This window comes from Tunturiibacter psychrotolerans, assembly GCF_051013365.1.
Classification (GTDB): Bacteria; Acidobacteriota; Terriglobia; order Terriglobales; family Acidobacteriaceae; genus Edaphobacter; species Edaphobacter psychrotolerans_A.
In genome coordinates this window covers 1,552,668-1,610,338 of record NZ_CP132941.1, presented here as the reverse complement: position 1 = coordinate 1,610,338, position 57,671 = coordinate 1,552,668, and the positions used below count along the sequence as shown (strand labels likewise).

At 52.6% G+C, this 57,671-nt stretch carries 48 protein-coding genes, 1 tRNA gene and 7 pseudogenes (2 of these 56 cut by a window edge); 35 read left to right on the top strand and 21 right to left on the bottom strand.

Translation table 11 applies throughout. From position 1 onward, the window contains the following. Positions 1 to 112 carry the beginning of a hypothetical protein gene (locus tag RBB76_RS06605; protein ID WP_429628205.1) on the bottom strand. 125 nt of this gene lie to the left of the window's left edge, so 112 of the gene's 237 nt are visible here — the first part of the coding sequence; its start codon is at positions 110 to 112; its stop codon lies off the left edge, out of view. A 157-nt stretch (positions 113 to 269) separates the two neighbouring features. After that, positions 270 to 887 carry a hypothetical protein gene (locus tag RBB76_RS06600; RefSeq protein WP_429628206.1) on the bottom strand — a complete coding sequence of 206 codons (618 nt, stop codon included), beginning with the start codon at positions 885 to 887 and terminating at the stop codon, positions 270 to 272. Between the two features lie 727 nt (positions 888 to 1,614). On the opposite strand from RBB76_RS06600, the gene RBB76_RS06595 reads away from it, so the two are divergent. After that, on the top strand, positions 1,615 to 2,532 hold the full coding sequence (locus RBB76_RS06595; protein WP_429628207.1) for a retropepsin-like aspartic protease: 918 nt from the start codon (positions 1,615 to 1,617) through the stop codon (positions 2,530 to 2,532). 379 nt (positions 2,533 to 2,911) lie between these two features. Then, on the top strand, positions 2,912 to 4,318 hold the full coding sequence (locus tag RBB76_RS06590; protein WP_429628208.1) for a serine hydrolase domain-containing protein: 1,407 nt from the start codon (positions 2,912 to 2,914) through the stop codon (positions 4,316 to 4,318). Positions 4,319 to 4,554: 236 nt separating this feature from the next. On the opposite strand, the gene RBB76_RS06585 is transcribed toward RBB76_RS06590, so the two are convergent. Together RBB76_RS06585 and RBB76_RS06580 are read right to left on the bottom strand one after the other, a co-directional pair. Further along, positions 4,555 to 4,656 (bottom strand): Lrp/AsnC ligand binding domain-containing protein, encoded by a 102-nt coding sequence (locus tag RBB76_RS06585; RefSeq protein WP_429628209.1) that lies wholly within the window; start codon positions 4,654 to 4,656, stop codon positions 4,555 to 4,557. Then, positions 4,653 to 4,919, bottom strand: coding sequence for an Lrp/AsnC family transcriptional regulator (locus tag RBB76_RS06580; protein ID WP_429628210.1), 267 nt, complete (start codon positions 4,917 to 4,919; stop codon positions 4,653 to 4,655). The genes RBB76_RS06585 and RBB76_RS06580 overlap by 4 nt, the downstream gene beginning before the upstream one ends. Positions 4,920 to 5,083: 164 nt before the next feature. On the opposite strand from RBB76_RS06580, the pseudogene RBB76_RS06575 reads away from it, so the two are divergent. From RBB76_RS06575 to RBB76_RS06565, 3 genes and pseudogenes are all read left to right on the top strand, one after another. Continuing rightward, positions 5,084 to 6,249, top strand: a pseudogene (locus RBB76_RS06575) (cystathionine beta-lyase). A 70-nt stretch (positions 6,250 to 6,319) separates the two neighbouring features. Next, on the top strand, positions 6,320 to 6,676 hold the full coding sequence (locus tag RBB76_RS06570) for an antibiotic biosynthesis monooxygenase family protein (RefSeq protein WP_429628211.1): 357 nt from the start codon (positions 6,320 to 6,322) through the stop codon (positions 6,674 to 6,676). Between the two features lie 149 nt (positions 6,677 to 6,825). Beyond that, positions 6,826 to 7,017 carry a hypothetical protein gene (locus RBB76_RS06565; protein WP_429628923.1) on the top strand — a complete coding sequence of 64 codons (192 nt, stop codon included), beginning with the start codon at positions 6,826 to 6,828 and terminating at the stop codon, positions 7,015 to 7,017. Here the strand turns inward: RBB76_RS06565 and RBB76_RS06560 are convergent. The 3 genes and pseudogenes from RBB76_RS06560 to RBB76_RS06550 all read right to left on the bottom strand — a co-directional run bounded on the left by RBB76_RS06560 (position 6,955) and on the right by RBB76_RS06550 (position 9,171). After that, positions 6,955 to 7,524: pseudogene (locus RBB76_RS06560) on the bottom strand (winged helix DNA-binding domain-containing protein). The gene RBB76_RS06565 and the pseudogene RBB76_RS06560 sit on opposite strands and share 63 nt — an antisense overlap. Then, on the bottom strand, positions 7,521 to 8,087 hold the full coding sequence (locus RBB76_RS06555; protein WP_429628212.1) for a DNA glycosylase AlkZ-like family protein: 567 nt from the start codon (positions 8,085 to 8,087) through the stop codon (positions 7,521 to 7,523). The pseudogene RBB76_RS06560 and the gene RBB76_RS06555 overlap by 4 nt, the downstream one beginning before the upstream one ends. A 199-nt stretch (positions 8,088 to 8,286) precedes the next feature. Beyond that, complete coding sequence (locus tag RBB76_RS06550) at positions 8,287 to 9,171, bottom strand: ATP-grasp domain-containing protein (RefSeq protein WP_429628213.1); 885 nt, start codon at positions 9,169 to 9,171, stop codon at positions 8,287 to 8,289. Positions 9,172 to 9,250: 79 nt separating this feature from the next. Here RBB76_RS06550 and RBB76_RS06545 point away from each other — a divergent pair. Further along, positions 9,251 to 9,490, top strand: a pseudogene (locus RBB76_RS06545) (GntR family transcriptional regulator); the annotation flags it as partial. A gap of 242 nt (positions 9,491 to 9,732) precedes the next feature. On the opposite strand, the gene RBB76_RS06540 reads toward RBB76_RS06545, so the two are convergent. From RBB76_RS06540 to RBB76_RS06520, 5 genes are all read right to left on the bottom strand, one after another. Beyond that, a complete protein-coding gene (locus tag RBB76_RS06540; RefSeq protein WP_433963526.1) occupies positions 9,733 to 10,599 on the bottom strand; it encodes an ABC transporter permease in 867 nt (288 codons plus the stop codon). A gap of 1 nt (position 10,600) precedes the next feature. Then, positions 10,601 to 10,951, bottom strand: a complete 351-nt coding sequence (locus RBB76_RS06535) for a PadR family transcriptional regulator (RefSeq protein ID WP_429628215.1) — start codon at positions 10,949 to 10,951, stop codon at positions 10,601 to 10,603. 236 nt (positions 10,952 to 11,187) lie between these two features. Next, positions 11,188 to 11,583 carry a hypothetical protein gene (locus RBB76_RS06530; RefSeq protein ID WP_429628216.1) on the bottom strand — a complete coding sequence of 132 codons (396 nt, stop codon included), beginning with the start codon at positions 11,581 to 11,583 and terminating at the stop codon, positions 11,188 to 11,190. 10 nt (positions 11,584 to 11,593) lie between these two features. Continuing rightward, positions 11,594 to 12,022: a relaxase/mobilization nuclease domain-containing protein gene (locus RBB76_RS06525; protein WP_429628217.1), complete on the bottom strand. Its 429-nt coding sequence runs from the start codon at positions 12,020 to 12,022 to the stop codon at positions 11,594 to 11,596. Beyond that, a complete protein-coding gene (locus RBB76_RS06520) occupies positions 12,022 to 12,327 on the bottom strand; it encodes a plasmid mobilization protein (protein WP_429628218.1) in 306 nt (101 codons plus the stop codon). Before RBB76_RS06520 ends, RBB76_RS06525 begins: the two co-directional genes overlap by 1 nt. A 224-nt stretch (positions 12,328 to 12,551) precedes the next feature. Between RBB76_RS06520 and RBB76_RS06515 the strand changes: the two genes are divergently transcribed. From RBB76_RS06515 to RBB76_RS06505, 3 genes and pseudogenes are all read left to right on the top strand, one after another. Next, complete coding sequence (locus RBB76_RS06515) at positions 12,552 to 12,836, top strand: hypothetical protein (RefSeq protein WP_429628219.1); 285 nt, start codon at positions 12,552 to 12,554, stop codon at positions 12,834 to 12,836. 1,476 nt (positions 12,837 to 14,312) lie between these two features. Then, a pseudogene (locus RBB76_RS06510) lies at positions 14,313 to 14,523 on the top strand (glutamine--fructose-6-phosphate transaminase (isomerizing)); the annotation flags it as partial. Between the two features lie 10 nt (positions 14,524 to 14,533). Further along, the gene (locus tag RBB76_RS06505; protein WP_429628220.1) at positions 14,534 to 15,307 is read left to right on the top strand and encodes a DUF5677 domain-containing protein; all 774 of its coding nucleotides are present in this window, start codon (positions 14,534 to 14,536) and stop codon (positions 15,305 to 15,307) included. Positions 15,308 to 15,369: 62 nt separating this feature from the next. On the opposite strand, the gene RBB76_RS06500 is transcribed toward RBB76_RS06505, so the two are convergent. Then, the gene (locus RBB76_RS06500) at positions 15,370 to 16,509 is read right to left on the bottom strand and encodes an HNH endonuclease (protein ID WP_429628221.1); all 1,140 of its coding nucleotides are present in this window, start codon (positions 16,507 to 16,509) and stop codon (positions 15,370 to 15,372) included. Positions 16,510 to 17,139: 630 nt separating this feature from the next. On the opposite strand from RBB76_RS06500, the gene RBB76_RS06495 reads away from it, so the two are divergent. The 4 genes from RBB76_RS06495 to RBB76_RS06480 all read left to right on the top strand — a co-directional run bounded on the left by RBB76_RS06495 (position 17,140) and on the right by RBB76_RS06480 (position 21,676). Then, complete coding sequence (locus RBB76_RS06495; protein WP_429628222.1) at positions 17,140 to 17,463, top strand: hypothetical protein; 324 nt, start codon at positions 17,140 to 17,142, stop codon at positions 17,461 to 17,463. Beyond that, on the top strand, positions 17,460 to 19,028 hold the full coding sequence (locus RBB76_RS06490) for a hypothetical protein (protein ID WP_429628223.1): 1,569 nt from the start codon (positions 17,460 to 17,462) through the stop codon (positions 19,026 to 19,028). Before RBB76_RS06495 ends, RBB76_RS06490 begins: the two co-directional genes overlap by 4 nt. Positions 19,029 to 19,289: 261 nt before the next feature. Next, on the top strand, positions 19,290 to 21,404 hold the full coding sequence (locus tag RBB76_RS06485; protein WP_429628224.1) for a hypothetical protein: 2,115 nt from the start codon (positions 19,290 to 19,292) through the stop codon (positions 21,402 to 21,404). A gap of 8 nt (positions 21,405 to 21,412) precedes the next feature. Continuing rightward, positions 21,413 to 21,676, top strand: a complete 264-nt coding sequence (locus RBB76_RS06480; protein ID WP_429628225.1) for a hypothetical protein — start codon at positions 21,413 to 21,415, stop codon at positions 21,674 to 21,676. 86 nt (positions 21,677 to 21,762) lie between these two features. Here the strand turns inward: RBB76_RS06480 and RBB76_RS06475 are convergent, their stop codons facing one another. After that, entirely contained in the window at positions 21,763 to 21,963 is a 201-nt protein-coding gene (locus RBB76_RS06475) for an HNH endonuclease (protein ID WP_429628901.1), read from the bottom strand. 298 nt (positions 21,964 to 22,261) lie between these two features. Between RBB76_RS06475 and RBB76_RS06470 the strand changes: the two are divergent. From RBB76_RS06470 to RBB76_RS06445, 6 genes and pseudogenes are all read left to right on the top strand, one after another. Further along, positions 22,262 to 22,375: pseudogene (locus RBB76_RS06470) on the top strand (SEC-C metal-binding domain-containing protein); the annotation flags it as partial. Between the two features lie 120 nt (positions 22,376 to 22,495). Further along, positions 22,496 to 23,413 (top strand): hypothetical protein, encoded by a 918-nt coding sequence (locus RBB76_RS06465; RefSeq protein WP_429628924.1) that lies wholly within the window; start codon positions 22,496 to 22,498, stop codon positions 23,411 to 23,413. Between the two features lie 142 nt (positions 23,414 to 23,555). Beyond that, a complete protein-coding gene (locus RBB76_RS06460; protein ID WP_429628226.1) occupies positions 23,556 to 24,335 on the top strand; it encodes a hypothetical protein in 780 nt (259 codons plus the stop codon). Then, entirely contained in the window at positions 24,269 to 25,336 is a 1,068-nt protein-coding gene (locus tag RBB76_RS06455) for a hypothetical protein (RefSeq protein WP_429628227.1), read from the top strand. Before RBB76_RS06460 ends, RBB76_RS06455 begins: the two co-directional genes overlap by 67 nt. Before the next feature lie 553 nt (positions 25,337 to 25,889). Next, positions 25,890 to 26,471: pseudogene (locus RBB76_RS06450) on the top strand (HAD family hydrolase); the annotation flags it as partial. Positions 26,472 to 26,899: 428 nt separating this feature from the next. Next, positions 26,900 to 27,073: a hypothetical protein gene (locus RBB76_RS06445; protein ID WP_429628228.1), complete on the top strand. Its 174-nt coding sequence runs from the start codon at positions 26,900 to 26,902 to the stop codon at positions 27,071 to 27,073. Between the two features lie 174 nt (positions 27,074 to 27,247). On the opposite strand, the gene RBB76_RS06440 is transcribed toward RBB76_RS06445, so the two are convergent. Further along, positions 27,248 to 28,180, bottom strand: coding sequence for a hypothetical protein (locus RBB76_RS06440; protein ID WP_429628229.1), 933 nt, complete (start codon positions 28,178 to 28,180; stop codon positions 27,248 to 27,250). 192 nt (positions 28,181 to 28,372) lie between these two features. Between RBB76_RS06440 and RBB76_RS06435 the strand changes: the two genes are divergently transcribed. Then, on the top strand, positions 28,373 to 29,632 hold the full coding sequence (locus RBB76_RS06435) for a helix-turn-helix domain-containing protein (protein WP_429628230.1): 1,260 nt from the start codon (positions 28,373 to 28,375) through the stop codon (positions 29,630 to 29,632). A 23-nt stretch (positions 29,633 to 29,655) separates the two neighbouring features. Here RBB76_RS06435 and RBB76_RS06430 read toward each other — a convergent pair whose 3' ends face one another. Continuing rightward, positions 29,656 to 33,972: a hypothetical protein gene (locus RBB76_RS06430; RefSeq protein WP_429628231.1), complete on the bottom strand. Its 4,317-nt coding sequence runs from the start codon at positions 33,970 to 33,972 to the stop codon at positions 29,656 to 29,658. 423 nt (positions 33,973 to 34,395) lie between these two features. Between RBB76_RS06430 and RBB76_RS06425 the strand changes: the two genes are divergently transcribed. Then, positions 34,396 to 35,205 (top strand): hypothetical protein, encoded by an 810-nt coding sequence (locus RBB76_RS06425; protein ID WP_433963525.1) that lies wholly within the window; start codon positions 34,396 to 34,398, stop codon positions 35,203 to 35,205. Between the two features lie 386 nt (positions 35,206 to 35,591). Here RBB76_RS06425 and RBB76_RS06420 read toward each other — a convergent pair whose 3' ends face one another. After that, positions 35,592 to 35,792, bottom strand: coding sequence for a hypothetical protein (locus RBB76_RS06420; RefSeq protein ID WP_429628233.1), 201 nt, complete (start codon positions 35,790 to 35,792; stop codon positions 35,592 to 35,594). A 693-nt stretch (positions 35,793 to 36,485) separates the two neighbouring features. On the opposite strand from RBB76_RS06420, the gene RBB76_RS06415 reads away from it, so the two are divergent. From RBB76_RS06415 to RBB76_RS06370, 10 genes are all read left to right on the top strand, one after another. Then, on the top strand, positions 36,486 to 38,648 hold the full coding sequence (locus tag RBB76_RS06415) for a peptidase domain-containing ABC transporter (protein WP_429628234.1): 2,163 nt from the start codon (positions 36,486 to 36,488) through the stop codon (positions 38,646 to 38,648). A 26-nt stretch (positions 38,649 to 38,674) separates the two neighbouring features. Further along, positions 38,675 to 40,837 (top strand): S41 family peptidase, encoded by a 2,163-nt coding sequence (locus RBB76_RS06410; RefSeq protein ID WP_429628235.1) that lies wholly within the window; start codon positions 38,675 to 38,677, stop codon positions 40,835 to 40,837. 376 nt (positions 40,838 to 41,213) lie between these two features. Further along, positions 41,214 to 42,428 (top strand): hypothetical protein, encoded by a 1,215-nt coding sequence (locus RBB76_RS06405; protein WP_429628236.1) that lies wholly within the window; start codon positions 41,214 to 41,216, stop codon positions 42,426 to 42,428. 163 nt (positions 42,429 to 42,591) lie between these two features. Next, positions 42,592 to 43,431 carry a Ku protein gene (locus RBB76_RS06400; RefSeq protein ID WP_429628237.1) on the top strand — a complete coding sequence of 280 codons (840 nt, stop codon included), beginning with the start codon at positions 42,592 to 42,594 and terminating at the stop codon, positions 43,429 to 43,431. A 129-nt stretch (positions 43,432 to 43,560) separates the two neighbouring features. Next, positions 43,561 to 44,094: an SOS response-associated peptidase gene (locus RBB76_RS06395; protein ID WP_433963560.1), complete on the top strand. Its 534-nt coding sequence runs from the start codon at positions 43,561 to 43,563 to the stop codon at positions 44,092 to 44,094. A 35-nt stretch (positions 44,095 to 44,129) separates the two neighbouring features. Further along, complete coding sequence (locus RBB76_RS06390; protein ID WP_429628238.1) at positions 44,130 to 44,837, top strand: hypothetical protein; 708 nt, start codon at positions 44,130 to 44,132, stop codon at positions 44,835 to 44,837. A gap of 136 nt (positions 44,838 to 44,973) precedes the next feature. Further along, positions 44,974 to 45,066, top strand: a tRNA-Leu gene (locus tag RBB76_RS06385). A gap of 209 nt (positions 45,067 to 45,275) precedes the next feature. Next, positions 45,276 to 45,509: a hypothetical protein gene (locus RBB76_RS06380; RefSeq protein WP_429628239.1), complete on the top strand. Its 234-nt coding sequence runs from the start codon at positions 45,276 to 45,278 to the stop codon at positions 45,507 to 45,509. Between the two features lie 111 nt (positions 45,510 to 45,620). Then, on the top strand, positions 45,621 to 46,355 hold the full coding sequence (locus RBB76_RS06375; protein WP_429628240.1) for a site-specific integrase: 735 nt from the start codon (positions 45,621 to 45,623) through the stop codon (positions 46,353 to 46,355). Between the two features lie 298 nt (positions 46,356 to 46,653). Next, positions 46,654 to 47,175 (top strand): DoxX family protein, encoded by a 522-nt coding sequence (locus RBB76_RS06370; RefSeq protein ID WP_429628241.1) that lies wholly within the window; start codon positions 46,654 to 46,656, stop codon positions 47,173 to 47,175. Here the strand turns inward: RBB76_RS06370 and RBB76_RS06365 are convergent. Next, the gene (locus tag RBB76_RS06365) at positions 47,143 to 47,529 is read right to left on the bottom strand and encodes a hypothetical protein (RefSeq protein ID WP_429628903.1); all 387 of its coding nucleotides are present in this window, start codon (positions 47,527 to 47,529) and stop codon (positions 47,143 to 47,145) included. The genes RBB76_RS06370 and RBB76_RS06365 overlap by 33 nt on opposite strands. Before the next feature lie 444 nt (positions 47,530 to 47,973). After that, positions 47,974 to 49,150, bottom strand: a pseudogene (locus RBB76_RS06360) (IS3 family transposase); the annotation flags it as partial. A 269-nt stretch (positions 49,151 to 49,419) separates the two neighbouring features. On the opposite strand from RBB76_RS06360, the gene RBB76_RS06355 reads away from it, so the two are divergent. Next, positions 49,420 to 51,624 (top strand): chitobiase/beta-hexosaminidase C-terminal domain-containing protein, encoded by a 2,205-nt coding sequence (locus RBB76_RS06355; protein ID WP_429628242.1) that lies wholly within the window; start codon positions 49,420 to 49,422, stop codon positions 51,622 to 51,624. Between the two features lie 2 nt (positions 51,625 to 51,626). Here RBB76_RS06355 and RBB76_RS06350 read toward each other — a convergent pair whose 3' ends face one another. Both RBB76_RS06350 and RBB76_RS06345 read right to left on the bottom strand, forming a co-directional pair. Then, the gene (locus tag RBB76_RS06350) at positions 51,627 to 51,776 is read right to left on the bottom strand and encodes a hypothetical protein (RefSeq protein WP_429628243.1); all 150 of its coding nucleotides are present in this window, start codon (positions 51,774 to 51,776) and stop codon (positions 51,627 to 51,629) included. Between the two features lie 310 nt (positions 51,777 to 52,086). Continuing rightward, positions 52,087 to 52,809, bottom strand: a complete 723-nt coding sequence (locus tag RBB76_RS06345; RefSeq protein WP_429628244.1) for a DUF4410 domain-containing protein — start codon at positions 52,807 to 52,809, stop codon at positions 52,087 to 52,089. A gap of 295 nt (positions 52,810 to 53,104) precedes the next feature. On the opposite strand from RBB76_RS06345, the gene RBB76_RS06340 reads away from it, so the two are divergent. The 3 genes from RBB76_RS06340 to RBB76_RS06330 form a co-directional block, all read left to right on the top strand. Continuing rightward, positions 53,105 to 55,525, top strand: a complete 2,421-nt coding sequence (locus RBB76_RS06340; RefSeq protein WP_429628245.1) for a hypothetical protein — start codon at positions 53,105 to 53,107, stop codon at positions 55,523 to 55,525. A gap of 142 nt (positions 55,526 to 55,667) precedes the next feature. Further along, positions 55,668 to 56,342: a hypothetical protein gene (locus RBB76_RS06335; RefSeq protein WP_429628246.1), complete on the top strand. Its 675-nt coding sequence runs from the start codon at positions 55,668 to 55,670 to the stop codon at positions 56,340 to 56,342. A gap of 75 nt (positions 56,343 to 56,417) precedes the next feature. Continuing rightward, on the top strand, positions 56,418 to 57,671 hold the 5' portion of the coding sequence (locus tag RBB76_RS06330) for a TolC family protein (protein WP_429628247.1). 93 nt of this gene lie beyond the right edge of the window; only the first 1,254 of its 1,347 coding nucleotides appear in the window; its start codon is at positions 56,418 to 56,420; its stop codon lies beyond the right edge, outside the window.

Here is a 57,671-nt window from a genome sequence, read left to right as displayed (position 1 = left end):
TCGAAATACACGTGCCAATTCTAAACACATCGGGGCTTACCAACAGCGTTACGATACTGCCGTCGCTGATCTCGTACCTCTTCAGACCCGCAAGCTTCTTAGCCAGAGGCACGTGAATCTCGAAGTAATGTCGGCAAATGCCTCAATGTCCTTCGGTGTCCGATAAATGACGACCATATGAGCCATTGCAACTCTCCTTTGCTAGTTTGTCTGAGCAAACTTACGTGCACATTGCCATCGGCTGCGCGTGCGACAGAAGGCAACGGCAGCTACTTGCCGGTCGCGGTCTCTTCATCGCGCGTCAATGTTGCGACAAAATTCGGTTCCCAGGTCTTACCGCCGTCATCGGAAAACGCTTGTTCAACGTGATGTGAATTTGGAGTGATGTCCGAATATACGAGTCGAACACAAATCGTCCGACCATTGAATGATTGCTGGCCGAAGAGTTCGCCGCGGCCGTTCTTGAACTCGCCGATCCGAGGTTGACTCGGTACACCCACTGCGCTGTCGACAAAGTATTGACTCCACTGATGCGCCTGCGGGTTGTAAAGAAGCAGTGAGCCGCCTTTGAAATGTTCACCCTCGATCTCCTCAAGCTGCGCTCGGCCATCCCAAACCTTCCGAATGTGCACCGGTTCATTCACCTCCACCCAGTCGTTGGAGCCCGTAAGCGGATGCAGCAGGATGCGGGTATGGGTCTTCCATGTCCCAATGTTGAAATCGAAATCATGTTGCCCATCCCGCAACTCGCCAGCCGGTGGCTGTACGGGAGCTGCAGCCACAGCCTGGGCGAGTGCGCTCATCGTAAGTGAGCACCCGACGAGCAAGCTTGATAGCAAAATTCTTCCGGCCTGCCGAGCTCTTTTCAACGTCTTCTTCACAGTCATGATCTTTTGTCCTCCGGAGTTGGGTTTTCTAGTGCGAGTTCAATAGCCATCATTCTGTCGGTTCTCAGACCTGGATATGGTTTTGGATTCAAACGAAGTAAGCCGTTGTGCATGGCTGAACCTCGCATCATGAAGACGATTTCGCAAGTCGAAACGGATCGGTCGGGCGTAGAAATTTCACGAATAACAAAAAACATGTCATCTACCGATGACTTTGAGCCGACCTGGCGGTTGTACAGAGTAGAGAGAGACCGGGCGGCCAAATGGCAGCTCCAGATTGACCATGCGGACGCCTGATAGACGCCCTCGATGATGCTTGTTCCAAGACGTGTCTCACCACCCGCCCATATAAAGGAGAGAGAACAAATGAAATCTCAATCGTTCGAGAAACCTAACCAACCCAAGGATGCGATAGATATGGCGACTTGGCATGAATATCACGAGCGTTTCTGGTCAAACCTTTTGTTGCAACTTAAAGTGCGACTAGAAACCTTGCGCCCGTCATGTGACAAATGATTAGCCACGGAACGCCGTTAAGAATCGTTAATTGAGACATGAAACACGGTGCTTCTGGAAAAGCTGGACGTAGAAAGCCTCATCGGACTGCATATGTCACCAATCTCCTGGTGAATCTAGAGGAGGCTGTAACAAACCATCTGGAAGTTCGGCGTCGACTTCACCTAAGCGCCAGGGAAAAGGCATTGAAAGATGATTAGGAGCTCTCAGGATGCGTCTGAAACCGGAACTTTATTTTTTCGCCGTGGTAGTTGCACTGAGTGCGGCTGGATTGGACTCTTGGGCCGTCGCGCAGTTGCCGTCATTGTCGATGAGTCCAATGCTTGACTGTTCGGGCTTACCGTGTGCGGATGTGACCGTGGGAGGCAGCACTCACCTCAAGATGCTTATAGACACGGGGAATCCAAACTCGGTGCTGGATCTGTCGAAGGCGACCGAGCTTGGCGTAGAGCTGAAGCCACTGCTTGGGCGTGACGGCAAGCCCTATGCCCGCTATTCCGCCGGAACAGTCAAGGATGTTCGGCTGGGAGATGTCGCGCTAGGAGATATCGAATTTCTAGTATCCACTCTGCAGCCGGGCATTCGAAAAGGAAGCCGTCCATCGGGGGACGGATCACTCTCTTACACCGCGTTCGAGGGCCGGATACTGAAGATGGACTACAAGGGACAGCGAGTCGGTATCTCCGAGTTGCTGAAGGCCGACACCCCTTGCCCGGAGATCTGCGGCACGCCGACAACGCCAACCTTCGGCAAAGAGGGGCCGCCCATTCTGGCAACGACCGGCTTTCAATTGAATGGGAAGCTGATCACGGTACAGATCGATACCCTCTACGGTGGCACGATGCTGATCTATCCCACCTCGGTTGAGAAGCTCGGCCTGGCTGCTGAGTTGCAGTCTACGAAAATACGCCGGTTTCCCTATACCGATGGCGGCGTTGAAATGATTGAAGGACTCGCAAAGACGGAGGGCTTCGAAAAACACGCATTAATGAAGAATGCGCCGCTGTACTTTGCCACACCCAAAGTTCATCTACCGGACGGGCTGTTCGATGGGACCGTCGGACAGGAACTCTTCCTCGGGCGCGTCGTGACCATTGATCTTCATGCACATCGCTTCTGGATCATCTGATCTCCAACGCCTTCGGGCCGCTGTCTTCAATCAAAGACGCGGTTGAGGACATCGATCATGGGATATTTCATCGTCTGCTCACATTCAGCCCCGATCTCGCTCTCCGACCGCCTCAAAACTTATGCCGTTGCTGCACTGAGCGCCTAAGTGCCGTGAGGTCGTGGTCTCAGGCTTTTACGCCATGTAATGCAAGGCCGCTTCTGGCGCCAACAAACTTAACGACATATAGCGGAAGGGTCCGCAAAATTGCGCCAAAGCGTCTGGTAACGCTTTTAGGGCCGCAGTGCAGCTCCATTTTCAGGCTGTGGAGCGAGCACTGTCATATGGAGTTGGAAGCCACAACAGTTAGCATTCACTTACTGTCTTCTTAGGAGGAGCCTTGGTTGCAAAAGTCATTAGGCCGATCACAGCAACCCTCTTGTTGGCTTTGGTTGTCCTGATCATTGTTTTCCGCCCCGACCGCGCAGCGAGGGCCGCTGTTGGTCTGACGGCCCATAGTTTATGCTCGGCAGTCTTTGTTGAGAAAGCGGATCCAGACGCGACTTTCAGAGAGATGATTCGACCAATGGTCGGACCAAAGATGGTAGGTTTGATCGGGTATCAGGTCGATCGCGCGAATTTCTCAGTTTCCGTTTCATTCGGGGGGCTGATCCACGCAACTGCGCACGATACACCTGGCTATGGCTGCAGAGTCGAATACCCTGCAAATCTACCGTTGTCTGGTTTGCCCCAAACTTCAGAGGCCGCTTCAACATCCAGCGGGTTCGATTCCGACGCTTTGGTGGTGGGATCCGATCCTGCGATCCGTATCGCTATCAATCGGATATTCGCCGAAGAACCCGGTCAACCGACTAAAGACGTCAAGGCGGTCGTTGTGGTCAAGGACGGTCAAATCATCGCGGAACACTACGCTCCGGGGGTGGGGGTGGAGACTCCGTTGCTCAGCTATTCGGTCGCAAAATCACTTACCAATGCATTGCTCGGCGTCTTGGTCCACCAAGACCGATTACATGTTGATCAGCCTGTCGGAGCTCTGGAGTGGAGCGACCCCGGCGACGCGCGCAGGAAAATTACAATCGAGGACTTGATTCGGATGCGGAGTGGTCTGAACGCGGCGGAGGCCGGCAACGGTTTCGATCCCGTATCGCAGATGGAGTTTTGCCAGAGCGACATGGCCGGTTTCGCCGCAAAACACCGTCTGAAGAAGCCACCAGGCGCGGAGTGGGAGTACACCTCCGCCAATACCTTGATTCTTGATCGACTGCTGGGGCAAGTAGTCGGGGGAGGAGCCGCCGGTATGCGCACGTTTGCAGATCAAGAGTTATTCAACCCACTTCATATGAGTGGCGTCACAATGGAGTTCGATGGCCGCGGTGTATTTGTGGGCTCTTCCTATATGTATGCACCTGCCCGGGCATATGCCCGGTTCGGACAACTCTACTTAGACGACGGGGTCACTCCCGAAGGGCGCCGGATCTTGCCTGAAGGTTGGGTCGCGTGGTCGAGCCGCTCTACCTTGGGTGCGCCTTATGGGGCAGGTTTCTGGACCAACGATGGTTCCAGTTCGACCGCAGCGTGGCGGGTAGAACATGGTTTTCCGAAGGATGGCTTTTTTGCGAGTGGCATCCTTGGACAGAGAATCTATATCGTGCCATCTAAGCATGTAGTCGTGGCCCGATTCGGCTACTCCCGCCCCCCAGATTTTGGCATCGCTGACGACATTGCCCTCATTAAAGTGGCCGTCCTCACATTGCCGCAAAACCGCCAACGAGCCAATGAAAAATAGAACCCACCAATGCCAGCTAGTCCATATCTGCTTTTCAAACACTATGGAGGTTAGGCGTGCGAGAGTGAGTCGACGATCCGAAATATTTCGACTCAGATCGTTAAAACATAGGATAAGCGGTTCACGGTTCGCCGATCGGCAAGGTCAGTCCAACCTCAACCCGGTCCATCACAACGATGGATCGGAACCATTTGACGTTTTTGTTTTCGTAGAAGAGACGACTGGCAAGAACTTCGTTAGTCTGCCATGGTCGCAACAGTAACGACCAGTACGAAGTCGGCATCGCCGGTGACGTAGTAACACTGCTGAACTTCCGGTCCGGACAGATGGGCCTTCATCGCGCCAGATCTTCGAGGTGCGTGCGCTCGGCATGTACCTCGACGAGGATGGTGATCGGTAGTCCAATCCTTGTTGGATCAACGACAGCGACATTTGCCTGAATAACGCCGAGTTCCTCCATGCGCCGAACACGTCTTTGCACTGAGGCGGTTGAGAGATTTATTTGGTCGGATATGGCGCGAAGCGGGGTGGTGTTGTCTGCCTGCAAACGCTCAAGGATGGCATAGTCAAATCGATCAAGGTCAGGAATTTTGTTTGGCATGATGTCCAGTCTCTTTGAAACGAGAAAATTTCCCAAATAGGGACGTAATTGAGGGCACCCTTCTCGTCTTTGTCGGGATATATTCTCATCATAATCCCTTCAGCGCGCACGACTATTGGGGCGTGACCTAGCTATCACTGGCACAGCTGATCGGCGGAGATTCCATGCACTGGCGCTCAAAACTTATCCATCCGGCGGGTCACGCTCCAGCGGGTTTTCGTTCTCTGGTGATGCCAACTTATCGGGCGTCGACCGTCTTATTCGAAAGTCAGGCGGACGTATCGGACGATTGGCGTCAAGGTGAGAGTGGATATACCTACGGCCTATATGGTACTCCGACGGTCCTGGAACTTGGGGCGCGCATTGCAGAGCTCGAAGGTCACCATACCTTTGTCGTGCCGGGCGGACAAGCCGCAATAGCGCTCATCTATCTCTCTTTCTGTAAAACAGGAAGTCACGCTCTTGTCCTTTCACAGCCTACGGGCCTAACCGTGAACTCGCAGCTGGATTGCTAAAAGGACTCGGTATCCAGGTTGAGGCCTATGACCCTCTCATCGGAGCCGACATTGCCAAGCTCATTCGAGACGACACCGCTCTGGTTTGGACGGAGAGTCCCGGCTCGGTAACGATGGAGGTGCAGGATGTGCCGGCTATCGTTGCAGCTGCGCATGTGTACGGTCTGCCGGTCGCGCTCGATAATACCTATTCTGCGGGCGTCTTGTTCGACGCCTTCGCCCATGGTGTCGATGTCAGCATGCAAGCCTTGACCAAATATGTTGGCGGACATTGCGATCTGCTGCTAGGTACAGTGTCAGCAAGTACTGAAACCGTATATGAGAGGATAGGGCCGGTTCTGAAGCAACTCGGCATGGCAGCGTCACCAGATGATGCGAGCCTCGCGTTACGAGGGCTCCAGACTCTCGCCGTGCGATTGGATCGACTAGAAGCCTCAACGCTCGAGGTCGCTCGATGGTTGGCTGACCAGCCGGAGATCGAAGCGGTATTTCACCCCGCTTTGCCTACATGCCCGGGGCACGAGGTCTGGAAACGCGACTTTCTAGGTTCGAGTAGCGTGTTTTCGGTTCTTTTTGACAGCAGAGTCGACCCAGATCGAGTCCAAGCCTTCGCCGATAGTCTCAATCTCTTCAAGATCGGCGTTAGCTGGGGTGGCGTCACATCTCTAGTTGTCCTTTATCCGAATCTCGACCGGCCTGACAAAAACTACGATCGTCGGCTAGTTCGACTGAACGTCGGACTCGAAGATCCGTCCGACCTGATCGCCGATTTGGATCAGGCGCTCCGTCCGACGAGACGGGCTGTTGAAACATGATGAACCGTTCGGGTCGTTTAGCAGCATTTTGCACTTCGTCATAGTTACGGCAATAAATGGAGTGATCCCAATGAAGAACCCGCCAATTCGTACGCCCAAGCCGCCCTACTATGCCGTCATTTTCGTCGCGAAGCTTCGTGACTGCGACCTGCAGGAGTATTTCGAACGAGCCGAAGCTCTTACGAAGAGAGCCTGGGAGTTCGGCTTCATGGGGGAGGATGCAGTTCGGCTCGAAGACGGTCGGTTCATCGGAGTTCAATACTGGCCGACACTCGAACATGTTGCGAAATGGCGCCAGGACTTCGAGCACGGCATAGCAATCGACGGAGGATGGAAGCTCTGGTACGAATATTATTACGAACTAAGAATTGCAAAGGTGGAGATTGCCAAATCTTTCTATCCTGACGGCCAGCTGGATTTGCAGTAGCCGAGTCCTCAAGACTACACGGTAAATAGCTGTGGTTGGCTGCGCTAATGTAGTGCGGTCCTCAACGGGGAAGTCCCTTGGCTGAGGTCAGCGGCTCGTCTTCTTTCATGACCTCGTTGCACCTCCTCTGAAGGAGAGAGACATCCCCAATGGACACGTCTACAGAGAAAGCTTTGACAAGAGCGAGAGAATCTAAAGCGGCCTATATCGAGAAGAGAGTTGCAGTGGATCGCGATGATACGAGCGCTGGTGGTTCCAGCAATGCCGGCAAGAGCACATCATTGAAACTTAGTGAAAAGTACTTTGCGGTTGATCGCGTTTTGAGCGACGAAGCTCAGTAAACGGCTGCCCTCTAGGGTAAGCGCTGCGATTTTTTTTCGAGACGGCTGTTCGAATAACGAGACGACAAGCGTAGCGACGGCTCTGTCTTTGATGATCTTCCAGGTTCCGCGGACAAAACCATCGACCAATATGGTCGGATTGCCGATGCCGATACGCTACCGGTATTCCTGAGGAATAATTCGCGTTCGATCGGCGTGTGCAAGGAGAATATTGTCGTATTCAGGCAGGAATCGTGGCGGCGCTGGGGTATCTGGGTCCGGCAATGGTCCCTCAGGGACGTCAAATAGCTCGCGATTCCTCTCATCATAGAAGGTGCGCAAGCGTGGACGGAGGGATTCCAATATGTTGCTCAGCCCCGTCAAACCGGACCACGCCTGAACGTCTGCCGCCGTGGCTGGTCCGAACGCCGCCAGATAACGGAGGATCAGCGGTTTGGGCGAAGTATCTGCATCGAAGGGATGGCTGAGCCATTCTTCGGCGGAGGCCCACGTTGACCGGCCACTCAATCCCCAGAGCCCTCGCGGGGGGCCTGTACCATAGGGATGTGAGTGCGAAGGGCATACGCTACAGACTGACCGTTTAGGCCCGGCAGATATTGCTCTAGTAGCTCTGCGAGCGCTGCATGCGTCAACAATCGGTCTTTGACGAGAGCCAGCCCGGTGGAGACAAGCTTTTCAGTATCGATTTCCAAAAGGTTTTTGCCGAACTCCGAGCTATGAAGATGGCGTTCCAATACTGGCCGAACGACCGCCCACGATCTGCGGCAGTCGCCTGCCGTTACCAGATGAAGCGTAGAGCGCATCAGCACAATACGCACGACGAGTTTGTCCTTGATTAGTTCGATCAACTCGGACGGAAGAAAGCCGTCAATCCGTGCCCAGAGACCTATATAGGGTGAATTGGGCAACTGAGCTTGCGTCCCAGCCAGTCGTTCAATCGTCTCCAGCGCCGACAGCTTCGATCGGCGTAAGAGAAACTGGCGTTCAAGGAGAGCCCGGTTGAGAGCGCGCTGGCTCAAAACATTGCTGAATCCACTGCGATCATGAAAGTTTGCAGGTTCTTTAGACATTGTGTTGAGTGTAGGCGATCTCACCATATCAGACTTTATACGACTAGCAATTGGACTGCTGACCAAGGTTGCAGTTGCGCTGTGTAATGAATTGGAATGCTGATCACGTTCTAGCCAGGCGCTAACATCTATCTCAGCTGCACCTGCCGACCGACCAAGAAGCGATCCGAATCGTCCCCGCTGATTCTCGTAATTGGGCTTATAGATCAAGCTGCGAGTCTTCTTTTTTGAGCTTTCGTACCAATACCTCGGCAAGCGCGTCAGCAGCAAGCGGAGCAAACCGGAAAAACAAGACCGGCTCGATCAGTTCAACCTCCATCACCAGCATGCGCCCCTCAGCAGGAACAATATCGACGCGCGCATACACCGGTTCGCTCGGAAGCGTATCCAGCACGCGCCGCCCAAATGCAATCTCTTCTGCATCCGCATGGTGAACCGTCTCCAGGCTCTGCCCCCCGGCTGGCCCGGCAGAGAACGGCGCCTTGCGCGCTGCATGACTAAAGCCGCCATCGATGAAAACCAGCGAGCGTTCCCCCGCGCTCTCCACCTCGTTCATGAACGGTTGAATCATCGTGTCGCGCTCTAGAACCAGTTCCTTGAGGTACGAGCAAGCCTCATCCGCAGCCCCGCCAAGCTTGAATTTGCGTGCCCCAAACGCGCTCCCGGCGACGCAGGGCTTGATCACAATCTCGCTCCATCCGCGACTCCTGCACACCTCCATCAAGTCTTGCGGTTCTTTACGCTTGAGGAAAATCGTTGGAACAACCGCAACTCCACGCCTCTCGATATCCGCGATGTACCGCTTATGCATATTCCAGCGAACAAGGTCGCAATCGTTGACCAGCGACGTCGATTGTTCAACCCGTCTCAACCAACCTTCAAACTCTGTCGTGCGATGGAAGTAATCCCATGTGGAACGGAACATCGTGACCGTCGAATTCCCCCAAACAGTACTTGCGTCGCTCCATGGTGACACTCGAACCCTCACTCCCTTGCGTTCGAGAGCCTGTTGCAATAGTTGGTCGTCCGGGGTCAGTTCGGGCTGTTTCTCATAGGTAAGTAGGGTGACATCGAATGGCTTCATAGCAAAATCATAAGAATTATGAGTGGTATGTTCGAGGACCATTTTGCTACGCTAACACCAGACCACTTTAGAGGGCACAATGCCGAATCGCACGGAAGCACTCCTGCCCGTTGTTCTTGATCCGTCTAAACAGACCCTGATCAAACGGCAGCTTTATCTGGGACTGCGTGACTTCATCCTTGCCGGTACGCTTCCGGCGGGCGCTCGTCTCCCGTCGACGCGCTCGATCGCTGCTGCGCACGGGATCTCTCGCTCAACCGTCGTCGATGTCTTCGAACAACTGCTGGCGGACGGGTTTGCGACAGGAACGATTGGTTCCGGAACTTACATCAATAAGGTTGAGAAAGTGCCTTCAGATAGGGCGCAATACCCTCTCAAAGGGAACTCTCGCCTCTCGGAGCGGGGTCGGCGCATCTTGCACACCCCCGTAACATATGCAACTCGTAAGCGCATCACTGGGGCGTTCCGGAATGGCCTCCCAGCACTCGATCTGTTTCCTAGAGAGAGTTGGGCGCGTCATCTGGCGAGTGCGGCGCGCCATGCCTCGGCGGCAATACTCGATTATGGGGATGCGGCCGGCTTCTTGCCTCTAAGAACCGCTATCTCAGAACGATCGGCGAAGATAACCGGCATATTTGGACGCAGAAGCGTAACGATGTCCGCGTCGGCAAGAAAATGGAAGCCAGCTGGCAGAACTCCGATGACCGTATAGCTCTTGCCATCCAAGTCAATTGAGCGTCCCACGACGTAAGGGTCTGCTCCAAAACGCTCTCTCCAGAGATGGTTGCTTATCAGGAGGACCCACTGTCCATTCGGCTGGTCTTCGGATGCCGCAAAATCCCGCCCAATGACCGGCTCAACGCCAAGTGTCGCAAGAAAACGAGAAGATGCTCGAATCCCTAGTATGTGTGCGGCTCTTCCCGGAGCTGTTAGATCAAAATTATGAAATGTCACCGCAGACATTCCGTCAAATGATCGCGACGTACGTTCCCAATCCTCAAAATTTGGATACGAAACAGCCAATTGCGGAATTCCTGGCCGGTTCTGCCAAAGGAACACGAGGCGATCGGCGTTCGGGAATGGCAGCGGCGCGAGTACCAATCCTTGCACGATACTGAACATCGCAGTGTTCGCTCCGATGCCGAGCGCAAGGGTGATTAGACAAACGGACGTAAAGCCAGGGGATCTTCCTAGCTGGCGCAATGCATATTTTAAGTCTTGAGATAGTCGCTCGAATGACGCCCACCCCCAGGCCTCGTGAGTCTGTTCTCTTATCAGGGTTGTGTTGCCAAAGGCGCGTCGGGCTGCATAACGCGCCTGTTCAGGTGAGAGCCCTTTCTCTCGCTGTTCTTCTTCTTCCAATTCGAGGTCGGAGCGCATCTCACGCTCCAGGTCCTCGTCTCTCTTCCCGATCTGCCACCATCGCATCTCAGATCTCCTCGGCTGCAGGCCACATCACGCGAGCAACTGCGTCGGCCATCTGCTTCCATTGCGATTCTTCGATCACAAGCTGCTTTTTGCCTTTTACCGTCAATCGGTAAAACCTCAATTCCCGATTGCGATCCGGGGCCGTCTCCCATTTGGAAACAATCCATCCTCTTCGCTCCAGACGATGCAGCGCGGGATAAAGTGAACCGTGCTGCATTTGCAGAAAGTCGTTAGTGGTTCGCTGGATGTGCTTGCCTATCTGGCGACCGTGTGAAGGACCGTAAAGAAGTGTGCGGAGGATAAGCATATCCAGGGTTCCCTGAAGAAGGTTCCCGCGAGAGTTTTTCTCCATGTAAGAGATCCAATCCTCAATACGAAGCGATGGTAGACGTTCGACTATCGTTCGTCAAGAATGGTTTTTTACGTTCACGGTCAATGCCCTTGAGGGTCGGTAGGAAGCTATCTCATGTTTTGTGTCAAAAGATCGGTTTATCTCACGTTTTATGTCACGGCGGACCACTATTAGCGTGTAATCATGCGGTCTTTTCCTTTGCCGTCAAGGGTCGAGATCCAGGAATATGTGACAACCTACAGTTCGATATCCCTCCCCTTCTCCTTCCGTTTGATGTTCCGTGTTGGGACACTGCTACGGTCAGCTTCCGACAACTTAGACATCTGCGCCGAACCGGCTTTCAAGAGGTTCGAAAGTTGAATCCCCTTCCCCTCTGCCGGTATGACAGTAAAGATTGGCGTCGCTCCGTCCGCACCGAGACGAGCTTCGAGAGTGAAGACACCTTTTACGGTGATCGGTGAGGCTGCACCCGTTTTCAGGTCGGCTTGTATGCTGTCGAGCAAGCTGCGTGCCTCCGTAATGCCAGTGACCCCGGACAGGAAGACATTAGCTGCCGCGACATCAGTGAGCTGGAAGGCTGCTTGCGGCGCTTTCGCCACTCGGAGCTGAAGGTTGGCAAGCTGGGTCGCCATGACGCCGTATTTATCCAGACGCATTTGCATATGGGCTGTGTGCCCGATACGTTTCAGGATGGATCTTGTTCACCATGACGTGAACGTGGAAATGGTGTTTGTCATCGTGAGCTGCGATCAAGTATTGATGCTCAGCGAAGCCCAATTCTTTGATTGCGGTTTTCGCCGCGTACTCCCACTGATCCTTCGTCGGTGTCTCTCCTGGCGGCCAAGCTATCTGGAAGTGGTACACCGCATCCTTATTCGTCTCGTTCTCTCCAGCAGTTCCAAGCATCTCAAGGTCCGCTGTTTCTACCGACAGGAGGTTATCTGAGATCAATACGATGCCCCTCTCTATCTCTCTACCAGTTTCAGGATCTCGCTCGCGAACAAGATAGTTCTTTAGCTTCGTGAAACTTGTGCCTTTGTCACGTCTGTCGCTCGAAACAGGTGCCAGCATTATGCCCCCTTCTCTCTCAGGCTTTTCAGCGTGAGCATGATCTCAACAATCACTGCATTCAACTGAGGGCGGTACTCCGGTGCTTGCGTGATACACAGCTTCTGCAATCCCCCCAAGCGATTCAATTCCGCCATCGCCTTCACGTTGAGCTTCGAGTGCAGTCGTTTCCCCAAGGCGCACCGACGTATGTACTCACTAGTGTTGAGGCCAGCTTGATTCGCCAACATCTCTACTTTCGCCTTATCCTCGTCGGTCATTCGGACCGGCACTATCTTCTTCGTGGTTTCCGTTTTCGGTCGTTCCATTTCACTGCACTCTCTTTCCTGTTTTATGTCCTACATTCACTACCGGGTCTCGGGGCGGAGCCCTGAGTTCATTGCGAAAGGACAAACACGAGTAGCCGAAGGCGGATTGGGTTTGGAGTGGTGGATATGCGAAAACACCCGAAGGGGGTTTTTGTATATACATCGCATGACTTGCCCGCTAACTTTAGACGTTTGATCGACTGGTCTGATTTGACGGAGATCAGATGAACATTCCCGAATGCAAAACCGTGAAGAGAGTGTGGAGAAAGGCGTCACTAAAGTGGAGACAAAAGACGGACGGAAGTGGAGACAAAAGACGGACTGAAGTGGAGACAAAAGACGGACTGGAGTGGAGACAAAAGACGGACCGAAGGGGAGACAAAAGACGGACTGGAGGGGAGACAAAAGACGGACTGGAGGGGAGACAAAAGACGGACTGGAGGGGAGACAAAAGACGGACTGGAGTGGAGACAAAAGATGGACTGAAGTGGAGACAAAAGACGGACTGAAGTAGAGACAAAAGACGGACTGGAGTGGAGACAAAAAGACGGACTGAAGTGGAGACAAAAGACGGACTGGAGTGGAGACAAAAGACGGACTGAAGTAGAGACAAAAGACGGACTGGAGTGGAGACGAAAAGACGGACTGAAGTGGAGACAAAGACGTCACTAGACCGAGACAAAAGGCACCATCGGACCGAGACAACAGGCCTTACTAGACCGACGCAAAAGGCGTTAGTCGTAACCGACGCAAAGGCGTCGCTACACCGCCGCAAAAGCGGTCAGAAGCACCGCTAATAAAGCGTCACTAAACCGACGCAAAAACGGTAGAGTCGTTGGACCCGACTAGCGGAATATTGGAGCGGCCGGTTCGCTGAAACCAGTTCGCCCTTTCCTAATTTGGAAGTGGGGGGAGTCGGTAGCCGGGACAGTTTGAATGTTTCAGTCATGCACACAGAATTTGCCCCGTATTTATTGTCGGGCTCCTAACAATAGAGATAGTTAGAAATCAGGCGAGAAGGCAGTTAACATACAACCTATGGCAAAGCTTGATCGTTCTCCAACCCCCCTTCTTGAGCTATGGTTGGTATCGCACTCAGCGGACCTCTCAGCGACGGATCGGAGTCGCCAAGAGCTACTAATCAATCTGTATAATGCGATTGCAGACAGGCTAGACCCTCCCCCTGAAGAAGAAGCCGCTCTCTGGTCAAAAGGTATCCGCGTGATCGATCACGCCGACGGCACCAGTAGTACGGTTCCTTGCTGGACCTCGCGGTTGGAGTACGAGGCTTGGCATCGGGTTCGCTTTCCAGGTACTTTCGTATCGCCTAAATCAGGAACGAAGAGGTAGAATCGGCTGTAGCTTTGCTTGGGCCAGCAATCAAAGTGAAGGGGACAAGTGAGCGTTCAGACCGCGGGCTTGTTGAGTCGGACATCATGTTGAGTGTTGTGACACCGGTCCTGTAACTTGCAGGGCCGGTCGTCTTTTGCCCGGTTCAACTCTTTCTCGTGGGGAACATGAACGTTCTTCTAACCAATATAAATACACGATTAGCATTGATCGTGGCATTGCCAGATTTGCCGTGTGCAATGGTGTGAGCCCTTCGATGATTGGACAGAGTCAGAGGACTCTGAACCCGCAATACCCGGAGGAAGCCCCTGGACGCCTCTCCTACCCTTTGAGAACGGATATGCCAAGCAATGGATTCATCGCGTTCATGCAGGGAATAACCGGAGCAGGTTTGTTCACCAGGCTGCGGCGCCCCGGCGCACCGACAGAGTTCATTGTCTCCCGTACAGTGGAGGAATATCTCGAGAGCGGGGAATTCGAAGAGACTATGGTCAAGGACCGCTTCCACGTACTTCCCCCGAGATAGCCGTCATTCCGAACCCAGAGATACTGGCCCTTTACGCCCGGATAGGTCCCGACGTGCTGACGTTCATCGTGAAGGCGGTCGGATCATAGTCTTCGGACGGACAGCTCATTCGCGCTCTGGCCGCGTCATCGCCATCGAAGGCGACACCGAGATCAGCCAGCTCGTCGAGCAGACCATCTATATCCCCCAAGGCCCCCGAACTACTCCTACCCATCTTAGAAGTAGTCCCCCTCCAACTCCTCGCCTACCACATAGCCGTACCCCGAGGCTGCGACGTAGACCAACCCAGAAACTTGGCCAAGAGCGTTACGGTTGAATAACCTTTGATGTATGGCAGATAGAGATCCCGACGAGCAATACCTAAAGGTACTCAAGTCCTTTCGCAAGTTGAGTAGAGAGGCACGGTGGGCTCTGTTTCAGGCTCAAGGTCTCGCTGGCGGCGAACGTCGTCATTGGAGTTCCGTCCTCCAAATTCGCATCTGTCTCATCAGCGAGAGTATTGAACATCTGTGCCCGGACGAGAGCAGTCCCGAGGCGGCAAAGCACTGGGATTTTTCATCCATTGCGAGTCTTTCGCGAAATCTTTTCGAAGCCGTGGCATTTTTCAACTACATTTCAACACCAGTCAGCCCAGAGGTTTTCACTTTCCGGGTTCTTCTTATGGAATACAACGATTGCATGAACCGGCTACGAATTTTTAGGCAGATGGATATGCACGATCAAATCACTCGCGGAGAAGTAGAGGCTGCTACGTTTCAATCGCAACTAACCGATGATAACCACTTTAGGACCCTCGATCCTCATCAACAGAAGCGAGCAATGACAGGTCTCTATCCAACTCTGATTAGCCTGCGTGAGATGGCTGGACGAGTAGGCCAAAAGGCAGAGACATGGGGCATATATGACTATCTATCGACTCATTCTCACACGCTTCCAGTAAGTTTTTTCCGAATCACAACGCAAAGCAGAACAGGAAAAGAAAATGAGAGCGAGAAGGCGCTTCTGACTGGAACGCTGGAGATGCTAGTTGAACTAGTGGACGAGAGTGTAACCTTTTATCGGAACGATCATGCTGAATTTGTGTCATTCAAACCGTTGCTTTGAGAGGCGGATGGCCTGCTCATAAAATAGCGGGCTGAGGTTCTTGGAGTTGTGCACGCACGAGGTTAGGTGTTCGAAACTACTTCGAAAAGTCCTTCTTCACTTTTGCGTGTCAAGATGACAATGCTTCCTGATCCGAATGTTCCATCAGTGACTCTGTAGTATTCGAAAAGAAGGATATCTTCGATTCCGTCACCGTTAAAGTCCGCTCTAGCTACCTCGATCAATTGTTGCGACATTCCACCGCCCGCTTCCTGAACCGATAGGAGATTCTGGCTCACCTGCGTAATAACAATAGATCCGTCATCCACTTTTTGTTGGTATGTAGACGAACTGTTTGTCACACCATCGGTGTCTTCCCCAAGTACGGGAAACATAGTGAATGGTAAAAGCTTCAAATCAACTATGCCTACGCGCGGTTCGGCTATAAAACTCTTCTGAGCGGTCGTCGCCTTTCGGAGAACGCTTAACAATCCGCATTGGTGCCGAAAAAAAACTTCCATTTTCATGTCGAAGGTGGTCCGCGCATAAAACCCATCTTTGATCGCAGCGTCGTACTCTCTGCAAGTTCGAACATATATCTGTTCAGATGGGTCCTTCGTTAGAGAGACTCCGTTGATGTCTTCAACTTTGTTTTGGCCGAGCTTGATAGGACGGTCAAGGAGATTCTCTATATCTGTCTTTGCTACAGCACTAACCTCGTCCTTGTCGGCGAATTGCAATCCCTGAAGTAGCGTGAAGATCTCTTCAGGATGTTTCGTATATTTCTCGAGGATTTCTGTAACTTCCGTCGGCGTCAACTGCCCCTTCTCGATCGCTTGCTGCAACAGAATGATGGCACGGCTGGCTAGATTGCGATTCGCGATCTCAGCCAAGTGTTTTTCAACGGATGGTTTGTTCTTCGATGCTAAGGATAAAAAATAACGCGTAGCCCCCTCATCAAGAATAGAGCTGCCTTTCTGGAAATTTGTTCCAGCGTCACACGGTAAAAGGTTTTCATAGCCGTGCACATCGAAGTCAGCCGGCAGTCCCAATCGAGATTTGAGTACTTCCAACTGCGACGGAGTGTCGAGCAGACTTTCAGGAATAATGTGATCAATATGAAGACTTCTCACATCGAGCAACCGGCTTGTGTAGGGGCATTTCTTTTGGCACGCCAGCCAAATCGCTTCTCTCTGCGCCGCACTGAAGTTTTGTTGAGACATTCTTACTTGCGATCCTTCATGCTTTTGGGTACGAGTTTGACGCGCCAATTCGCAAGTTTTTTGCCTGGGCGCACATTCATTAAATGACCGTCCAGCGGTTGAACACCCGAATCAGATCTTTCTCTTCCATATCATCTTGAAACCTTTTACACCGTTTGGATGACTTCTATTCTCGCCGGATACGTCAAACTGATCTAAATTCGGCATGTGAATTATTCTATGTATTCCATTCTCATCGCCTTTTGTATATCTGTAATACCGGGTAGGGGGATAGGAGGGAGGAAAAGTGCACCCTCTCGGCGAGCCAGCGATAGTGAACAGTGAAAGATCTTGAGGACTCAAAGTTCCCCTCCTAAACACTGATTTCGTAATCACCACATGATCTGTTGTTATATCGGGGAAAATAAAAAAATAGATATGTAGAAAAACCTTGCAAATTAAAATGTTTCTGTTAGTCTGCGCGTACCGATTTACCAAGTACTTGCTGAGCGGGATCTGTATTTGAAGTATCGAGAAGGCTCGACGGCTTCCAGCCGCGCGGCCATCCCACCCTGTAGAGCAGTTCCGGGCCCTATCCATCGCAAACATAATTCGCGTTTGTCTTCGCTACTCTAAATCTTTGGAGGCTCTATGGCCTGCACACTTGCGATCTGCTCTAGTGCAGAGGCAGACTACCAAGGCGCTACGGGCGCTAATTTTGAGATAGCTGTCAGCTCTTCATCTGGCACTGCCACGCTAAATTACGCGCGCTACAACGGCGCTGGTCTTACATCGGCTCCTTGGACGTTTGCCATCGCTGCAGACGTCAATGTCCTCACATTGGTAATTGAAAGCACTGCGATGGGGGATCGAATCTCCATCAACGAGATCACCAATGGTTGCAAGAAAGTTCTCGATGCCTTCGACTACACCCCATCACTTGCACCGGAAGGACTGGAGATCAAGGGCTTATGAGAGCCATTCTCTTTTTGCTTTTTCTACTAACGTCGCTGCCATCGTTCGCGCAAGCACTGGCGAATGCCCCTGGCAACTATGCTCGTTGCCACAACAATGATGTCTTGACAAAGGAGAACCGTGCGAAACCCGAGAATGCGGAAGCCGTTAAACTAGCCATTGGCATTTTGCGCCCCTGCAACCTACCAATCGTCGAGCAATATGTTCTGGCACATCCACCTCAGTTTTCCGAGGACCAACAGCAACAAATGGCTCAGGATCTCCTTACCTACGTGGAGCAGGCTCGACAGGACAAGCAGGTTGGGGCGTCGGCCAGCTCGGACGGTACCACTTCGCTAGTGAGCAAGGGCGTCGGGGCGATTGTGGGTGTGGCCCTAGAGAGTGGGTCAATCCAGCAGACTACCAGTGGCAATGTCACCACAGTGACGCTCAACACCGCTCAGGCTGTCAACTTCTTAAGCGCAGGAAATATCAAACCATGCCCCGTCATCGAATCAGATTGTGGCTTTGGTCGGAAGCTCTTGACCGGGCTTACCGTTGTTACTTCCTACGATGTCTCGCAAGCCAATACCTCCACAAACAGCACGCCAGCAGATGACGCTCTTTCCAGCTTAGTGGGTAGTAATGCTCCTGCTTTTACAGGTGTTTCTGCTCGCTTTGACTTCCACGCCCGTAAAAAGAATGTGCTGATTGGTGACCTCGTAAAAACCTACCAATCATCGGCTTACCAAACGCCGACAATCGCTTACGCCGCTGCTTACGAAAATCTGGCAAAAACGATAACGTCCGACCCCGACTATCAAAAATACATTTCCAACGCTTTAGTCGGCCTTGAAAACACCGCTGTCACCGACACGGATGCAAAAGTGGATGTCATTCTCACTGACTTGGAAATCAACATCGCGAACCTCATTAATCAGAAGGCACCCGCAACAGTGGAGTTTAAGACCTATGCTTCCGCAGAGAATGCCTATAGAGGTGCACGCGACGCCGCGCTCGGCGCTATTCTTAATAAATGGACGGCTTCTTTCGAGTATGACTACGACCGTCTACCCAGCCAACCCGATCAATCGAGTTTCAAGGGTATCTACAGCTATCGGAGCGATGCTAACAAAGACAAAATCTTGCAGCTGACGGCGAACGCGAGCACCACCATATATAACTCTCTCCTTGGCAGCTCGACTTCGCGCATCCGAAGCGCACAGGCGGCTTTCCAACTTGACTACACTGCAACATCTACTGCCTCCAAGGTGCAGACAGCGGTCAGCGGAGGTTACTACTTTCAGTACATGAATGCCAACGGGCTGCTCACTTTGCCTGCGACTCAGCTTGCGCCGGGTACGGCGATCCCGTTACCCGGTAATGCTTCTGAGCTGCTTAACACGACCGGCCCAATCCATGTCGGACAAGGCAAAATAACTCTTAGTTTAAAAGGAACAAACGTGAACGTTCCGTTGGCGCTGACTTTCTCCAACCGCACCGATTTGATTAAAGCAACGAAAGTAGGCGGCAACTTTGGCATCACATACGATTTCAGTTCACTCTTTGGCGCACTGAAAAATTAATCCATACCTCAGACGATTAGCTCGGTGAAAAGTCGTTGACAGCTGAATCAGCTTGAATCGCCATATTCAACGGGTCAGAGCAAAGTATGCGATTGACGAATCGCAACGTTGGTACTAGAGTTTTCGCTACCATGAAGCAAATGAAACCGGGCCAGCTTCGTTTTGGGGGTATGACTTCGAAGCGCATCACAGTGTTCGTGCTCAACTGCCTACGCTTTGAACACCCTAGACCCGGTCCCCGATAGCCAATCGGAGGCAACCATGCCGGACAATAACGGACGGCGTCTCGGTAAAGGACTACTTGTCGTAGGCGCACTGGTGATCCTCGCGGCCGTCTGGCTAATTAACGAGGTACCCCACTGGAAGCTCGAGCACGCCGTCCGCACGAAGTTGTCGGAGGGCGTGCCAAAAATCGCAAGTGTTCAGGATGCTCGAATAGATGCGATAGAGCGCTCCCGCGCTTCGCTTGCCCCGAACCGAATGCCAACACTGGAACTTTACTTCAGCGTGTCGCCTAAAAACCTAGAGCAAGTCTTACCGGCTTTGCTTAAAGATCACATTCCTGCGATAAAGTCAGCGAAATTAATAATGGGCCATCAGGAACTAATAATAGACGTAGCTTTCGAACATTTTGAGCAGCGCTATAAAGCAAGGATTAGGGGCAATGCAATCGTTCACACGACCGTGGCGGTTGCTAATGGAAAGTTGAAGCTGATTTCTCACGTAAGCGATCTTGAGATCAAGTCCGTCTCGATAGGCCGGTTAGGAAATGTAAGTATCATCGCGGCGGCTTTTAATGCCGATGTTAGTGAATTGAAACGTCAAATAGATGCCCAACTAGACCAGCCCCCAGATCCAATACCCCTCAGCATTGTGCAAACGGTACAGCCTAAAGACGTCCTTTCGGATGCAGGCTTCATGAACGTATCTGGTCCGGACATCACATTGGCGGCAGCAGTGGGCACCTCCGCCATCCTAATCGACGACGATGGCTTACATGTTGTCGCCAATTTGATTGAACTGACGCCGTCGCGAACTAAACGGGTTATCGAAGAGTTGAAGACCATCGCCGAACAGATGAAAACGGCTCGCGGTCAGCTGTCCTCAGAACAGATCGCAATGTTGTCAAAGTGTTCTTCTAAGCCTGTCATCGACAGCGCCGAGGAAGCTGAGGAGTACAACGGGTTTCTAAAGGCATGCTCTGCGCTTAAAGATAGTGGAGACGTTGAATTGGCGATAGCCAAGAAATCGGGTATGTCCGCGGCTGATGTGGAACACGAATTTACAATGCTTGTAGGCGAGTTTCAGAAGTCAGCCAAGATCATTGCCTCTTTGGACGAGCTGGGCTGGGGTAAGACGGACATAGCTGTTTCAAAATCTTTCGTTTCATCAACTCTCAATGATTTCGCTAACGACCCTCATTACAAGGGAACTTATCGACCTACAGATACATCTTTTGCAAATCGCCAAGAAGTCACTACAGATAAAGCGCCAGACCTTAAGTGCGACGATATCCAATGTAACCCAGATTACGGCAAGTGTGTTCCGACCTGGAGTTGTGAGGGCCGCGGGTGTCCCGGAGGATGCGGACTGTTTGATGTGGGGTGTCATGCATGGAAGCCCATATGCGAAGCTCTCAAAGCTGCAGAGCAAACCGGGTGTATGGCTGATAAGGTGAGATTTCAAACCCAGTGCAATGCTACGACGGCTCTCGACAAAGCCACATGCGAAACGAAAAAAGCTGGCTGCAAGACTAACCAGGAATGGCTGAACACCTGGTCTGAAAAGCAGATTGGGCTAGTAGAGAGTTCGGGCTTGGTGCAGGCACTCACCGTGAACTTTGAGGTCAACAGCTTTAACACTTCGGCCTTACTTGATCAAGTCACGATCGGCGCAGTCTTCTCCGCATCCGGGGAGATTAATGGAAATGCAAAGTTCACTCCCCGAGATCTCGGTAATTTGGCGTGCGTCGGTCAGTGGAACGCTGGCCTTCATGCGGGAATTACAAGCAACACTAGTTCCTATTCAATAACTTCGAAACTGGTGCGCGTTGAGAGGCAAGGCGAGGATCTAGTTCTCACATACACCAGCGATCCCTTGCCCATAGATATCAAATTTCACCCGTCTCCTTTTCAAGCTCTGCTGGATAACAATCCCAAACTCTACATTCAATGTGCTGGTGGAGTGATCGGAAGACTGTCAGGGACGGGGTTCAAGGAGGATTATCCCTACACGATTCCTTCGAAGGAAACAAAACTACACTTTGCGAAAAATACGACAATCATTCTCGGTACTACCCTTGATCTCTATCCGGAATGGGGGGGTACCAGTAAGGTCATACGATTTTTACCGCACTCACCTCGTTGGAAATTATAGGAGAAAAGATGAAATTACTAGCTTTTGGTGCAAGCCTCATTGTGATTCAGCTAGGCAGTTGCCTGAGCGATCTTACTGGAGGCGGCGAGAAGTGGAAGGTCGTAAGAGCCCCCGGCACGAATAGTTGTGCCGCGATTAAGGACACTGCAATGGATCCGAGCCGTCCTGAGGTGCTCGGTACATATTCTGGTGAGGCAGCGGCTACAGGTGCTTTGAGCGACTTTAAGAGTAAACCAGATCCAAACCATGCGGGCATGGAGGTGTGTATGTAGCGAAAGTGCGTGGCGCCGTCGATTTTCACGCAAAAAAATAGATAAATAAATATCTATCTGAGCGAGTCAAAAGAAAACTTGCATGTCTACGCCAACTCAACCAGCGCTAAATTCCGTGCCAGTTCATCCGTCCACCTAAGTTTAGCTAGTTCCGTCAGTTTACGTCTGTCATCGAGCACATGCATCCGCCGATGGCAGTTCGGGCACATCGCGACCGTGTTCTCAATCGTGTCGTCTCCGCCGCGCGCCAGCCAAACAATATGATGACACTCAAGATAGGGTTGTATCCAATCCTGATTTCAACTTCCAGTCGATCGATTGCTAGGAAGCTTAACGTTTCGCGCGGTTATGCAGCCAATATTAGAAAAGGGCGAGTTCCCCATCCGAGACACTGGAAAGCGCTTGCTGAGCTAGTTACATCAGAACGCTAACGCGACTACATAACCATTTGACTTGTGAGTAATCTTGCCCTCCCATAGCATTTGAGATCAGAGCCAGTAAATAAAAAGCCGAAAGCCTTGTGGGCTGGGGTGTGGATTAGCATAGAAGCTTCAAAGTTGAGTTCGACCGGCATACCATAGTGAAATGGCGCGAATTCCCGGCACCAATCTAAACATGCTTGAGTTACCTCCCAACCCGCCAAAAAGCGCTGACCCGTGTTGGTGTACCTCGGGCCTTCCTTACGAAAAATGCCACCTTAATCGCCAAGATCAGATCCCGGAATCGAAGTGGGATATCTTGCATCAGATGCGGCAAATGCACAATTTGGCTTATTGCACACATCCGGAGGCGTCGGTCCAGACGTGTAGCGGAGATATTGTGCGCGCCCACACACTTCAGCGTTCTGGAGCCTTGGCCATAATATCCAAGGACCGCCACGTGTATGGGATCGTCGAAGGTGATCTCCCGGACAATAACGGAAATCCTCGCTATAAACTTATCGGAATCAACCAGGCTTCAACCTTTACGGGATTCTGCGCACGGCATGATGCGGAGTTGTTCAAAGAGTTGGAAACGAAGCCTTTCATTGCTTCCAAGGCTCAACTATTCCTCCTTGCTTACCGCTCGATGGCCAAGGAGATCTACGCGAAGCGTTCCGCAATGAGATTGATACCCCTATTGCGCAAGGGAGACGTGGGTAAGGACGCGGTGGAACAAGTGCGCCTCCAGAGCGAATTGTTCATCCATGCTCAACTCCAACAACAGGGACTAGACGACCTGGAATCTTCATGGGCTGACTATCAAGCGGCCTTCCTCGCCGGCGACTATGATCGGTTCTCCGCGTATTTGATCTTTGCATCCAGTACGCCAGATTTTGCGGTTAGCGGCGGATTTTATCCCGAGTTCGATTTTCAGAGTCGGGCCCTTCAGAGCCTAGCCTCACTGGAGCCGCTGGATTTCTTGTCCTTCTCGGTCATTCCGTTTCAATCGGGAGGAGTCATTGCGCTAGTCTGGGATTCAGAAAGTGCTCGAGCCTGCCAGCAATTCGCGGCGAGCCTCGACCGCCTTAACAACAATGAGATTCCCGACGCATTGGTGCGATTGACCTTTGAGCATTTTGAAAACACCTACGCTAACCCCCGATGGTGGGAAAACCTCTCGGACGAACAGCGGCAACAACTTCTTGGGCGACTGGGGAAATCCGCATCCAACCAAGTCAATCGTCTGGCGGATTGTCTGTCAGACGATGGCTTGCGAACCGCCACGTGGAAAGTTATCTCCAAAGAATGGAGATAGATTGTTGCATGTCAAAAAAAAACGTAGCACGTCCCGATCGTAAATATGTAGCACCTCAGGGGCAATCATGCCCCCTTTTCGGACTGTGAAGCGTTAGCCCAAACATTGGATATCTTAGCGCCAGAATATACTCATCTCAGCAATGTCTAACCCCATTCCACTTGATGCTTGGCCTCTTCCTCTCGCCCACTGCGGAAAGCCGCTCGTCGAGGCGGCTGACGAACGAATTACCATTGCAGAAATTAGCGATGATTCGATAAACGGCTATACCGGCACTCGAATTCTCCACACAGCTCTGGTCCCTATAGAGGATCTCGATGGTGTGATGAATACCATTGACGGTTTGGGTCAGAATGTCCGTACGATTTCAGAGAACAGATCGTTTGACCAAGATGGAGTGTTTTCCCCTACTTTTTGGATGTATGGGCTGAAGGCAACCAAGCGTTTTGAAAGCCTGATTAATTATTGGGGCAACGGCACTAAGGAAATTCTTCTACCCGATAATGGATTTCTACTGCGCTTTAAACTCTTTCCACGATTCCTCGATGATGAGATCGCATGGGATGACTACGATCTTCCGTTGTACGATGTCGTGCGCTCCAGTCCCGTCTCACACTATAATTTTCCCAACGGACGATCGGGCGCACGCATTACCGTCCGACGTGACTATCTCGACCGGTACCTCTCACATAAAAATTGTGCAGCCGTCGCTACTTATTTCGACGAACGTTTATCGACCGGCGACCCCGAGGTGGCCGCGCTGATAAAGGCTGGCGTTTACGATCTCAAGCAACCTGGACGAGAACTTTGGTTTAAGAATCTACTTCATCTTGAATATGAACAGATCTCGCAGGTATGGGCACGGCACTTTTGCTTAAACCCAGCGGCGTCTCGAGCTATCAAAAGGCCACACCGATATTGACTTGGCCGGACCGTGCTGACCCGGTCGACTCAGAAAAACAAGGCGTCTTTAAGGTGATGGAGACGGTGTTCGTGAAGGACGAGGTTTTGATTGAGTATGAGGATAAGTCTGACTACGAAATTCACGCGATCACGGGCTCCGTCGGATACGAGAACGAATGGACTGTCGGCCACACGCATCGCATTGGTCGAAACCATATAGAGCTAGAGCTTCGAAAGCTCTACGAAGGTGCACCCACAGACGTCATCCTTCACTTCCACAAATTTTCCGTAAAGGAGGCGGTGGCGGAAAAAGATCAAGAAGTGAACGGAAAACGGAATGTTGGCGAACGCGCGCAAGAGTTGATCCTAACCTATCTTGAACTTACGAAAACTATCTCCGAGCTTTCCACTTCAATGGGGTTTCCGATCAGCCAAGAAGACATCTGCAAGTACGATTCGGTGAAAGTGGATTACAGCGGCTGGTGGAAGTACGAGGGTCTGAAACCCCTCGGAAACGTTATCCCTTTGGGGATGACCAAAGCCGCCTTTTTGGAACGCTGTAAAAACGTGTTCTCTGTGTTTGACGATTTGCAACAGCGACCGCTTCGTAAGATTGTGCTCGCGCTCGGCCTAGATAAGGATCTGTTGACGAGCTTCAAAAGCATGAAGCTCCTCTCCTGTCTATGCCAGATGTCTCAAATCGGTGTCGATTCGGGATTCAATCTAATCGACGATTCTCAAGCAATTGCCGTGAACTGGACTCCAAAAACACCGGTGCTCAAGGAACTTGAATCCTTATTCGCGGTGCAGACTCTGCGTGTGAGCGGCGCTCATAATCTTAGCAAGGAAAAAAGAGGAGAGCATCTCGCAGCTCTACAAGTGTTCGGTATCACCGAAAAGCAGTGCGCGGGAGGCTGGGGATTGGCGATGGACACGATTTATGACCGACTCATCGCTGATCTCATAGCACTAAACAATCTGATTATCGAAGCGTGGATACATACCGGGCAGTCATTCTGAACAACATAAAATCGCGCAGGCGGCCTTGGAAAGGCTCACCCACGCGGTCATGTACCCTCTCAGCGAAGACTACTGACGCATAATCATCGCCCCCCAAACTCCTAAGGGCTTCGGGAGAACCGCCACGCCCTCACCTTCTGAGGCAGTAGCTGCATGCACTATAGAGCCGCGTCAAATTGGCTACGCAACGCAAGCAGCGAGTCGGAGAGGTAGGGAGCGTTTCATGAGCCAAGAAATAATCTTGGTCATTTTTGCTCACCTCCTTTACGTACTATCTCCATGATATCGCAACGGGGAGTGGTCTCACTGAAGGGTGCACTTTTGGCGGCTCCTATCCCCCTACCCATATCTGTAATACCCAGCGCCTAAGACGTCAGTACACTCCCCGATGCTGATTTCGCCTTCCCATAGCACCTAATCCGACAATGTAAGTGCTGATGCCGTGAATTTTCGCCCCCCGTAGTAAGTTAAACTCACTCTGCCGCCCGTTGTGCGCGGTTCGGAACCTGCCTGACGAGCAAGTTCGCAATACTCACCCTGCAAAACCTCAAACGTGGCCTTTAGTTTGCGTTCGCTCCACGCCGCCGCATGGAGAGACGCCTTCGCCGTCATCGACATCCCCCTCGACATCGAAACCCTCCGCAAACAGATCGGCAAAGGCGGCGACCAGCTCATCCCCGTCTTCGTCCCCTGGTGGAAACGCCCCATGGTCGAGGAGCCCCTCAAAACCTACCGCAGCTTCCTCTTCCATCAGGACTACTTCGCGCAGGTCAAACCCTTCCCCCGCGTCCGTGATCTCTTCCTCCGCTTCAAGCAATCCGGAATCCGCACCGCCCTCGCCTCCCACATCGACAGAGCCGACCTCGACACCTACATGAAGATCGCCAACATCTTCGACCTCATCGACGAGACCACCTCAGCCGATGATGCCGCCCGCTCCAAGCCCACCCCGACATCTTCTCCGCCTCCCTGAAGAAGCTCCACGCCAAACCCACCAGCGTCCTCGCCCTCGGCGATACCCCCTACGACGCCGAGTCCGCCGGTAAAGCTGGCATTCGCACCATCGGCGTCACCACCGGCGGCTGGTCTCGCCAGGAACTCCTCGACCCCGGCTGCATCGAGGTCTACCAGGACGTAGCCGAACTCCTCGAACGCTTCGACCAAAGCGCCCTCACCCACTACGGCCCTTCTTCGAAACACCCTGTCCCGAGTTCCGAGCACTAGAACAGGCTTCCAAATAGCGCCCCTGAACCGTCCCGCACGTCTTCACCTTGATATCGAAGATCGCGGTAGCACAGCATCCTACGCTGTCGTGCCGCGCCGAAGGCAGCAGAAAAGCCCGTACCTGGGTGGTAGGGCTCGGCTCGAAAATGACTCGAGCTTGGCTCGAATAAAGGCAAGTTATTCGGAAAATGGGCGGTTTGCCGATGGTGGCTGGAAAAAGCCCGAACCCGGCTGGAAATAATGGCTGGAAAAGCCCGAACCCGGCTAGAAAAAGCCCGTACTTGGCTGGTAGCTTTGAGAGCATAATCCCGCATCTAGAGGGCGGCAAGAGCGTTCGTCGTGGCCTTTTTCCATAGCTTTGGCTGGCTCGATCTCGACCAAGGGCAGCTCATTTCGCAAATGAGTGGTTTGCGGATCATGGCTGAAGTAAAGCCCGAACCTGGCTGGAAAAAAGCCGTAGCAGTGGGAAAAGAGAGACGAAACTCAGCCTTTGTACCAAAAGATTTCTCCTAATCGACAATTCCCTTATCGAAGTGATCATCACCCTCACCGTACCTGGCTGGAAACAAAGAACTAGTTCACTGGCACGTCCCTTTTTTGCGTATCGATTACGATCCGACGATAGGAACGAGTCACGGAGTCTCGCCGATCTGAATTTGTCTGAGACCCGATCAAGGATCCACAGCATTATGAGAGTCGTCGGACAAAACCTGCTTCAGGCGTGAGATAAATACGACCGCGTGGAGGAGCCACAAGTAGACCCTCTCGTCGTGCGTCAGCGCGCAACTCTGGCCAGATTGTTTGCAGTGCCCTTATGGCGGATGAAAATCGAACCTTTATTCGAGGAAGATTGGTGTCATCCTGCCATAGTTGCTCCCGGAGATATTTCCACGGGATCAGGGACTCGTTTTCTGCGGCGTAGGAGCGCCAATATAAATAAAGCGTCAGGTCCTGAAGTTGTGATTGCCGGCGAGTCGCCCAAATGATCTCTTTAGGAATAGGGACATGGTGGCGCATCAGTTCGTCAAAAAAAACTTCATCAAGTTCGACGCCATAGTTCGCGTTTTCATATACAGGTAGTCTGGGTCGTCCCGTTTTTACCATCTCCTTATCCAATGAACTTGGCAGATGGGAACGGCGGATCACGGGCATAATCTCGGTTTCGGCGCCCCGGCTGCTGCTACGTTGAACGCCTATGGTCAATCCGCGAATTCGCTTTAAACGTTGTCGCAAGTCCCGCCGATTTTTCCCGCCGAATTGCATGTTCATATCCCTTAGAAATTCCGTGGCAGTTTCCCAACCGACGTATCGAGACTTTGTCTTTACAGCCCTGTCCAAGATGAAATGCAGCAAGCTACGATCACTTCCATATGGCAACTGACCTTCCAACGCTGTGCTGAAGGTCACCGCAACAATGCTCCCGTCACCGAGTCTGGCCTTTCGAGTGACTTTGGTTTTCGACGTGGGCGCATAAGGAAGACCACAGATGATGAGCGCTTGGGCCACCTGATACACATCACCGCTGAGTGTCCCAAGGCGTCGTGCAACTGCGATATCGATCAGCTCGAGAGATAAGCTGGCCGATATCTTGGCGCCTGAAGGATTGAGAGGAGGTTGCACCAGAGATCCCTAGTCAACCCCGATAATTGCTGCGATTTTCACGCTGGAGAAATATACGCGGCGACCAAGACGTATCCTGGCCTCATTGACACGACATGAAAATTCGCTTTGGGAACGGAGGCTGATTCTAAGGCCTTCCGAAGAGCGGTCAAGTATTTTGGCGAGCTGCGCCAAAGTCAGTAAAGGGCCGTATTGGGTAATGAGTATTTCAGCTATGGACACCGTAACCTTCTCCTAAATGGCAATAAGGTGACGGTAGACAATTCCGCTTTTGAAGTAATGATGCCTCAACAATTGGCCGATATGGTTGACATGAAAGGTGAGATCAACCGAAAAGCGAAAATCCCGATCCACGAAGGCTGCGATCCGAAGGTCGCAGCCGCGATCAAGAAATTTGCAAATCGATTAGACAAGTACTCATCCGGATCGCGTCGCTATTCGATTTACACATTGCTGTCGGAGACGACAGATGGCGCCTGGCGAGATTACATAGCTTCACTGCCTGATGAATACGTAGGGAAGACGCTTTGCCGGACCCAAATTCTTAGCCTTATGGCAGAGCAGAACGGGTTCTCATGCTTTCATTCCGAATTCACTTTCATCGTCAGATTGGCTGAACAATGCCATGCGAAAACATCCACTCAAGCCAAAAATGCGATGGGTGTCGTGCTCGCTGCTTCAAACCACGATCTCCGTACGATTCACGAGAAATTCCGAGCGACGGTCAGCTCCGTACGAGAATTGGCATCTAGGGCCGAGCTCAAGAAGCCACGAAGAACCTCAGCAGGACGACTCAACGCGCGCCGAATTAAACCGCATTGTGAGCTATGTGGCAATCCTCCTGAATTGGCCACCGTAATTAGGGGAGCTGAATGGCCGCGGGATGATCCTACGCGGAAGGCGAATCTGAGTTCTCAATATTGTTCCGATCACCGCCCAAAACACCATGATGGAAGTTGGAACCCAGCTTATCGACGGGCTCGAAGAAGCAAGGAGAAGTTTGAGTCCGAAATTATCAGGGTTGAGCATCACACATGTAATCTTCGGGGCATCGACGCAGCTAAAAGAAAAGGTCTCGAAGACCCTTTTCTTTGGGTATTGGCGCGAGTGCTGGATTTGTATCTCTTCGAGGACGAACGTTGCCGCGATGTCGTCCGTTTCCTAGTCGACTCCAGAATCGATTTGCGAAAAAAACAGATAGTCATGATGTCAGCGGAAGGTTTCAATCAATCTGAGATTGCACGGCAGCTCGGAATCTCCCGTCAGGCAGTCTCAAAGACTGTCTCATCAGAGGCCTTCAAGAATATTTCTATCATGTACCGCTCCGGCGTTTGGCCACGTAATCCATCAAAGCTACCGAATCTTCCGCTCCCTGTATCACCGGCCAAGCCAAGGCTCAAGCTTGTTGACGGAGTTCCCGCTGTCCAGTTGCGACGCGTCAACCAAGGTTAAAAAGTGCATCGGCAGGTGCACAACTACTCGAGCTCCTCACCGAGCAGTTCTTCCGCCACAAACCCTGCGTCCTCTCCAAACTCATCGGACTGGAACGCCGGAAAAGTGATCCCTGGTGCCTGGGCCAAATCAGAGAAAAACGTGTGGCCGATGCTTCCTGGCAGCCACAGATCACGGAGCGCCTCAGCAGGTGAGATGTGGCTTCGGTCAGGAGGGAGGGGCCCCGCTCCGGCGTAGAAGCCGCTTGACCTCGAGATCGAATTATTCAGGAGCATGCCTCGGGCGCGCTGCCCGAGGTCGTCGCTCTTATCGGTACAAAGTGCTAGAACATGCATCGCGAAGAAGGGGTGCCGCAATGCAAAACATCTCTGGGCCTTTTGCAGAAGATCGATCACCAGACTGGCTCCGGCGCCCCCCTCTTCATGCAGGAGCTGGTCCAGAACAGACTGTGTCGCGACATCGAAGGTCGCAAGGTGCCAGAAGAGCGGAGCGAGATAAAACTCATACCTGGGGAAGCGCCTGATCAAAGCGACAAACTGTGTAATCGCCTCGGCATAGTCGACATGCTCTCGGGCCTGTCCAAGGCTTGACCATGAATTCGAATAAGGTATCGCCTTGTAGTCGGTGAAGCCGTCTTCCTGACGCTCTTGCTCTTGCTTCAAAATCCTGGCTTCATAAAATCGTACGATGGCTAAGGGAGCGACGGCGCCGACATAGACCATCAGGCTTCCGATAGCGTGAGCGTCCAGATCTTCAATGTCGACCAGATTGTTTAGGACACGTTCGGCCATTGGGCCATCAACCAAGGCAGGCGGGATACCGTATGGGCCGATGTCGTTGCAGTACTCCTTCGCGAGCAACTTGTCATTCCCGATGTGGATGTTTGCGAACAGATTCAGGGCGATAGGCCTGTAGGCATGGAAGCGTACCAGCCATTTGATGGAACTCAGAACGTCACCCAGGATGTGTCCTTCCGTGCGTTCTCCGGCCAACATGGTGAGCGCAACATCCTCTGCGATAGGGGACTGCGTGTAGGGCCGGCCGGCAACGCAAAAACAGACGGTCCTGCTCAACAGCAGGTTCGACGACTCCAAGAAGAGGCGGCCGTAGTGGAAATATCGGGAGGGATCGATGCGCCGCCACTCTGACAATGGAATGTTGGCGCGAGGGACGAGGATTGAACGCTGATGATTGACGAGATGCTCCGAGACAGCTTCCAGAAAGGCTCGATCGCGGCACAGTTCGAAGAAGGCATTCCCGAATGACTGGTCGTTGATGCGGGCATCCCGCGCTTGCATCGAAAGATCCTCGATCACAGCAATCTGCTGGCCGACCTCAGGGCAGCTCTGTCTCAAATCGGCAAAGGCGCGCTGTTCCTGGTCTGTGCGCGACTGTGGGATAGAAACATGCCCCATTTCGCTGACACCATCCTCGTATTCGTTGGTGCAGATGATGTCGAAGAGATCGAAGTGTTCGAGTGCCGGCAGGGTGGTGCGCAGCGCTTCTGCGCGTTGCCGGACCGCAGGCGTCTGTCTCTCACGCTTCGCCGTATCCTTGAGCAGGCGATTGATACGCCACACGAGCGGCAGCGACAGGTTGCCCGCCGTGATCCGGGCATCGAGCAGATCCAGCATGCGGCCGCGTTCTTCGTCCTGCCACTGTTGCTCTTCGTGGGTGAGATCATTCCTCAGAGTCGGCACGAAAACTTTGAGTACCCCGCCGAGGGAGCCCACGGCCGCGACTGAAATGCGCGGGGAACCAGACTGCAAGGCGTTGTCGACAACCCGCAGCGCACGGTCTCGGAGAGGACGAATTGCGGGGAAGTTGACCGGCAAAGCGGTAAAGGTGAAGGACCCTGCCCGGTAACTTGTGTGTTCCACCTCACGATCCAGCAGTTCATCCATGAGGTTCAATAGGGTGAACTCGCCGTCGTATGCCGAGGATTCCATGGCCTTCTCTTCGGCGAATGTGAGTATACGGTCGTTGAATACCAGGTTCTTCAGCTTGTGATACCCAATCGCCTTTTTGAGTGCGTTTCGAGCGGGGTTATGGATCTTGTTCAATGCGTGCTGCGATAGAATCCACAGTCGATTGAAAGCATCCCTCGCTGTGGGTTCATGGTAGATAGTGACTCCGAGCAGCGGGACGAGTTCCTCGAGGACATCTTCCTGGGTCTTCGTCCTTCCGCCCCAACCACGCCTGGTTGCGGCCTCCTCACTCATCGCGATGCGTGCGAGCTCCTGCACCTGGGATGGCTGAAAGACGGCGATGTCTTTCACTTCGAGCAAAAACAACTCACGCTCTGGTGCGTCCTGCTCGCGAAACCGGGCATAGAGAGAAGTCCAGATATTGTCGAGTAACCTCGATTCTGGGTTCTCTTGGGTGATTCTCCAGTCCAGTTCGGCGAAGTTCTTGAGCAGGTTCGAGAGATGGGTGTCTCCGAACCGCCTAAACACCTCATCCGCGAACCCGTTGGGAGCTCCATGGTTCGTCACTGACGCGGTTTCGAGGAGGAAGTCTCCATAAAGGTCCGGAGCAATCCGAGCTCCGCCTTTGCCTCGCACGAGAATCCCACGATTTTCGAGATCGTCGAACCCTTGCCATAGCTGATCTGGGCGAAGGGAGAGGAACGCGGCGGCCCGGTCGGCGAACTCCTCATCCTGGTCGCGCACGGGCTGTACCGCAGCGATCAGCTGTAAGACCTCTTTCCTCTCTTTGCCCCCGACGGGAATCAGACCCTCGCACTCCTCGCCAAACTTCGTGAACACAGCTTTGCGAAAGGCAGCGTGGTTTCCAAGAAGAGAGGGCTGGATTTCGCCCCGTGCAATCAGACGACCTCCCACGACCGTAATGAGTGGCGTGTCCAGCGACACTCTGGTGAGGTCTTCGGCCCATTGCTGATGATCGGGGCCCAGAACCTCTTCCGCGATCTCGAGCGTGGCGTTTGATCCTGGCTCCGGCAGCTCGTCGAAGCGTGTCACCAGAAACTCATCGCTTTGATGAGACAGCGCTTCATCCACTCGCTCATTGCCGCTGGGGCGAGTCGCGATTACCAGTTTGACCGGATGCCCTCCGTTGAGACGTGTCACGTAGTCGACCAGTTGATCGAGATCCGTGTAGCGGTGCGCATCGTCGGCGATCAAAAGAGCAGGCCCTGCAGGAATCCCGTTCGGAGAGTCTGCGGTCCAGCTCCCATATGGGTTTACCCAAAGTTTCTGCCAACCGGAGACATCGCGGGACCAGTCGCGGAGCAGCTTCGTCTTGCCAACACCGCCTCTGCCGGGAAGAATGGCAATCCGCTTGGTGGAATCGTCGAGGAAACCATTCAACTGTTGTACCCGCAGCCTGCGGCCGCGCAGCGTCTGGTTGTAGTCAAACAGGCGCTCGGTCGGAGGGGGGCTATCTTCATCCAGCGGTCTGAACGTCGGCAATGGATGGCTACTGGTGCGGCTCTCAAGCGAATCAATACGACTAGAGTGGTCGACGAGGCTCGCAGCATGTTCGGCAAGCATCGTATCGATTGTCTCAATCCAGCGCCTCAGCTTCACGCCGAGGAGACGGTCTTCGAAGGTCACCGACGTCTGGGCCAGTTCCGTGACGAGGAGAGGGGCAGTGAGTTCTTTGGGGCCCTTTTCAGATAATAGTTTCAGAACGAAGTTGAACAGGTTGGTGTACTGAATCCTAGCGTCTTTCGAAGAGATGCCGGGATCGAGCGCCATTAGGAATACATTGATCTCTTCTTCGACCACCTTGTGGTCGCCTGATTCCGTAGCCCACTCAAAGTTGTCGACCAGGGCTCCGAATACTCCGATGTCCGATGAATTCAACACCACCTGCAAAGCCGTCGGCTCCGCGTCGGGGGCGCCAGCAATGTTTGGGAGCTGCCGCAAAAACGCTCGAAGTGTCTCAAGCGCAGCTATTCGTCCCGCTGGAGTGAGGTGGCCGCTCCTGACGGCCTCCCACACCTCGATACCGCGGCGTTGGTCGCTCCACGGCGTCTGCTCCCGGCCGACGGTGGCTGTTGTGAGGAACCGGAAGGTCAGTCTCGCCCCTGGATTCAGCCGGCGGTGTTCGCAGAAGTTGCCGATGCTCTCTAGGGCGTCGCCACTGCGAAGAGTGAGCGATCCGGCAACGTGCTTGAGTTGTTCCATTACCCGTTCCGGGTCGGGCTGCCTGCCGTCTGACTGAGAACGGACCGTGTCGATGTCCTCACCCGCCTCAAGCTCAAGAGTGGTATCAGTGGCCAGGTTGAGCCAACGAAGAACCGTCACATTCACTTGATACAGATACCCGGCGAACGTGGCGTTTGCGTCGCGGCCTGGGATCGGAACGAAGCTCATGTGTAGGCCTATTTTACTCCCCGCCCGACTACACCAAATCGGCGCAAGTGCTGCCTCGAACGGCAAAGGAACGGAATACATGCAACCAATTCAAAACGAACGGCACTTCATGAGAAGGCTATGAGCCGATGACACCGCGAAAACAGGCCTAAGTCATGAAAGCTGAACAGGAGTCCATTTCCACATGCGCGAACTGCTAAGCCGAATCGAGTATGATACCGATCTTCCCGATTGCGGGAAATCGAATGGAAATTGTCGAAACGATCGGCTCAATTTCTAACTTCAGAGACCTTGGCGCAAATTGCTCTGATGGATTTTCTCAAGCAAGTTGCAAACCAGAGAGCTGGGACGACGTCACCTCTCAGTCAAGTTCACAGAAATATTAGCTAGACTGCCAATATGCTTGGAATGAAGATCAAGAACGTGAGCAACCTGATTGTTCAATGCTGGAACTCTGCTGAGCTTACGATTCGCCAGGAGATGGAAAGCAAACATCCTGACAAGAACGAAGAATTCATCACCGAATTGTTTCAAGACGAGCTTCGATTGAAACTCGAGGGCGTGAGCGCCTCGGGAGCTGTAGAACGCGCGTTCCTGTTGGACTTGGAAGGCGCTTTTCCCAATGTGTTGTCTTCAGATCTCTCGCGTATTTCAAATGGCCTCGTCGCGTTGGTGAATTTTCATGCCAGATCCAGGGAGGGGAAAACCGGGGGAGACTTTGGCCTTGTCCTGGTTCGGCCCGATGTCACCCGTGCCAGATTTGGCGGATCGGACCTCATAATCGACAAGGATTACCGAAGGGGCCTGCTTTGCCAAGCGAAGATTCTTGGACGAGACGCGAAATGGGGAGATTTGACTGGAAGCCAGAAGCGAGTCTTGACTGACCGACTGGGCTATTTGGGAATCGTACTTTATCAATACCTCGATAACGATAGGAGAAGGTTATCCGAGTTTCATTGGCAACTCGCGGCTGACAACTCGATCGAAGACGTGACTCGCTGGCTAAAAACCGGGCAGTTTCCCGATTTGCGTGGATCGGCCCAGATTCTTGGATCACTGGCGCAGGATCGAATTGGTACCGATGACAAGAAACTCATTGCCGAATTCATTGCACCTCCGACTCGACCTTCCCTCGAAATCCGAGTGACGTGGCGAGATGGCGACGGGCCGGGGCCGACAGTCCACACCCACGTCAACACACATGTCCAGCAGCACGTTATCGTTCGGCATTAGGAATCGTTTTTCTAATTTTCGTGTGGTGAATGAATCGAGCTAGCCGCAGCCGAGGCTGTGCGAATCTGTGAAAGTGTTCTTCGCCTCCCGATTTGCATAGCCTAAAGAGTACGGCTTGCAGAAATTCTGCCAATAGAGTGCGTTCCGACTTAGTGATCGCTATTCGTTCTCGCGGGTTTTTAGGTACAACTGGGGAACAATCATCAGTTCTGCTCAACTACTTCCATTTCCGCTAAGCTACTCTCAAGCAATGACTTAGGACCACGTTAGATTACGCTCAATTTTCCTTTATTATCAATAACTTACACCGTGAATTGCAAATTCGTAATCAGTAGGTCAGCGGTTCAACTCCGCTCATCGGCTCCACAAACCCCCAGCAAAATGAATTACTTAGCAACTCCTCTCCCCAACAGCTTCACAGCGGGTTTCTTCGCTGTGCCTAATTTTGTGCCTACCCTCTTCCTCGCTGTCTCCGCCGTTGTGCCTAGTCGTGAGAAGACTTCGTCTATAGTGTCTGCCTCAGGATGGACGTATTTTTGAGTTATGGTGATGCTGGAGTGTCCGGCGATCTTCGCCAGAGCGAACACATCACCCCTCGCTGCTTTGCCTATTGTCTAAATTCTCTGCTGTGCAACTAGGACACTTCATATCGTGCGTAGTCCTCTTCTGCTCGTGCGAACGGTTTGTCCAATCATTATCTCCTAGATGAGATTCGCTTTTTCTTCGCCTTCCACAGCTTTTTCGCCTATGCTCGGAGTTGAAAGAAAACGTCCCGCAACAATTACCCGATAAGCGAGTTCATCTATGCCCATCCTCAAGATGTTCTTTCAGGAAACGATGATGCGAATCAACGTCTGTTTCCTTCAAGGGAATACACAGATTGGCACTCATTGGGAGTTTGCGGACGCGGAGAAGGTTATCGCCTTGATGGAATCGGCCAACTGCCGGTTTAGAGAAATCCAGTTGGTAAGACAGACTTTGAAGGAACGAAGATCAGGCTCCATCGATATTGAACTGAGTCAGGAGCAGTTCGACAGGCTCAGAAGTCGCAGACAACGGACGAAGCGGAAGGAACAGTCGTTCCGTGGTCTCCCGAATTGAAGTGTCAGCCCAGAGCATCCAAAGAACGTCTAGAAATTGTGAGGTAGAAGATATGCCAGTGAAGACCGAGGCGCTATTGTCCCTCTGGGACATCGAGAACATGCCAGCGTGCGACGAAGGAATGGAGCTTGCACGGAGGTTCCTAGAGGCCGCAGGGGAATGCGTGAAGACTCTTGGTCATGGCAGAACGAGTACCCCTAGTGCGTCAACTAACAGTCACCGACTGCGGTCCGGCTGCCTTAGCAATGGTGTTGGGCTTCTTTGGCAGACGCATGCCCCTGGCCGACTTGCGAAAAATTTTGCACGCCGGTCGAGATGGAGTGGACGCGGCCGCGATTGTTCAGGCAGCTCGCATTTACGGTTTGCGCGGGCGTGGTGTCCGGCTCGAAGTGGAGGATCTCGACCAACTACCAATGGGTGCAATTCTTTATTGGCGTTTTCGTCATTTTGTAGTTTTCGAGCGGTTACACAAGAAGCACGTTCATATTGTTGACCCGGCGGTAGGTTACCGGACCGTACCAATAAGCGAGTTTCGCCAGTGTTTCACTGGTGTGGCTTTGGTGCTTGAACCGTCCGAATCGTTTGAGCGGGGGGGAAACAAGAAGAAACGAATATCACGGTGGGTTTTCCAGATTCTTGAATGCCGGGGTCTCTTGACCCGGATTGTAACTTCTTCGATTCTGGCCCAGACTGCAGGGGTTATGGTCCCATTACTCACCGGTCTAGTGATCGATCGTGTTGTTCCACATTCCGATATGCCCCTGCTATTTGAATTATTTCTCGGCTATTGCCTGTTCCAAATCTTTAGCGTTCTGGCAACGTTTGTACGTGCACATCTCTTCATTTATTTAAAGACTCAGTTGGAAACAACCTTCACCCTCCGCTTTCTGGACCATCTAATCGACCTTCCCTATTCATTTTTTCAAGAGCATTCAACTGGCGATCTGATGGTTCGTCTAGGTAGCAATGACGTAATTCGTGACCTGCTGACATCTGCAGCATTATCGACTGTGTTGGACGGTGCGATGGCCAGTCTTTATTGCATGTTGCTATTTTTAGTAAGTGTCAAGCTAGCGCTATTTGCCTTAATCCTTGCGTCTACCCGCTTCGTACTTTTAACCGTAATGCGCTGGCGGCAGAAAATTTTGTTGAGTGAGAACCTTGAAAACCAAAGCAATGTGCAGACCTACCAGGTGGAGATGCTCGCTGGAATGGAAACACTTAAGGCGATGGGGCTGGAGAGTCGAGCCGCAGAACGCTGGACTAATCTGTTCATCGAAGGCTTGAATATTTCGATCCGACGTGGCCGTTTAGACGCGGCGTTCGAAGGGGTGGTGAGTTTATTAGGGAGCGCGACAACGCTAACATTCTTGTTTTATGCGACATACATGGTTTTGCAGAAGGAACTAACAGTCGGAACAATGGTAGCCGTAAGTGCTCTAGCGGCTGGGTTATTGAGCCCTCTCAATAACCTGATTGGCACATTGCTGCAACTACAAATAGTCGAAGTCTATCTTGACCGACTTAATGACGTATTGGAGACGCCACCAGAGCAGAATTTGCAGACGGTGTCGATCCCGGAGGAGATGGAGGGCGATGTTGCAGTTGAAAAGGTGAATTTCCGTTATACAGATCAAGGGCCCTTGGTCCTTCAAGATGTTTCTTTTAGTGTGCCGCGAGGTTCGCGAGTAGCGTTAGTAGGACCATCAGGATGCGGAAAGTCCACGCTGGTTCGCCTAATCGCGGGCTTATACAATCCCTCCGACGGTAAGATCTTATATGACGGTCGGAACCTTCACCTCTTGGAGAGACGTAGCGTTCGTAGTCGTATCGGGGTCGTGACACAAGATACACAACTATTTGGTGGTTCGATCCGTCTCAATATCGCGCTTTCCGATCCTGAGATGGAGTTGGGGCGCGTAATCCAGGCGGCGAATGATGCTTGTATCCACGACGATATAGCACAGATGCCGATGGGGTACGACACTGTTTTAACCGATCGCGGATTGTCTCTGTCGGGGGGACAACGTCAACGCCTTGCGTTGGCGAGAGCTCTGGCCAACAATCCGGTGTTGTTGATCTTGGACGAAGCAACTAGCCATCTTGATGCCGTTACAGAGGAACGAGTCAACCGGAGTTTGGCTTCCCTCAAGTGCACACGTATCGTCGTTGCACATCGACTTAGCACTATTCGGGATGCGGATCTGATCGTAGTGTTAGACGGCGGTCACCTTGTCGAAAGCGGACGTCACGAAGAGCTTCTAGAGTTGGGTGGCATTTATTCAGCATTAACTGCAGCACAACGGGATCGAATCACACAGAGTTCGTTCTCCGTGCATTAATACTCAAGCCGGAGTAGAAGAAGCCTATGCAGAGGATGAGTGGCTGGCGAAAATACGATATGGTGGCTGGACTTTTCAACAGAAAAGGCTATAAGGCAATCTTGGTGATCGGTTTGTCCGTACCGCTGTCGCCAAATCCTCATTCTGGAACTGAATCGAGCGACTACGCGCTGAAACACGACGCTCGTACTTTTGATTTGGAAAATAGAGGGTTCAATAGAACAATCGCGGACTTTCACGCTCGTGCAGCGAGAAATGTTGGGAAAAAAGAGGTTTTAGATCGGTTGGGCAGTAGCGTCCTCGACCCTATCGATAGAGTTGCCGGCGCGCTATCAGGATTCGAACCCAACGAACTAGTTGGACTGCTATCTGCCCAAAATATAAACAGTTCTGTGAATCTCTTGAATCGTGCAGACACCTCCCGCTTGGAGACCGAGGACACTGCACAAGTTTCTCAACCTCAGGCTCAGGGTCCAGGAGCCGATCAGGAATTTAACGATGGCTCAGGAATTCAACTGAAAGAGCTAACGGCCCTTCAAATTGAAAATCTGGCTACCTTGGCGAAGGTTTGGGGATTTCTCAAATACAACCACCCTGTGGTAACTGCTGGTATGCGTAATTGGGATTACGATCTCTTCCGCGTGATGCCGGCTGTGCTCCGCGCTCATAGTCGTGTTGAGTCGGATCAAATTCTCGTGAGATGGGTCGACAGCTTAGGCCCGGTTAGTGGTTGTCACCCATGTGCCTCACTCGATGATCGAGGGCTGAAGTTGAGACCAGATCTCTCCTGGATAAAAAACTTTGAAACTCTCGGCGTTCCTTTGAGCCATCGTCTTCAAAATGTCTATGCCAATCGAATCGCAGGACAGCAACGCTATGTCACATTGGCGCCAGGAATTGGGAATCCCATCTTCATCAACGAAGCTAGCTACCCTCCAGCAGAGCTACCGGATTCCGGAATTCAATTGCTTTCGCTGTTCCGCTTCTGGAACATAATCGAAAATTGGTATCCGGATCGCGATGTGATTGGCGAAAATTGGACTGGTGTTCTAGCGGAATTTATTCCTCGAGTTGCACTTGCTTCGAATCACAAGGACTATGTTCTTAGTATGATTTCTGTAGTTGCTCGACTACACGATACTCATGCTAACCTTTCGGTTATACCCAAGCTGACACCTCCGGCAGGGGCGTGTAGCATACCTGTAAATCTCAGATTTATAGAAGGAAAAGTGATCGTGACTAATTTCCTCCCCAAGATTCAGGGCCAGGACTCTGGCTTTGAACGGGGAGATGAAATCACAGCCATCGACAGCGTTCCGGTAAGCCAACTTTTTGCCGAATGGGAGCCATACTATGGTGCATCCAATGATCCGACCTTGCACAGAAGTCTATCTTTAGCTCTTACGAAAGGCGATTGTGGGCCGGTGCGAGTCGAGATTCGTCGGGGCAGCATCCCGCAATCCACTAACTCAATTCGAGTTCAACCTTCCGAGATTGGCTCGCTATCGCTATGGTCAGATCTAGCTGGCCCTACGTTTCGTCTACTTTCTCCCGATATCGCTTATCTCAAACTTTCATCCGTCAGGGAGGCTGACGTTGGATCCTACATAGAGGCAGCGAAGAAAACTCGTGGCATGATTATAGATATCCGCAATTATCCCGCGGAGTTCGTCGTTTTTGCTCTCGGAAATCGGCTGGTCACACAGCCGACGCCTTTCGCAATGTTTAGCAGCGCGGACCTCTCTAACCCCGGAGCATTTCACCTCACACCTCCGGTCATGCTCACTCCAGACGACCCTCATTACCGTGGCAAAGTGGTGATTTTGGTGGACGAATGGACGATGAGCCAAGCAGAATATACAACCATGGCTTTTCGGTCGACGCCAAACGCCATCGTAATCGGCAGCATGACTGCAGGGGCGGATGGAAACGTGTCAACAATTCCGCTTCCGGGGAACTTGAGTACTTTGATCAGCGGCCTCGGCGTGTTCTACCCGGATGGTTCACCCACGCAACGAGTTGGCATTCATATTGATGTTGATGCACACGCCACACTCGAAGGTGTTCGCTCGGGTCGCGATGAAGTGCTTGAGACTGCAATCCACCAGATTTCACCAGAACTGTCGTATTCCGAAATTGAACTTTTGGCTAAGCCTGATCGTTCAACTACTTCACGACCGGCGAAATGAGGGAATGCGCTCGAAGGCCGAATATGCAAGGAGCGAATCTAAGCGTTCAAACGTCAAAGTCGACCAGCCTGAATAAACCTCAATCGATTCATTAGATGTAAACACCTTAAAGTTTCTGACGAACCTGTGACCAAACTCTACAGCCTTCTCGCAATGCCGCTGCTATCTCGGAGCGCATTGCCGTTCAACGAGAGAATTTGCAGCCGTCCGACCGGGCCAAGCTGGTCACACAAGTTAATTTCCCTTTTATGACTTCATAGAGTACTGATGACCAAGCCGGTATAAGGTTTGGCGTGACTCCCTTTGCCAAATGTGTTTGGGTTACTACTTCTCACGACCACGCGCGCTCGGATGCTGATCGCTATAATTCTGGTCCATGAAGGATTTGGTCGAGCACATCAGGACGGTTCACTTCACTTTGCTCGTTGTTGCTCTAGTGCTGACCGCTGCACTTCAATTTGAGAAGAAAAGACCTCTAGAGCGCGCGGCTGACGACGCAGAAGCAATACTTCAACTAACGGAACGTTGGCAGGAGACTGTTAGTTCGATCTATCGGCAGCTTGATATTCAGGCCTCAGAAGATCATCTGCGGTTCCCAAAAATACCAGAAGATGGGTCCGTATTGCCCAAACCTGGTTTTTACGATCTCGCTGTCATGAATAGGGGCAAGATCGTTGATGGTTATCGTGCCCAATTAACGATTACAGAACACTGGATTTTCTTCAACGGAAAGCACCAATCTCCGGAGAGAGTATCTGGATCAGTTCCCCAATGGACAACACTTTCGGACTTCCTCGGATTTTGGGACGATGTGCACAATGGGAAGAGCGTTTTTCTCCCGCTGATCTTAGGTTCAGATCCTAAAGACTCGGGTTATTGCGGTAAACTATTGCCTCACACCCGTCCTAGTAGTGATTTCGTCCTCGGGAATGGGAAACTCTTCTATCTAATCAGCGGGCCGACTAAGCACTTAGAAATAGAAACGTGGGCTGTCCAGCCGATGATCGACGAAGCCGATGGATGTAATTTCACGACGGTCGATCTTTTTCAAGAGAATGTTTCCCTGGCGCATGTATTTCAAAAGCTCATTCCACACGCATTTCAGTGGGGCAACCGGGATTCCGCAGACGAGTTTGCAGAACTGATATCAGCCGCCAAGTACTACGAAGACACCCCCCTACCACACTTGGCCAGTGCACTCCGCGATCGTGCGAATACTGATACCGAGCGAATCGAGCTGTTCCAGGCCAAATTGCCTACATCTGCAATCCCAACGTTTGGATCAGTTGTATTACTGTGCTGCCAGTTTTACCTTTTGGCTCACCTCCTCGAACTGCGAGACATGGCACAACGGGACCAAGATGAAGCGTGGCCGACTGGCTACATCGGCCTATACAAAAATCAACTGGTATTTGCGTTCACAATCATAACCTTGACCATTCTGCCTCAAGTCCCGCTCTTACTCAGCATTCACATAGATAACGGCATCCACATTTGGGGTATTTTCGCCCTAGCCGTCTCTATCACACTCGGTATATTCACATCTCTCATATTGTTCGCAGTACGCAAGACCATCAGCAAATTCCGATAACGTTTCGTGACCAGATCGCGCCTTCGCTGAAACCGCCAACATCCACACACAGAAGTCGACCTTTCGCAAGGGAATCAGGGAATAAGCTCAGACCTTGTTAGCGTTCGTCACCCGAACGGAACTCGTCGCATCATATGATCTTGAGGGTCTTTCAGGAGATGCGATGCCAACTCGTCCCGCATGGTCTGGATCTATTCAGATTTCACTCGTTTCCATTTCGGTCAATATCTTTCCCGCCACCAACCCCGGACGGCAAGTGGAATTTCATCAAATTGATCGAAAGACGCACAAGCGCGTTCACCATCAGAACGTCGATGAAAGTGGCGAGGTCGAAAAGGCTGATATCGTCAAAGGTTTCGAGTACGCGAAAGACAAATACATCGAGATCGATCCGGACGAGTTAAAGGCTCTCCGAATTCCAACCGCGACAACAATGCAGATTAAGCAATTCGTCAAAGCGGATGAAATCTCCTATGCCCTCTTCGATAGACCATATTTCGTTGTACCTAAGGATGAAGTCCAGGCGAAGGCGCTCACCATTATGAGAAAAGCCCTGGCGCAGACCGAGACCCTGGGCATAGGAGAAATTGCTTTCAGTGGCCGCGAGCATCTGGTCGCAATCGGAGCCCCACTTGATCCTAAACAGAAGGGCCTGATGCTCTATATGCTTCGCTACGAGGATGAGTTACGTGATCCAAAATCTTCTCTTTCAGGAGTGAAAGAAGCCTCTGTCGATTCAGACGAGCTAGCCTTGGCAAAGCAACTGATCGCCAAAAGCACCTCGAAATTCGACTTGTCCGCCTATCAAAATGATTATGAGGCTGCGGTAAGGAAGCTGGTCGATGCAAAGCGAAAGGGCAAACCGCTTCCCGAACCAGAACCTACACCAACTAAGGCCAAGGTGGTTAATATAATGGACGCGCTTCGGAGCAGTCTGGCTAACGATAAACCCAAAAAGGCAGCTTCAAAGAGGACTGCACGCAAGAAGAGCAAAGCTGCCTAGTATGCTGGTGAGAACCATGTGTGGACGCTACGAAGCTGGACAGAAACAGAAGATCGCTGAGGCATTCCAAGTCTCCGTCACACTTGAAGACCACTACTCGGTGCCAACGTTGAGTGCGCTCCAGGTTCCATACAGCCGGTCATCCGCATTAAGGATGGTGAACGACAAATCGTTGAAATGCGGTGGGGTTTCAAGTTTTCAGATCGGCTCGCGTTTAACGCACGTTCAGACAAGCTGACGACATCGCCATTTTGGAGAGAGCGTTTGACTCAACGTTGCATCGTCCCGGCAAGTTCCATGTTGAAGTGGAAGAAGACAGCGGCAGGTCCGAAGCCGAAATACCGCCTCTCAGTGAAGGGTCGTCACGTCCTTGGCATGGCTGGATTGTGGGGACCGTGGATAAATCCGAAGACCGGACAGTGGGAAGATACGTTCGCGATCATCACGGACGACCCCAACACGAAGATGAGTGAGATTCACGACCGACAGGCGATCATCCTCGAACCACGCGAGTATGCCGAGTGGCTGAACGAGGGTGATAGACCGCCGCTTCATTTGCTGCGGATACTGCCTGATGAGAACCTTGAAATTGATCTGCTCAGCCCACTACCAACAGAACCAACGAAATCACCACCTCAGCGCGGATTGTTCGATGGAATGTGATGGACGACGGGCACTAATGTTAGCCTGACCACGCCATGCACGATACGCTGTTGGGATGGCCGGAAGTCTATTGGGTCGCGGTACAAGCCGGTTGCGCGGTCGTGGGTCTGATTGTCTTGACCCTTTACACCATCTACACGCGTCGAATGATGAAGCTCGCTGAGCAAACGAAGCGGGCATCTATGACACCAACTTTTAGCGTGACCAAACAGAATATTTCAGGCCCGACGTTCGATCCAGCGACCCTTCGGCCATTTGTCGACAAGAGATTCACGCCGCCCCGATACATATTTTCACCATCATTTACCGTCCGCAATGTCGGTCAAGGGCCAGCGATCCTAATCCGTTGCTGGCATCAGGGGGTAAGCAGCGGATTTACGTTGCGTGATTCCATTCGATTACTGCCAACGCCGATCAGCGAACCCGGCACGGTAAATAAGCAAGATTTGGTGAAAGATGAGAGGTGTCAGGCTAGTTTTGAGAACGCCGATCTTACAAGACCGTGGCTCTTCGTGATCGAAGCCAATGATGCGGCAAAAGGTACTAATCAGTTGCAAATACTCATGCGGCCTCGTCGCGAAGATGAGGGAGACGGCCCCGAATACATAACTCACTGGGTGATGATGTATGGCTGGGGAGACACTATTGCTGAGCGATTCGTGGCCGCTGCAACGCGCTTCGTCCAAGTCATCAAAGCTATCGAGAAAATGGTAAACGATCTTGATAGCCGCGACGAACATTGACGCATCGCCTCTGGCTCTCGACTGTGCCTAAATTCGTGCCTACCGGCCTTCCCCACCTATTACGACCGGATACTATTCAAGTCAAGACAACTTACTGAACTCTAACGACTTGTAGCACTCCATAGCAATTGACTGTGCCTACCTCGTAATTGGTATAAGTCCTTTAGATTTAGTTATTTGATGATTCGTAATCAGTAGGTCAGCGGTTCAACTCCGCTCATCGGCTCCATTCCTTTCCCTCCCGAAAACACAATTTTAATTCTGTAAATCAAGCTTTACGAGGTATCCCCTCACCGGTGCGCGCTTCTTCTAGGCTTGACCCTCTTCGCCTAGTTTTCGTGTTGGGGTGCAATTCGGGAACAGTGCTGGGACGCAAAGTTGAGCTGGAGACCCGATGGCAACCCTATTTAAACCCCTTCCGGAAGCTGGAAGGCTGTAGTGCGAAAGACCGGCTGGCCGATGATCACCAAGACGTTTCGAATTAAACGAGACGCGGAAGATTGGGCACGACGCACGGAAGATGAAATCGTTCGCGGAGTCTACGTCAACCGTGCGACTGCGGATCGGATGACCGTCAAGGAAGCTATTGAACGTTATTTAGCCGAGATCACTCCGACCAAGCGTCCCAAAAGCCAAATATCTGAACGTGGCTTCTCAAAACCTCTTTTGTAGCATTCGGGAAGATACTCCCTTTCCGCGGTCACCCCTTCTCTAGTTGCTGGCTACCGTGACAAACGTCTTGCCGGTGAGCACCGACGAGATAAGGAGGGAAATCCCATCCCGTTGGCTGATAACACTGTTCGCCTCGAACTCGCTCTCTTACGGCACATGTTCCGAGTGGCGATGAGAGAGTGGGGTGTTGCGATCGCGTCGAATCCAGTTCTGAATGTTCGCCGTCCTTCGCCTGGTCCGGGTCGCAATCGCCGCTTGACCGAGAAAGAGGAGAGCAGCCTGCTCACCGCTGTCGATCAACATTCGAATCCCATGCTTGGTTGGATCGTCAGGATCGCATTGGAAACCGGGATGCGCTCGTCTGAGATCGTGACGCTACGTCAGGGGCAAGTCGATCTGAAACGCCGCATCGTCACTCTAATTGAAACCAAGAACACTCAACCGAGAACTGTACCTCTGAGTGCAGCTGCAGCAGACCTATTTATGCAAGCGGACAACATCTCTACAAGACCCGCCGGAACCGATCTTGTTTTCTTCGGAGAGCCCGGTAGGGACGGTAAGCGTGGGCCTTACACTTTCAACAAGATTTGGCTGAAGATCAAGAAGGAAATCGGTCTAGCGGATCTCCACTTTCACGATCTGCGTCACGAAGCTGTGAGTCGATTCGTCGAATCGGGCTTCTCAGATCAAGAGGTCTCGGCCATAAGCGGACATAAATCAATGCAGATGGTCAAGCGCTACACGCACCTAAGAGCGGAAGATCTTGTCGCAAGGATTGATGAAGCGTCCAAGCGCAGGAATTCGGGAACGAGATCCAGAACGCTGACTGAAAGACTCCCGACCTAAATGGGCGTTCCATATTTGGACGCCAGAACCAGAGGTTACAACAAAGGGTTATTTCTAATGTCGATGTTCGCTGACTCGGGCTGCCAAGTGGTACGAGTTGTGTCTATTTGCTCAAGTGACGATTCCGCCGCCCTGTGTCATGGAAAGTTGTCTTGAAAAGGGAATAAAACTTACGCCCTTCAGTTTTATAAACGGGAAACCGATGCGTCTTAAAAGCACACTGGCTCACGATTATTAATTATGAATGTTGGATGATCGACGCCGAACGACTGGGGATGGATTGGAGAACTCACAATTTATGCGCACCGATCTGATTTGTGATGCCCTAAGCGAAAAGATGCCTATTTGTTCCCCGCTCAATCGTTTAGTCCACTGGTTTATGGAACCTCCTGACAAGGCGCCTCCATTCGCTGCCGCCATCCTCGACCGCTTCCCGGTAGGAGCGATATTTCTTATTGAAGGAATATTGAAGTTTCGCTCACCTCAAGAATTTGGCATTGGACGCTTTGCCAGAATTGGCATCCCCATACCACAATTCTTTGCGCCGTTTGACGGAGTATTTGAAATCGGATGTGGAGTTTTGCTTCTGCTTGGCCTCTTTACGCGACCGGCTGTAATTCCAATGATCATTAACATGATCGTGGCAATCTACACCACAAAACTACCCGTGCTTGCTAGAGAGGGTTTTTGGAAAATGGCGCATGTTGCGCTCCTTGACTACGCTATGCTTTTCGGCTTGATCTCCATACTCATTGCTGGCGCTGGAACGTGGTCTTTAGACGAACGATTAGAGTACAGATGGAAAGACCTCTTCAAGTAATCCCGGCTCTCGGTAAATGAGCACGGCTATTAGGTCCGTTACAGCCACGGAAACCATTGGATCGTTCGACTGAAGCGTGCGGCTATCCAAGCAAACCGCCGCGGGCTCTCCGCAACCAGTAAAGGTCAATTGAATGTCTATTGTAAGTGTTTCTGCCGGGCTAGCTGAAGCCCAGCTCCCCCTTGAAGCCGACAAAGAACTCGCCGGTCCGCCATGCCTTTGCTTTTTAAATCCCGATGCGCTCGACCGAATGTTTTTAAACGGTTCGGCGGTTCCACCAGTCCCTTTAACAACAATGTTTCCATAGCCGAGCATTCGTCTCAACAAACCCTGGTCGACGCGAACACTCTCTATCTTTGGTAGAAGAGTTCAATGGTGTCCTTTCGGAGAAAGCCAACCTTCACGATCACACGCTTGCTAGTGAAAGCCATTTCTGTCGTGGTCCGAGCAATAAAAGCTAAAGCAATCACTAGGGCGCCCAATCCTGCGGTGAAAACCCAACCCCCACTGACCCACCTATTAATATGACGGCTCCCAAGAGCACGAGAAATCCACCACATATTCCTGGAACGAGCAGCACGATCCAATGCAAACCAGTTCTGTAGAGGATATTTTCCCCAGTAGCCAAGCTCTTTTCGATGTAGCTCAACGTTCAATTTCTCCGCGGTGTTGAGTGAACCGAAGGTTCCTTGATCAGGATAGCGTGTGAAATCGCTTTGTCATAAATAAGATGGCGACTCCCTCCTGGATCGCCGGAAGTTTTGTACCAGTGAAGAGTTGGTGTAGCGCAGCGACCTCGGGGTTCAGATCGATGCAGAGTTTGGCAGCAAGGGGAGCCGGGAGCGTAGCGACTGGCTCCCCATGCTGCCAGGTGGTCGACGTCATCCATGCCTCGGGTGCTGGAGGTTTGTATCCCAGTGAGGAGTGTGGCCTGACGGTGTTGTAGTGGACGCGCCAGCGCTCGGCCAGCACACGCAGTTCTTTCATTGAGTAAAAGAGTTCGCCGTTGAGGAACTCGTCGCGCAGTTTGGAGTTGAAGCTTTCGCAGTAGCCGTTCTCCCAGGGAGAGCCGGGTTCGATGTACAGTGTCTTTGCACCGGTATCGTCGAGCCATTTGCGCAGATCCTTGGCGACGAACTCGGGACCGTTATCCGAACGCAGGTGTTGCGGAACGCCCTTGATCACCATGACATCGGCCAGCGCTCCGATGACCTTCGCCGAGGACCAGCGCCGTTCCGCGCGGATCAGCAGGCACTCACGCGTGGACTCATCGATCAGGTTCAGCAGGCGCACACTTTGACCATCATGCGTCCGCGCGCTGACGAAGTCGTAGCTCCACACGTGGCCTGCATGCGTCGGCCTCAGCCGCACACACGAGCCGTCGTTCAGCCATAAGCGACCTCTCGGCTTCTGCTTCTGCGGTACCTTCAGCCCTTCGCGACGCCAGATGCGTTCGACTCTGTCCTTGCCCACCTTCCAGCCACGCTGCAGCAACGCCGTGATCCGGCGGTACCCGTAACGCCCATACTGACTGGCAAGAGCAACGATGGCCTGAGTCAGACGATCCTCGTCTTCCCGCTGTGTCGGACGGTAGCGCTGCGTGCCCCTGGGCTGCCCCAGCAGATGGCACGCATGTCGCTCACTCACGCCATGCTCACAAGCATGGCTCACCGCACTGCGCCGTCGCTCAGGGCTTAGAAGTTTCCCGAGGAGATGTCCTTCAACACAAGGTTGTCTAGGCTCAGGTTCGCGACCAAACGCTCAGCTTTGCGTTCTCCTGCTCCAGTTCCTTCAACCGCTTCGCCTGGTCTATCTGCAACCCCCCATACTCCTTGCGCCAGCGAAAATATGTCTGCTCCACGATCTCCGCTTCCTTGCACGACTGTGCCGTCGTCTTCCCGTTCGCCACAGCCACTTCAATCTGCCGCAACAGATTTACCACCTGCTCTGGCTGGTATCGCTTGCCTCGTGCCATCTTGATCTCCTTGTTCCAGTGTGTCTCTTATTCACTGGTACAAATCAAGCCGGGCACTCCAATCTATGGAGACTCGATATTACGTTCCAAGAACGAACACTGCCCTTTTTCATCAAAGTTGACGAACCAGGCATTGCATTAGGTTCTGGCCTGGATGCGCAGGGCTCGAAAATTCTAAAATTAACATTGGAAGTTAGCGAATAAATCGGAAGTCGTCGAGTTTATGGAAGGGTAAAGTCCGGCAAATTCGTTCGACACCGAGTTGGAATATGCGCTTTGCCATCGTTTCGCTTCCATGTTTGGTTCTGATTCTTGCCGGCTGCTCGAGCCATAACGCGCCCACAACGCCCGTTCCCGCGCCCACTCCTGTTCCGACTCCAGCTGCAGCCACTCCGACGTTCTCGGTTGCCGCGGGGACGTATACGGCAGCGCAGATGGTAACGATTGGCGATGCGACCACCGGCGCGACCATCTACTACACGACCAATGGAAGCGCACCGACCGTCTCCTCCACCCGGTTCACGGGACCGGTGACAGTGAGCTCGACGGAGACTTTGATGGCAACGGCGATCGCGCCGGGGTACGTGCTCAGTACAGTAGGGTCAGCCCTGTACACGATCGCTCCACCCCCACCTCCGCCCCCCACCGGCGCGGTCCTTCATGGGCAGCTTCCCCTGGCTGGAGCCCATGTCTACGTCTTCGCCGCCAACACCACCGGTTACGGAAAGGCATCCGTCTCGTTGCTGGAGCCTGCTCTGACAGGAGCTTCCGATTCCATCGGCGCCTACGTCACAACCGTTTCCGATGGAACCTTCAAGATCACCAGCGACTATACCTGCACGGCCAACACGCAGGTCTATCTCTACGCGCTTGGGGGAGATCCAGGCTCCGGCAACAATCCCGCCTCAGGACTTCTGGCAGTGTTGGGCAATTGCCCCAACTCCGGTAGCTTCTCTACCACGACGGCCAAGGTTACGGTCAACGAGGTCTCAACCATCGCGACAGCATACGCTATAGCGGGCTTCGCGACCGACGCCACCCATGTTTCCAGCTCAGGCACGCCGCTGGCCCAGACAGGCATAGCCAATGCCTTTGCTAACGCTGCCAATCTGACGGATCTCTCTACCGGAACGGCGCTGACCGCGACACCGGTGGGCAATGGAGTGGTGCCGCAGAGCGAGATCAACACTCTGGCCGACATCCTCGCTGCCTGCGTTGGTGCGGCCAACTCCAGCAGTTGCTCGTTGCTGTTTGAGAATGCCACCGCCGATGGCACGACTGCCGGCACGCCTCCCACAGACACGGCCACTGCGGCCATCAACGTCGCTCATCATCCCGGAACGAACGTTGCAACCCTATACACACTGGCCGGCGCAAGTACCGCCTTCGCCCCTGCGCTTGCCGCCGAGCCCAACGACTTTACCGTCGCCCTGCAGTTCCCCTTGCCGGATGGGACCGCTGTAATCAGTGGGGCTGGCGGCGGACATCCCATCGCGATCGACGCCGAGGGCAGCGTGTGGCTTGCAACTCCAAACCAAAAAAGCGTGCTCAAATTCTCCAACTCCGGAGCGTTGCTCTCCCCGGCTGCGGGCTATACCGGAGGCGGGCTGAAGAATCCGGGAAGCATTGCTATCGACGCTTTGGGCAATGCCTGGATAACAAATTTTCTTGGTAACACACCGCAGCCTAACGGCACAGTCATCGAGTTCTCCAACTCAGGCACTCTTCTATCCCCATCCAACGGCTTCGGCCCCTTTGCTCCGTCGTATCTGTTTTCCATCGCCATCGACGCGTCCGACAACGCGTGGGTTCCGTATGGAGACGGTATTGCCGGCCTGTCCAGCGCCGGTGTAATTATGGTCGCAGTGGCCAACCCAGCGGGCACCAGTGGTGATGTTGGAATCGCCGGTACCGCGATTGATACGAGTGGCAATATATGGGGGGCGCTTCCATTTGGATCCGTCCTCTTCAATGAGTTTTCCATGTCGGGCGCAATTGTGAACCCGCCAACGGCTGGTCAATTTAGTTGCGGCGCACCATTTGAGCCCGAGCAGGAACCGGAAGGAGTCGCCATCGATGCTTCGGGTGACGTTTGGATCACCAGCGGGCAAGGTTTTACTAAGGAATCGAAATCACCTATACACGCCTGCTCGGGTAAAGGCGGCGGCATCAACCCTGCCCCTGAAGGAGTCGGCGGAGACATTGCCATCGATGGAGACGGAAATGCCTGGATGGTCAATGGGGCGTTAGCCGAGTTTTCTAACTCCGGGGTGCCCATCTCCCCTTCCAACGGCTATACGATTCCGATCGTTCCCAACAGTATCGCCCCGGATGGCTCGGGCAATCTCTGGGTCCGGGGTGGGGAAGGCGCGAACTTAACAGACACTCTCGTCGAAATGATCGGGGCATCCGCGCCGGTGGTCACGCCCATCGCGATTGGGGTCAAGAACAATACCCTCGGCTCCCGCCCTTAAGGCTAATCGACAAGCAGGCATTTTAGTGCCAATTCTGGAACAAAGACGCACCATTCGACGGTTGGCTGTTCATTCGCATCGTGAAAGGCTTTTTCACAGTGATTTTTTCTATCTGTTGTCGGGATTCGCTTCAGAGAAGCAAATCCGCTCATGGCTACCTCGTTTGCTCAGCTCATCTCGTGTTTTATCCATTGCCTCCACCAGGACCACTGCAGTCTTCTCCTCTGCCGTAATAGCTCAGGAAATAGACTGCCCTCGAAACGGAAGGGCTGCCAACGCACTACGCCGGGAACTTCTGCCTTGGGGCTGTTTCCAACTTGGGTAGCCTAGAAGCATCCACATCAAGGTTTGTTGCACACGCTCAAGAACCTACGCGCGTGTTGCGCCATGAGGGAGTAGCGAATGCAATCGAAATCAAATACGAGACAAAGAGAGCTCCTAACTTCGGATCTCACGTCCACGTCATTGCTGGGTTGCGGCGGTTGGCAGCCCAGGTGATGTCGGATTCGGTTGCAGATGCTGTATTACTTCCTTTGAGATGGCTGAGGCGGTGCTTTTAACCGTTTTTTCCGGCGCATTCTTTTCCATGACAAACTTTGCTGCGGCTACATAAGGATTCAGCGTGATGACGGCACCGGGTTTGTTCTTGCTCGCGCCATCTTCAGAAGCTTCGTAGAGCGGCTTCTGGGGCCTTGCGAGATCGGTCAGGGTTACAAATAGCTCCATGGTCGCCTTACCGGATCCAAAGCCAATTATCGCGCGATGAACACGACTCCCTTCATCGACCTGCGTGAATACTCCATGTACCCACGCTCCCGTCGCAGGCTTTGGATCATCCGCTGCTAATTTTTGAGCTTTGTAGCCAGCCTTCTGGAGATCACTGACGATACTCGTCGCCATCGTATCGACCAACTTTCTTGCTTGGGCCTCCGGGTCTCGTTGCGCTTTCTTCGACGGCCTTTCTAGAATGCCTGGTCGCACTTGACTTATCGCCGACCCCTGATCTACCTGAACATTCTCAGCGTCCAGCTCAAAGTCGCTCACATAAATGGTCATGTCTTTTGTGAAGGAAAAGGTTGGCAGCTTCTGCGGCGTAGTAGCGTCTTGCCCGGATGGGACTTGAGCGACAAGGTTGAAAGCTGCGAACAAAAGGAAGAGTGCAGAAAACCGTCGCATGAGTTTCATTTGGGCCTCAGGTAAGGAATTGCCAAGATGTTTTGGCGACATGTGGGGGCCCGGATGCGCGTATGTTTGAGAACGCGCCAATTTTACGAGTTGATCCATTTTTCCTGCAAATACTTTTTTTGAATTTCTGTCTTACGAGTTCTTGCACACTGTTGTGGTAACTCTTTACCACAATTACTTTTCCTGCCAGCTTCCTTCAAAAAAATACCGTGAACGTCGAAATTATCGAGTTACAATCGGTTTCGCACAAAAATGGGCCCAGTTCTATCACTTCGAAGATCAAAGTAGGCCATTTTTGAAAGAACTTAAAGGCAATGTAGTTCTTGCGATGACGATCTGCTTTCTAGGCGGGGCAATCTCCTCCTCTGTGGCCCAGAAGGTCTCTGCGACAACCAGCAAACCCACCAGTTCTCCAGTTTCTTTTCCGTCGTGGCCACGGGTCTTCGACCGCAACGGCGTACATCTGGTTGTCTACCAACCGCAACTCAAAGCGTGGCAGAAATATCGCACAATGGTTGCGGATACAGCGATTTCAGTAACGGACAAAGGGCAGAAGCCAATCCTTGGAGTTATTTCCTGGCGTGCTGATACTCTCGCCAATGTAAGCGCGCAGACAGTCTATGTAAACGACATCGTAGTGCTCGACGCTCGCTTTCCTTCGCTCAGCCCTGCGCAGGAAGCTGGGATGAAGCAGCGCGCCCACCAACTCTATCCAACTATCACCTTCACTATCGGGCTGCCTCGCATGATAGCCAGTCTGGAGAAGGTAAATGAGCCGGTGAGGACGGTTGCTGCCAATACGCAGGCGCCTACGATTCTTGTCTCCACCGCGCCAGCGATGGTGCTCCTGGTTGACGGAAAACCGGTATTGGCTCCCATTCAAGGCACAACCTTGGAATACGTCGTCAACACGAATTGGGACCTCTTCTTCGATAAAACTGACTACTACTTGCTAAACGGCAAGACCTGGCTCAAAGCCAAAGATCTGCGTGGGCCATGGACTGCAACTGTAAAGCTGCCACCAGACATAGGAAAACTGCCTGCCCACCAGAACTGGGATGACGTTTTGAAAGCTGTGCCGCCGGTCCCCAGCGGTCAGGTTACACCTCAGGTTTTGTTCACGGAGAAACCGGCCGAGCTGATTGCCTTCATGGGTAAACCGGTCTACTCAAAGATTCCCGGCACCAGTCTCAGCTATGCGACCAATACAGAGAATAAGGTGTTCGTTCATCAGCCCGATGGTCAGGTCTACGTCTTGATCTCCGGACGATGGTTTCGCGCTGCCAGCCTGGCAGGCCCATGGACCTACGCAAGTGACTCACTACCCGGCGACTTCGCGATGATTCCAAGGAGCAGCCCCGCTCACGATGTGCTTGTCTCCGTGCCGGGGACGCAAGAGGCCAGTGATGCCGTGTTGCTGTCACAAGTGCCCACAACGGCAGTTGTGAATCGCGCTGCTGCGGAGGCACAGGTCAAGGTCTCCTATGCCGGGCAACCCCAGTTCGACAAGATTGAAACTACAACCCTCTCCTACGCGGTGAATACGCCTGACAAGGTAATTCGTGTCGGTGATCTCTACTACCTTTGCTTTCAAGGTGTCTGGTTTATCTCCCGAAGTCCCAGTGGCCCGTGGAAGACCGCGGATTCAGTGCCGCAGATCATCTATACGATTCCGCCAAGCTCTCCGATGTACAACGTGACTTATGTCATTGTTTCAAACCCGACACCAACGACCGTACAGACAAGCTATTCGAGCGGCTATCTCGGTGTCTTTGTCATAGGGGCGGCAGTGGGAGCAACTGTTGTATACGGCACAGGCTACTACTACCCTCCCTATGTTTACTGGGGGCCGCACCCCGTCTACTATCCCTATCCCTACACCTACGGAGTAGCTGCCGTGTACAGTCCCTACACCGGAGCCTATGGTGTAGGACGGGCCGTGTATGGGCCCTATGGTTCAGCCGGTTCAGCAGGCTGGTACAACCCAACCACTGGAACTTATGGGCATGCGGTTACTACCCAAAATGCCTATGGCGGTCATACTTACGCCCAAACCTATAACCCCTGGACCGGAACCTCGGCCGTGACCTCGCAGGGCCACAATCAATATAGTCAATGGGGAAGTTCGGTAGTTACCAACGGCGACAACTGGGCGCAGGCGCAGCATGTAACCAACAGCAACGGAACAGCAGGATCCTTCCAAACCTCCAAAGGCAGCGCCGGTGCCGGCTATTCGGGTGCGAACGGGAACAGCGGTTTTGTTGCCAAGGATGCGAATAACAACAACGTCTATGCTGGAGCCGATGGCAACGTCTACAAGAAAGACTCCAGCGGCAACTGGAGCAAGTACGACAACGGCAGCTGGACTCCTGTAGATCCGTCTACGGGCGCAAACCAAACCCGGCAGCAGAAGCAGAACTCCGCCAGCCCGAACCAGAATCAGTCTTCGAATCTAGGCTCGCAATCAGGAAACACGCCATCGACGGGCGGCAAAGGATCCGATCAGACGAACTCTCGTGGTGCGGGACGAACCAGCCCGAACCAACCTGGTCAGTCTCCGGCACAGACTTCTCCAGGCAGTTCGACCTCGCCCGGTACTATGGGGCAACTACAGAATGATTCACGATCTCGCTCGCGCGGCGATCAACTTGAACAGATGCAAAATCGTGGAGGGGCCAGCGGGGGCGCACGTGGTGGTTCGCGCAGGCAACGTTGAGTAGGAGCGAAATGAAGGAGTCGATCGTGCCATCCGTCGCCGATCGCTTGAACTCGTTCAAGGAGGCGGAAGCAGACTGTACTTCCTGCGCCTCGGTGCTCCTGTTGCTCTCAATGCACAGAAATCTCAGAAAGCAGGATCTATGAAGAGCAAGCGTAAGGCGATCATTTCCTCTGCCATCCTCATGGCGACTTCGATTATTTCCTCCTCAGCGTTCGTCAAAGCTCAGGACGAGCCTAACCCGGTAAAGGAAAAGTTTCAGGACGATCTCAAAGCTGCGGTCATGAACGAAAGCATAACCGTTGCTCAACTGAAAGAGATAAAGGAGAACCTCGCGATCCTCAAAGAGGCAAAATCCGAACGACAACCGGGCGCAGCCGTCGATCTGATGACGCCCTACTCAGCTGTCACCAAAATTAGGGCGACCATGGCAACGATTAAAGAGCCCGACCGGACCACCCTGCGGCAGGATTTTCAGCTTGTGATGGCCACGAAACAACCGGAACCCTCTGCCGAACCTGACACGCCAGGAAAAAAGCTCGGTAAAGATATCTTTGCCGCGGTCATGCATGGAGAGCCGACTCCTCCACAGGTGCAGCAGCTTCAGGACAGCCTGAACTCTCTTGAATCCATCAAGACCAGCGGAGGAGGCATGCTGGAAAAGTTCAGAGCGATGAAGACTGCCAAGTCGCAGATCGAGGAGACGATGAACACTGGCTCGTTCCGGCCGGAGGATAAGCAAGCGGTTCTCGACGACTTAAACAATCTTGGAGGTAAAGGAGGCGGTGGCGGCGGCTTGAGGAGACAAGGATTGTAGTTCGATTGCGTGCGGCGTGGAGCCCTTCTCAATCACCGCGTAAACCTGTATCGCCCAATTGCAATGAGACGAGCAATGCGCGCAAGATTCCTCGGCTGCTTCTCTGCCACTCTGGTTTCGCTGTGGAGCATATCTGGCTTGAGCCAGAGCCCAGTAGACGAGCCACAGGAGCTCGCACTCGTTGACGCTATCCAGATCGCGTTAGGAAACAACAGGCCAACCCAGATTGCACGGCTGGACATTACAAAGTCTGCGTGGGAGGTTGCAGAGACCAAGACTCATCGATTCCCCGAAATCAAGACGGAGCTATTTGCTTCAGGAAATATCAACTCTCCCAGCTTCACTTTTCAGAAAGGCATCTTCGGGACTGTAGATAATCAGCCTGTTCCATCTACAGACACGAAGGTTAGCCTCTCAAGCGGATTGACCGGGTATGCCATCGCAACGGTGGCTCAGCCAATCTCGCAGTTGTACCAGATACACCTTATGGTTCGAGAGAAAGAGCTCTCCGTCGATCTCGCAGGAGAAAAATACCAGCAGCAGAGGCAGACGACAGTGGTAGATGTAAAGCAGGGCTACTACGCGATCGTTCAATCCGAGAGCGCTCTCGAGGCGGAGCAGGCTTTGATCAAGGAATATGAGGAAACCGATCGGGTCACCACGGACTATCTGAAGAAAGAGTCCGTCTTGAAATCCGACAGCCTGCAAGTCAAAGCGCAACTTGCCCAGGCGAGACACCAGCTCATCACGCTAAGCGACGATCTGCAAACCCAGAAAGAACACTTCAACGATCTTCTGGGGCGCGATCTCGATACATCTTTTCGCACTCAGCCTGTCCCGCCGGCCTCAACCGACGAGATGGATCTGAAGGTCGCCAGAAAAACTGCGCTCGAACAGCGTCCTGAACTCAAGGAGGCAAAGATCAACGTCGAGAAGGCCGGCTACGACCGCAGCCTCGCAAAGGCTGAATATATTCCGGGAATCGGTGCGCAGGTCCAATACCTCACTCCGATCAATACACAGATTCTTCCGCAAAACATTCTCACTGTCGGTTTGAAGATGACTTGGGAGCCATACGAATGGGGTCGGCGGAAAGACAATGTGAAGGGAAAGGACATCCAGTTGCAGCAGAGTCGATACCAACTGGACCAGACGCGCTCGCAGGTGCTACTGGATGTGGACAACACCTTTCGCAAACTGGCAGAGAGCCGCTCCATGCTGGAGGTTGCACAGGCTGCCCGCGACGCTGCGAAAGAGAAGTTGCGCGAAGTGAATGATCAATTCAAAAAGGTGGCTGTGCTGCTGCGCGATGTTTTGAAGCAGGAAGCC

Coding starts and splice junctions, on each gene's coding strand:
- RBB76_RS06400 (WP_429628237.1), top strand. CDS start 42,592: ATGCCAACTCGTCCCGCATGGTCTGGATCTATTCAGATTTCACTCGTT.
- RBB76_RS06505 (WP_429628220.1), top strand. CDS start 14,534: ATGGCAGATAGAGATCCCGACGAGCAATACCTAAAGGTACTCAAGTCC.
- RBB76_RS06595 (WP_429628207.1), top strand. CDS start 1,615: ATGCGTCTGAAACCGGAACTTTATTTTTTCGCCGTGGTAGTTGCACTG.
- RBB76_RS06540 (WP_433963526.1), bottom strand. CDS start 10,599: ATGCGATGGTGGCAGATCGGGAAGAGAGACGAGGACCTGGAGCGTGAG.
- RBB76_RS06480 (WP_429628225.1), top strand. CDS start 21,413: ATGAAATTACTAGCTTTTGGTGCAAGCCTCATTGTGATTCAGCTAGGC.
- RBB76_RS06490 (WP_429628223.1), top strand. CDS start 17,460: ATGAGAGCCATTCTCTTTTTGCTTTTTCTACTAACGTCGCTGCCATCG.
- RBB76_RS06345 (WP_429628244.1), bottom strand. CDS start 52,809: ATGAAACTCATGCGACGGTTTTCTGCACTCTTCCTTTTGTTCGCAGCT.
- RBB76_RS06600 (WP_429628206.1), bottom strand. CDS start 887: ATGACTGTGAAGAAGACGTTGAAAAGAGCTCGGCAGGCCGGAAGAATT.
- RBB76_RS06530 (WP_429628216.1), bottom strand. CDS start 11,583: ATGGCGACCCAGCTTGCCAACCTTCAGCTCCGAGTGGCGAAAGCGCCG.
- RBB76_RS06565 (WP_429628923.1), top strand. CDS start 6,826: ATGGACACGTCTACAGAGAAAGCTTTGACAAGAGCGAGAGAATCTAAA.
- RBB76_RS06580 (WP_429628210.1), bottom strand. CDS start 4,919: ATGCCAAACAAAATTCCTGACCTTGATCGATTTGACTATGCCATCCTT.
- RBB76_RS06525 (WP_429628217.1), bottom strand. CDS start 12,022: ATGCTGGCACCTGTTTCGAGCGACAGACGTGACAAAGGCACAAGTTTC.
- RBB76_RS06495 (WP_429628222.1), top strand. CDS start 17,140: ATGGCCTGCACACTTGCGATCTGCTCTAGTGCAGAGGCAGACTACCAA.
- RBB76_RS06585 (WP_429628209.1), bottom strand. CDS start 4,656: ATGAAGGCCCATCTGTCCGGACCGGAAGTTCAGCAGTGTTACTACGTC.
- RBB76_RS06390 (WP_429628238.1), top strand. CDS start 44,130: ATGCACGATACGCTGTTGGGATGGCCGGAAGTCTATTGGGTCGCGGTA.
- RBB76_RS06500 (WP_429628221.1), bottom strand. CDS start 16,509: ATGTCTCAACAAAACTTCAGTGCGGCGCAGAGAGAAGCGATTTGGCTG.
- RBB76_RS06535 (WP_429628215.1), bottom strand. CDS start 10,951: ATGGAGAAAAACTCTCGCGGGAACCTTCTTCAGGGAACCCTGGATATG.
- RBB76_RS06460 (WP_429628226.1), top strand. CDS start 23,556: ATGTCTAACCCCATTCCACTTGATGCTTGGCCTCTTCCTCTCGCCCAC.
- RBB76_RS06430 (WP_429628231.1), bottom strand. CDS start 33,972: ATGAGCTTCGTTCCGATCCCAGGCCGCGACGCAAACGCCACGTTCGCC.
- RBB76_RS06405 (WP_429628236.1), top strand. CDS start 41,214: ATGAAGGATTTGGTCGAGCACATCAGGACGGTTCACTTCACTTTGCTC.
- RBB76_RS06455 (WP_429628227.1), top strand. CDS start 24,269: ATGGGCACGGCACTTTTGCTTAAACCCAGCGGCGTCTCGAGCTATCAA.
- RBB76_RS06350 (WP_429628243.1), bottom strand. CDS start 51,776: ATGAGCGGATTTGCTTCTCTGAAGCGAATCCCGACAACAGATAGAAAA.
- RBB76_RS06570 (WP_429628211.1), top strand. CDS start 6,320: ATGAAGAACCCGCCAATTCGTACGCCCAAGCCGCCCTACTATGCCGTC.
- RBB76_RS06415 (WP_429628234.1), top strand. CDS start 36,486: ATGGCAGAACGAGTACCCCTAGTGCGTCAACTAACAGTCACCGACTGC.
- RBB76_RS06555 (WP_429628212.1), bottom strand. CDS start 8,087: ATGTCTAAAGAACCTGCAAACTTTCATGATCGCAGTGGATTCAGCAAT.
- RBB76_RS06550 (WP_429628213.1), bottom strand. CDS start 9,171: ATGAAGCCATTCGATGTCACCCTACTTACCTATGAGAAACAGCCCGAA.
- RBB76_RS06355 (WP_429628242.1), top strand. CDS start 49,420: ATGCGCTTTGCCATCGTTTCGCTTCCATGTTTGGTTCTGATTCTTGCC.
- RBB76_RS06520 (WP_429628218.1), bottom strand. CDS start 12,327: ATGGAACGACCGAAAACGGAAACCACGAAGAAGATAGTGCCGGTCCGA.
- RBB76_RS06410 (WP_429628235.1), top strand. CDS start 38,675: ATGCAGAGGATGAGTGGCTGGCGAAAATACGATATGGTGGCTGGACTT.
- RBB76_RS06335 (WP_429628246.1), top strand. CDS start 55,668: ATGAAGAGCAAGCGTAAGGCGATCATTTCCTCTGCCATCCTCATGGCG.
- RBB76_RS06515 (WP_429628219.1), top strand. CDS start 12,552: ATGAACATTCCCGAATGCAAAACCGTGAAGAGAGTGTGGAGAAAGGCG.
- RBB76_RS06485 (WP_429628224.1), top strand. CDS start 19,290: ATGCCGGACAATAACGGACGGCGTCTCGGTAAAGGACTACTTGTCGTA.
- RBB76_RS06370 (WP_429628241.1), top strand. CDS start 46,654: ATGCGCACCGATCTGATTTGTGATGCCCTAAGCGAAAAGATGCCTATT.